Origin of the sequence: Paenibacillus jilunlii (assembly GCF_900102965.1) — a bacterium.
Lineage (GTDB): Bacteria > Bacillota > Bacilli > Paenibacillales > Paenibacillaceae > Paenibacillus_AQ > Paenibacillus_AQ jilunlii.
The window spans coordinates 1-52,111 of record NZ_FNGM01000025.1 but is presented as its reverse complement, the minus strand read 5'-3'; the positions used below and the strand labels follow the sequence as shown (position 1 = coordinate 52,111).

The 52,111-nt window shown below is 52.1% G+C and carries 42 protein-coding genes; 16 read left to right on the top strand and 26 right to left on the bottom strand.

Annotated features, from left to right (window positions below; all coding sequences use genetic code 11):
• On the top strand, nt 1-208 hold a 208-nt coding region (locus BLQ82_RS32440), incomplete at its 5' end, for a hypothetical protein (RefSeq protein WP_208861958.1).
• A gap of 29 nt (nt 209-237) precedes the next feature.
• Here the strand turns inward: BLQ82_RS32440 and BLQ82_RS27830 are convergent.
• From BLQ82_RS27830 to BLQ82_RS27815, 4 genes are all read right to left on the bottom strand, one after another.
• Nucleotides 238-2,448: an alginate lyase family protein gene (locus BLQ82_RS27830; RefSeq protein ID WP_062521480.1), complete on the bottom strand. Its 2,211-nt coding sequence runs from the start codon at nt 2,446-2,448 to the stop codon at nt 238-240.
• A 39-nt stretch (nt 2,449-2,487) separates the two neighbouring features.
• On the bottom strand, nt 2,488-3,357 hold the full coding sequence (locus tag BLQ82_RS27825) for a carbohydrate ABC transporter permease (RefSeq protein WP_062521478.1): 870 nt from the start codon (nt 3,355-3,357) through the stop codon (nt 2,488-2,490).
• A 24-nt stretch (nt 3,358-3,381) separates the two neighbouring features.
• Nucleotides 3,382-4,290, bottom strand: a complete 909-nt coding sequence (locus tag BLQ82_RS27820; RefSeq protein ID WP_062521476.1) for an ABC transporter permease — start codon at nt 4,288-4,290, stop codon at nt 3,382-3,384.
• A gap of 77 nt (nt 4,291-4,367) precedes the next feature.
• On the bottom strand, nt 4,368-5,933 hold the full coding sequence (locus BLQ82_RS27815) for an extracellular solute-binding protein (protein WP_062521474.1): 1,566 nt from the start codon (nt 5,931-5,933) through the stop codon (nt 4,368-4,370).
• A gap of 225 nt (nt 5,934-6,158) precedes the next feature.
• Here BLQ82_RS27815 and BLQ82_RS27810 point away from each other — a divergent pair, with 225 nt between their 5' ends.
• The 6 genes from BLQ82_RS27810 (at nt 6,159) to BLQ82_RS27785 (ending at nt 14,865) form a co-directional block, all read left to right on the top strand.
• Nucleotides 6,159-7,964, top strand: coding sequence for a cache domain-containing sensor histidine kinase (locus BLQ82_RS27810; RefSeq protein WP_062521472.1), 1,806 nt, complete (start codon nt 6,159-6,161; stop codon nt 7,962-7,964).
• Nucleotides 7,951-9,570, top strand: a complete 1,620-nt coding sequence (locus BLQ82_RS27805) for a helix-turn-helix domain-containing protein (protein WP_062521470.1) — start codon at nt 7,951-7,953, stop codon at nt 9,568-9,570. The genes BLQ82_RS27810 and BLQ82_RS27805 overlap by 14 nt, the downstream gene beginning before the upstream one ends.
• Before the next feature lie 65 nt (nt 9,571-9,635).
• Nucleotides 9,636-10,541 carry an apurinic/apyrimidinic endonuclease family protein gene (locus BLQ82_RS27800; RefSeq protein ID WP_143013579.1) on the top strand — a complete coding sequence of 302 codons (906 nt, stop codon included), beginning with the start codon at nt 9,636-9,638 and terminating at the stop codon, nt 10,539-10,541.
• A 73-nt stretch (nt 10,542-10,614) separates the two neighbouring features.
• Complete coding sequence (locus BLQ82_RS27795) at nt 10,615-11,049, top strand: VOC family protein (protein ID WP_062521468.1); 435 nt, start codon at nt 10,615-10,617, stop codon at nt 11,047-11,049.
• Between the two features lie 134 nt (nt 11,050-11,183).
• Nucleotides 11,184-14,321 (top strand): hybrid sensor histidine kinase/response regulator, encoded by a 3,138-nt coding sequence (locus tag BLQ82_RS27790; protein ID WP_062521542.1) that lies wholly within the window; start codon nt 11,184-11,186, stop codon nt 14,319-14,321.
• 139 nt (nt 14,322-14,460) lie between these two features.
• Nucleotides 14,461-14,865, top strand: coding sequence for a CBS domain-containing protein (locus tag BLQ82_RS27785; protein ID WP_025707116.1), 405 nt, complete (start codon nt 14,461-14,463; stop codon nt 14,863-14,865).
• 86 nt (nt 14,866-14,951) lie between these two features.
• Here BLQ82_RS27785 and BLQ82_RS27780 read toward each other — a convergent pair whose 3' ends face one another.
• From BLQ82_RS27780 to lspA, 9 genes are all read right to left on the bottom strand, one after another.
• Nucleotides 14,952-15,239, bottom strand: a complete 288-nt coding sequence (locus BLQ82_RS27780) for an STAS domain-containing protein (RefSeq protein WP_244281029.1) — start codon at nt 15,237-15,239, stop codon at nt 14,952-14,954.
• Nucleotides 15,223-17,247 carry a methyl-accepting chemotaxis protein gene (locus BLQ82_RS27775; protein ID WP_062521466.1) on the bottom strand — a complete coding sequence of 675 codons (2,025 nt, stop codon included), beginning with the start codon at nt 17,245-17,247 and terminating at the stop codon, nt 15,223-15,225. Before BLQ82_RS27775 ends, BLQ82_RS27780 begins: the two co-directional genes overlap by 17 nt.
• Before the next feature lie 21 nt (nt 17,248-17,268).
• Nucleotides 17,269-17,661: an ATP-binding protein gene (locus BLQ82_RS27770; protein WP_062521464.1), complete on the bottom strand. Its 393-nt coding sequence runs from the start codon at nt 17,659-17,661 to the stop codon at nt 17,269-17,271.
• Nucleotides 17,662-17,676: 15 nt separating this feature from the next.
• Nucleotides 17,677-19,107, bottom strand: coding sequence for a SpoIIE family protein phosphatase (locus BLQ82_RS27765; RefSeq protein WP_083351123.1), 1,431 nt, complete (start codon nt 19,105-19,107; stop codon nt 17,677-17,679).
• 173 nt (nt 19,108-19,280) lie between these two features.
• Nucleotides 19,281-19,730, bottom strand: a complete 450-nt coding sequence (locus tag BLQ82_RS27760; protein ID WP_062521461.1) for a hypothetical protein — start codon at nt 19,728-19,730, stop codon at nt 19,281-19,283.
• A gap of 57 nt (nt 19,731-19,787) precedes the next feature.
• On the bottom strand, nt 19,788-20,534 hold the full coding sequence (gene map / locus BLQ82_RS27755; protein WP_062521460.1) for a type I methionyl aminopeptidase: 747 nt from the start codon (nt 20,532-20,534) through the stop codon (nt 19,788-19,790).
• 684 nt (nt 20,535-21,218) lie between these two features.
• On the bottom strand, nt 21,219-22,943 hold the full coding sequence (gene cysI / locus BLQ82_RS27750) for an assimilatory sulfite reductase (NADPH) hemoprotein subunit (RefSeq protein ID WP_062521458.1): 1,725 nt from the start codon (nt 22,941-22,943) through the stop codon (nt 21,219-21,221).
• A gap of 38 nt (nt 22,944-22,981) precedes the next feature.
• Entirely contained in the window at nt 22,982-24,841 is a 1,860-nt protein-coding gene (locus tag BLQ82_RS27745; RefSeq protein WP_062521538.1) for an assimilatory sulfite reductase (NADPH) flavoprotein subunit, read from the bottom strand.
• Between the two features lie 333 nt (nt 24,842-25,174).
• Nucleotides 25,175-25,633 (bottom strand): signal peptidase II, encoded by a 459-nt coding sequence (lspA, locus tag BLQ82_RS27740; RefSeq protein WP_062521457.1) that lies wholly within the window; start codon nt 25,631-25,633, stop codon nt 25,175-25,177.
• Nucleotides 25,634-25,827: 194 nt separating this feature from the next.
• On the opposite strand from lspA, the gene BLQ82_RS27735 reads away from it, so the two are divergent.
• Nucleotides 25,828-26,532 carry a DUF421 domain-containing protein gene (locus BLQ82_RS27735; RefSeq protein WP_062521455.1) on the top strand — a complete coding sequence of 235 codons (705 nt, stop codon included), beginning with the start codon at nt 25,828-25,830 and terminating at the stop codon, nt 26,530-26,532.
• 1,061 nt (nt 26,533-27,593) lie between these two features.
• Nucleotides 27,594-28,166: a hypothetical protein gene (locus BLQ82_RS32215; protein ID WP_163704434.1), complete on the top strand. Its 573-nt coding sequence runs from the start codon at nt 27,594-27,596 to the stop codon at nt 28,164-28,166.
• A gap of 470 nt (nt 28,167-28,636) precedes the next feature.
• Here BLQ82_RS32215 and BLQ82_RS27720 read toward each other — a convergent pair whose 3' ends face one another.
• From BLQ82_RS27720 to BLQ82_RS27705, 4 genes are all read right to left on the bottom strand, one after another.
• Nucleotides 28,637-29,611: an aldo/keto reductase gene (locus BLQ82_RS27720; RefSeq protein ID WP_020426812.1), complete on the bottom strand. Its 975-nt coding sequence runs from the start codon at nt 29,609-29,611 to the stop codon at nt 28,637-28,639.
• An 85-nt stretch (nt 29,612-29,696) separates the two neighbouring features.
• Nucleotides 29,697-32,951: an ATP-binding protein gene (locus BLQ82_RS27715; protein ID WP_062521452.1), complete on the bottom strand. Its 3,255-nt coding sequence runs from the start codon at nt 32,949-32,951 to the stop codon at nt 29,697-29,699.
• Nucleotides 32,929-33,309 carry a response regulator gene (locus tag BLQ82_RS27710; protein WP_062521450.1) on the bottom strand — a complete coding sequence of 127 codons (381 nt, stop codon included), beginning with the start codon at nt 33,307-33,309 and terminating at the stop codon, nt 32,929-32,931. Before BLQ82_RS27710 ends, BLQ82_RS27715 begins: the two co-directional genes overlap by 23 nt.
• Before the next feature lie 49 nt (nt 33,310-33,358).
• A complete protein-coding gene (locus BLQ82_RS27705; RefSeq protein WP_062521448.1) occupies nt 33,359-34,996 on the bottom strand; it encodes a GGDEF domain-containing response regulator in 1,638 nt (545 codons plus the stop codon).
• Between the two features lie 234 nt (nt 34,997-35,230).
• Between BLQ82_RS27705 and BLQ82_RS27700 the strand changes: the two genes are divergently transcribed.
• Together BLQ82_RS27700 and BLQ82_RS27695 are read left to right on the top strand one after the other, a co-directional pair.
• A complete protein-coding gene (locus BLQ82_RS27700) occupies nt 35,231-35,500 on the top strand; it encodes an ACT domain-containing protein (protein ID WP_062521447.1) in 270 nt (89 codons plus the stop codon).
• Between the two features lie 146 nt (nt 35,501-35,646).
• The gene (locus BLQ82_RS27695; protein WP_244281036.1) at nt 35,647-37,002 is read left to right on the top strand and encodes a PFL family protein; all 1,356 of its coding nucleotides are present in this window, start codon (nt 35,647-35,649) and stop codon (nt 37,000-37,002) included.
• 126 nt (nt 37,003-37,128) lie between these two features.
• Here the strand turns inward: BLQ82_RS27695 and BLQ82_RS27690 are convergent, their stop codons facing one another.
• The 3 genes from BLQ82_RS27690 to BLQ82_RS27680 all read right to left on the bottom strand — a co-directional run bounded on the left by BLQ82_RS27690 (nt 37,129) and on the right by BLQ82_RS27680 (nt 40,778).
• On the bottom strand, nt 37,129-38,037 hold the full coding sequence (locus BLQ82_RS27690; protein WP_062521536.1) for a sigma-70 family RNA polymerase sigma factor: 909 nt from the start codon (nt 38,035-38,037) through the stop codon (nt 37,129-37,131).
• Nucleotides 38,038-38,109: 72 nt separating this feature from the next.
• Nucleotides 38,110-38,556, bottom strand: coding sequence for a carboxymuconolactone decarboxylase family protein (locus BLQ82_RS27685; RefSeq protein WP_062521442.1), 447 nt, complete (start codon nt 38,554-38,556; stop codon nt 38,110-38,112).
• Between the two features lie 758 nt (nt 38,557-39,314).
• Entirely contained in the window at nt 39,315-40,778 is a 1,464-nt protein-coding gene (locus tag BLQ82_RS27680) for an MFS transporter (RefSeq protein WP_062521441.1), read from the bottom strand.
• A gap of 165 nt (nt 40,779-40,943) precedes the next feature.
• Here BLQ82_RS27680 and BLQ82_RS27675 point away from each other — a divergent pair, with 165 nt between their 5' ends.
• The 4 genes from BLQ82_RS27675 to BLQ82_RS32210 all read left to right on the top strand — a co-directional run bounded on the left by BLQ82_RS27675 (nt 40,944) and on the right by BLQ82_RS32210 (nt 42,555).
• Complete coding sequence (locus tag BLQ82_RS27675; RefSeq protein ID WP_062521439.1) at nt 40,944-41,378, top strand: MarR family winged helix-turn-helix transcriptional regulator; 435 nt, start codon at nt 40,944-40,946, stop codon at nt 41,376-41,378.
• A gap of 300 nt (nt 41,379-41,678) precedes the next feature.
• Nucleotides 41,679-42,185: a YbaK/EbsC family protein gene (locus tag BLQ82_RS27670; protein ID WP_062521437.1), complete on the top strand. Its 507-nt coding sequence runs from the start codon at nt 41,679-41,681 to the stop codon at nt 42,183-42,185.
• Complete coding sequence (locus tag BLQ82_RS27665) at nt 42,182-42,382, top strand: hypothetical protein (RefSeq protein ID WP_062521435.1); 201 nt, start codon at nt 42,182-42,184, stop codon at nt 42,380-42,382. The genes BLQ82_RS27670 and BLQ82_RS27665 overlap by 4 nt, the downstream gene beginning before the upstream one ends.
• Before the next feature lie 32 nt (nt 42,383-42,414).
• Entirely contained in the window at nt 42,415-42,555 is a 141-nt protein-coding gene (locus BLQ82_RS32210; RefSeq protein ID WP_167544739.1) for a hypothetical protein, read from the top strand.
• Nucleotides 42,556-42,573: 18 nt separating this feature from the next.
• On the opposite strand, the gene BLQ82_RS27660 is transcribed toward BLQ82_RS32210, so the two are convergent.
• The 6 genes from BLQ82_RS27660 to BLQ82_RS27635 form a co-directional block, all read right to left on the bottom strand.
• Nucleotides 42,574-44,271, bottom strand: a complete 1,698-nt coding sequence (locus tag BLQ82_RS27660; RefSeq protein ID WP_143013578.1) for an extracellular solute-binding protein — start codon at nt 44,269-44,271, stop codon at nt 42,574-42,576.
• Nucleotides 44,268-45,665 (bottom strand): response regulator transcription factor, encoded by a 1,398-nt coding sequence (locus BLQ82_RS27655; RefSeq protein ID WP_074648724.1) that lies wholly within the window; start codon nt 45,663-45,665, stop codon nt 44,268-44,270. The genes BLQ82_RS27660 and BLQ82_RS27655 overlap by 4 nt, the downstream gene beginning before the upstream one ends.
• Complete coding sequence (locus BLQ82_RS27650) at nt 45,658-47,409, bottom strand: sensor histidine kinase (RefSeq protein ID WP_062521428.1); 1,752 nt, start codon at nt 47,407-47,409, stop codon at nt 45,658-45,660. Before BLQ82_RS27650 ends, BLQ82_RS27655 begins: the two co-directional genes overlap by 8 nt.
• A 128-nt stretch (nt 47,410-47,537) precedes the next feature.
• Nucleotides 47,538-49,382 carry a type 2 periplasmic-binding domain-containing protein gene (locus BLQ82_RS27645; RefSeq protein ID WP_074648721.1) on the bottom strand — a complete coding sequence of 615 codons (1,845 nt, stop codon included), beginning with the start codon at nt 49,380-49,382 and terminating at the stop codon, nt 47,538-47,540.
• 155 nt (nt 49,383-49,537) lie between these two features.
• Nucleotides 49,538-50,431: a carbohydrate ABC transporter permease gene (locus tag BLQ82_RS27640; RefSeq protein ID WP_062521424.1), complete on the bottom strand. Its 894-nt coding sequence runs from the start codon at nt 50,429-50,431 to the stop codon at nt 49,538-49,540.
• Between the two features lie 15 nt (nt 50,432-50,446).
• Complete coding sequence (locus BLQ82_RS27635) at nt 50,447-51,406, bottom strand: ABC transporter permease (RefSeq protein WP_062521422.1); 960 nt, start codon at nt 51,404-51,406, stop codon at nt 50,447-50,449.
• A gap of 495 nt (nt 51,407-51,901) precedes the next feature.
• On the opposite strand from BLQ82_RS27635, the gene BLQ82_RS27630 reads away from it, so the two are divergent.
• Nucleotides 51,902-52,111, top strand: a 210-nt coding sequence (locus BLQ82_RS27630; protein WP_208861957.1) for a transposase, incomplete at its 3' end; no start/stop codon positions are given.

Below are 52,111 nucleotides of genomic sequence, written 5' to 3'. Positions count from 1 at the left end.
CCTGCGTCAAAATCAAAGGTACTTTTACCTCTTATTTAGCCAGTTCGCCCGCCTGAGCCAATTTCAAAGGTACTTTTACCTCTTATCCCGCCTGTTCGCCCGTCTGCGTCAAAATCAAAGGTACTTTTACCTCTCATCCCGCCTGTTCGCCCGCCTGCGCCAAGCAGAGGTAATTTCGCCCAATAAAATACAAACACCCACTCCTTAGCGGAATGGGTGTGCCTGAATTAAGCTCAGCTAGACTGTTCGGTTCGATAAAACAATAACATCCCGGCGGTACGTGGCACCGGCAAACTCCAATGCTTCCGGCTCGTTCTTGCGGGGCAGCAGCGCATCCGCAATGATATTGCCGGTATGATCGAGGTATCCCTCTACGTTGAAGCTGTTATGGAATAAGCAGATTTCATCTACTCTGTCTTCCATCACAATACGCAGGGCGGTTGCCTCTTCAGCAGATAGTTCTACCCCGTTTCTCCTGGCAGGCAGGCGTTCGACCTTCACCTTCGGTCTTGCGGTTCCGAACGGAACGGCAAGCGTTTCAATGACCGTTCTTCCCGCAGCCGTCAAGGCACGCTTCACCACCGGGTTATCATAATAATTACCCTGTTTGAAGATCAGTCCCGGTTCTACGGACAGCTGATCCATCCGCTGCCCGGCAGACGGATGCACAAGCAGCAGATTAGCATCACCCAGTTGCGTGGATACCTCCCTGGTGCGGCAATCGTACGCCACTCCGCCGGGCGGCAGATGAAAGTACTGCTCGTAAGTGTGCTGCTCCTTCGCTTCAAACAGATCCACGATCAGCCAGTAGCTGTTCTTGATGAACAGAACCTTGCGGGTATGGACCACCGGATCATCATAGCGGGTATAGCCGTAATGGCTGGCAAACGTATAGTCATATTGATTATTCGTTTGAAAATCCCAGATTCTGCATGCAGCGGTAGCCGGTGTATTCCAGTGAAAGCTGCGGACATGCTGATCCTGTCCGTCTACAACTACTGTATTGTGGGCCCGGGTAGATACCGCGTATTTACGCTCCTTGTTCCATTCGAACAGCCCCATTCCTGAATCCGCCAGCAACTCGCGCCCGCCGGCATAGAGCACCAGGCTGAGCGCATCGGAATGGGCATGTCCGCCTACTCCAACGCCGGCCCGCATGGCCATATACATGTCGGTATGCTTCCAGCCCTGCCGGGAGGTCAAATATCCCCCGGCTGGAAAGCAGGCTGCCGTTTCTGCTGGCTCCACCGCCTTCAGCTGATTATAGTCCTCCACAGCTTCCGGCCCCACTCTCCAGATGAGCGAGAACGGCAGCCGCTCATGCCCCAGGAACTTGAAATCGCTGCGCTGATACAGGTATGCCCCCAGGCTCATAACATTGCGCAGTTCACTGGCTACCTGCAGGTCGGTATCGCCGAATTTGACCAATTGTCCGTCCGGGGCCAGCAAATGCATCATGACGACGAACATGTTCTCCAGAATTTCCTGATACTCACCGGCGGCGATGCCAAGCTTGTGGAACAGCGCCACCAGCTCATACAGATCGCGCATCACAACCAGATGATAGTTGGGGCTGCCTTCAAACTGCACCCCGTCCGGGTACACATTCTGCAGGATATACCCCGGCATTTCACGCATGCCGTAATCCAGCCATTCTGCGGAATCCTTCAGCTCCGGCAGAAGCAGAGCCGTCTGGATTAATCCGCGAAGCTGCATGCAGACATGATTGCCATGAGTGGCATGATACTTACGGACATATTGGCCGTGTTCATGGAAGGATTTGATCAGCTTCAGTTTGACTTCAGGCTCAAACGAAGGAGAGCTGAAGAACGTAATGAAGGCTTCCGGCAGCATGAACAGCCGCACTCCGACAGAAAGAGGGTCCCAGGTGGAATGCTCGGCCCGGAAGGTATCGTCCACCGGCATCGGGTTATCGTCAATGAAATGGCTCATCATGCCGTTGAAGCACTTGGCATATTTCTCATCGCCGGTCAGCGCATACGCTCTGGCCAGACGTTTGACATAGACAAACCGCGTCAGATGCAGCTGATACTGCGAGCTGTCGTACAGCCAGCTGTTCCAATCATAGGCTCCCTTCGGGAAAACCACTCTTTTGCCCTTGAACAGCGGAATATCGCCCTCTGCAATCCGGTCGGCCTCGGCAATGTCCTGCTTGGCTTCCTCCCCTTGGCTGTAGCTGTTCATCGCATATGCCATGAGGCTGGGAACATCCTTCACATCGAAGTAATATCTTCCGGTGTTACCGGACGCAATAATCTCCAAATAGGCATCTCTTGCCCCCGGGACGTTGCCCTCATGCAGCTTGGCTGCTACCTCTGCAAGCTCCGGCCTGTCCAGGTCCAGCATCGTTCTTAAGAATTCCTCATCAGACATCTGCGGTCTTGTGTACGCGGGATTGTGCCGCAAATCTTTATAACCAACCGTCATTGGGATCATCACCTTTTGTCCAGCGGAGCTTATCCGCATTTATTCCTTAATCGAGCCCAGCATGGCTCCCTTGGCAAAATACTTTTGCAGGAACGGGTACACGATAACAATCGGCAGCATAGCCAGCAGGATTGCAGCATTTTGCACATTGGGTCCGAGATTAGCGGCCAGCTGTGCATCCACTGCGGCCTCTGCCGAAATATTGGAGGCGCTGATCGCCACCATCTGCCGGAGAAGCGGCTGAATCGGCCAGCGCGACGTATCATTTAAGTAAATCACGGCGGAAAAGAACTCGTTCCAGAACTGCACCATAAAGAACAGCGTAAATGTGGCGATAATCGGTTTGGACAGCGGAAGCACAACCGAATATAGAATTCTGAACTCTCCCGCACCGTCAATTCTGGCCGCTTCATCCAGGCTTTCAGGAAGACTCTGGAAGAAAGAGCGGATAACCATGATATTAAAAGCACTGGAAGCTGCCGGAAGCACCACAGCCCAGTAGGAGTCAATCAGTCCGAGATTTTTAACCACCAGATAGCTGGGAATCATGCCGCCGTGGAAGATCATGGTGAAGAAAATGAACAGCAGCATGATCCGCCGGCCGGGCAAAAACTTTTTGGACAATGCATATGCCAGCGTAATCGATACAAACAGGCTTAAGAGGGTTCCCATTACTGTAATCACCACAGAGTTTCTGACCGAAGTCAGGAAGGTATCCGCATTCAGCAGATAGGCGTAGGCATCCAGCGTCCAATGCTTGGGCCAGATGAAGAAATTCCCTGCAAGTGAGTCACCGGGCGGACTAAAGGATACCGCGATAATATACAGAAAAGGCAATATCACCAGCAGGCTGATTAAGCAGATAATCACTACAATCAGGCCGTCAAACCATGTTACACGCAGCTTCATAACGTCTCCACTCCTGTTCTAGTTCTAGAATATGCCTTCTTCTCCAAGAAGCTTTGCCGCATAATTGGCCCCGAGGACGAGGATCAGACTGGCAACGGATTTGAACATGCCTACCGTGATCGCGAAGCTGTAGTTGAATTGCTCCAGACCGATATGGTAGACGAACAGATCGAACACATTGGAGACATCCAGGTTGAGGCTGTTGGTCATCAGGAAGATCTGCATAAAGTTGGAGTCCATGGAGGAGCCGAGACGGAGCAGCAGCAAAATGACGATGGTGCTTTTGATGCCGGGCAGCGTAATATGCCAGATATTCTGAAACCGGTTCGCTCCATCCACTTTGGCCGCTTCATACTGTTCAGGGTTGATCCCGGCAAGTGCCGCCAGGAATATAATGGTCCCCCAGCCTGCATCCTTCCAAATGGACTGGAAAATAACCAGCGGCCGGAACCACTCGTTGCTGACCAGGAAATTGGCGCTGCCGCCAAACCATTCGGTTAAGTAGTGATTAATCACTCCCGAAGGGCCGAAGAAGGAGATGGTAATCCCGTAAATGACCACCCAGGACAGAAAGTGGGGCAGATACACAATGGTCTGCGAGGCCCGCTTGAACACCTTCAGCCGCAGTTCATTCAGCAGCAGAGACAGAATAATCGTAAAGGGAAAATAAATGACCAGATTCAGCAGGCTGATCAGCAGCGTATTTTTCAGCAAATTATAGAAATCGGAGGTTCCGAAAAACTGTCTGAAATTATCCAGCCCCGCCCAAGGGCTGTTTATAATGCCTTTAAATGGGCTGTACTCCTTGAAAGCAAGCACCAATCCCGACATCGGGATGTAATGAAAAATTACAAAATAGAGAATTCCCGGTGCTGCCAGTAAGTAAAAGGGCCACAATTGATTGAAACGTTTAGGGCGCAAAGTTCTCTGCACAGGTCAAACCTCCTTATCCATGGGCAAAAGAAAGGGGAGTCCCCCCTTCTTCGCCTCTGTATATTATTTCGTTGTGCTTATTTATGCTCCGCGTTGTACTGATCCAGCAGGTCTTTGGTAATCTGCGCCCCTGTGCCGTTCGTCCAGGCATCAATTTCTTTCTGCACATCATCCCAAGTGCCTTCACCCAGCACATACTTCGTCATCACGGCACTCATTTTTTTGTAGCTGTCCGGATTTTTGCTCGCGGTTGCCGAGTTGTAGCTGAGGAACGGATTTTCGATTCCAATCTTGCTGATGACATCCAGAGTAGCCCTTTGAGCCTTCAGAATCTCCGGATCCTTGGAGCCGGCATATACGTAAGGGTCGACTCTGTTTTCCAGCACAAATTGGCTCGGCTTATCCAAATCGTACTGTTTTTTCTGATCTTCTGTCTGCACTGCGATGCCATCTTTGAAATCACTGGAATGGATTCCGGTCACTCCCGCTTTGGAGAATGCTACATTTTCCTCAGAGGCTGAGAAATCGAGGAAATCCACAATTTGCTGAACCTTGTCCTCCTTCACAGAACTAGGAATAGCCCACAGGCCGTAGTATCCGCCAAGTAAAGCTACGCCTTTTTGCCCGTTTGCACCTTCCAGGACATCGACAATGGCGATTTCGGCGTTCGGATCCGTCTGCTTCAGCTTTTCAATATTGGTCTCAGCCATATCGCTCACATTCCCCACAAAGGCGCCTGCCGTACCGGCCAAAAACTTGCTGCGCGCCTGCCCCTGATTTTTGAGCACCGGTGCATCTTTATCAATCAGCCCTTTACTCCAGGAATCCTTGAGCCATTCCAGAAAAGCCTTGTATTCAGGCGTCTGAAAGTCGCGGACGGCATTCCCGTTATCCAGCTTCCACATATTCGGGACGCCGAAGGCGAATTGTATCGGCGCCACACCGGCGAATGGTCCAGGGCTGTTGATGCCATCTACACCGTAAATCGAGAACGGTATGGTTTTTCCCCCGCCCGCCGGGTCCTTTTCCTTGAATACAGCCAGAGCATTCGTCAGCTCATCCACTGTCTTCGGGACAGCCAGGTTGTATTTGTCCAGCCAGTCCTTGCGGATCAGGATATTGGCTTCGCCCCCGCCATACAGGCCCCGCGGCCGGGGTATTCCGTATACTTTGCCATCAACTTTGACTCCATTCCAGACTGTATCATCGATCTGGCTGATGTTCTTAGTTTTCTCAATATAAGGAGTCAGATCATGGAAGGCCCCCATCTTCACAAGGTTGCTGAACTTGTCGTCCTTTCCGCCATCCATCAGCAGCAGATCATAGGAGTTGCCTGCCGATACGGCTACGGAGAGCTTGTCGGTGTAAGCCTCGGATGGTACGAAGGTCACGTCCAGGTCCACATTGCCCCGCTTCTCCAGGTCCTCCAGGGCTTTGTTGTTTTCCGTTGCAGGCGGGTTGCCGAAGAGAATGGTCATCGCCTTGATGCTGGCCGTTTTGCTGCCCGTTTCTGTCTTAGCGGTCCCTTCCGGCGAAGCAGAGCTTTCCGCTGCGGAATTATTGCTGCCGGAGCAACCTGCCAGTGTGCCTGCCATCAATGCCGCTGTTGCCACAAGCGGTACAAGCTTTCTTGTGAAATTCATTGTCATCCCCCGTTTGCTTGTATTGTTTGCGTTTACATCGTCCTTACACTTTGGATTATAGAAGACAGCGTATCTTATGAACATGCCGGATTCGCGCCAATGTGTAACCGTTTTTAAGATCCGCCGGAATCTGTGTTCCATAGCCATCCTTGAATGTACTATAATAATTATAGGATAGCTTATCCGCCATCCCCAGTCTAAAACCAAGTAACGGAAGTGGTTCCTATGAATTCAACCTTCTTCAGCTTTCTGCGCCGGAGCTTTTATTTCAAAATGATTCTGGTGATGCTCGCCATTTCAGTAATTCCTCTGATTGTCTTATCCTTTATTTCTGTAAGCGTCTCCAGTACAACTGTGGAAAAACAGGTCAACCGCCTGAACGCCCAGCTCGTCAACCAGGTAGTGGACCGGATTGAATTAACCATGACCAGGCTGCGGGAGCTGAGCGAGCAGTATTCACGCATTTCTTCCATTCAGAGCGCATTGGTATCGCCGTCGGCGCAATATTTCGAGGAGGTTGTCCGGAAAAAAGATCTGATCTCTGTGCTCAGCAACGCCTCGGCGATTATCGGAAACGTGGAGGGGCTGCAGGTGTATTCAGCCATTACGGGGGAAGTCCTCTCTTCCACGGAAGCCCCGGCCATGCTTGAGGATTCTCTCTACCGGCCGCTGATCGAAGCCTATTTGTCCTCAGGCAAGGCCAATCTGTTCCTGGACAAACACGCTCTGCCGGACCTTGCGATTCTGGATTCTTCAACCTACTATATTTCACGTGTCCCCTTTGACCTGTATGAGGACCTGAAGGGGGTACTGCTGATCTCAATGAATAATGACCAATTCCAGCAGCAGATTGAGAACATTCAGCTGGGCAACCGGGGGTCTATCTCTCTTTTGACCGATGACGGGATGACGATTGCCACGACCAGCAGACTGGAGCCGAAAGAAGATACCGGGCGGGTGCAGAATATTCTAAGGCACTGGAAAGAGCTGGACCGGCCGAATCAATTTGCGGTCGGCTCTTCCATTGTCTCCGTCAAGCAGACTTCCACCTACGACAACTGGATCGTGGTTTCAGAGATACCATCCAAGGAGCTGACCGCCAGCGCAGAAATCATCCGCAGAACCGTAGCTTACTTTCTGGGGATTCTGGTGTTTCTCGGTGCACTATGCGTTGTCGGGTTCGGTTATCAGTTATACCGGCCGCTCCAGGCCGTGAAACGGCAGGTCGATGCGATCAAAAAAGGGCATTTCGATGCCCGCGTCACTCATTTTGCCAACAATGAAATCGGGGATCTGGGCCGGATGCTCAACACCATGGCTGTCCGCATTCAGGACCTGCTGGCAGATCTCCATGATTCGGAGGATCTGAAGCGCAAGCTGGAAATCCGGGCGCTGCAATCGCAGATCAACCCGCATTTCATGTACAATACTCTAAACACCATCCGCATGTTCGCCATGATGAAGGATTATGAAAAGATCAATACCCTGATGGGGCGGCTGGTTGCACTGCTCCGGTATTCCATGGAAAACTATGAGCAGACGGTGCAGCTGCAGCAAGAGCTTGATTATCTCGCGGAATATGTGGGGCTGCTTAATATGCGGTACAAGTGCCAAATTCATCTCGAAACCGAAATTGAGGAGCCGCTGCGGAGCATGCAGATTCCAAAGCTGAGCCTTCAGCCGCTGATTGAAAACTCCGTCTTCCACGGCATTCTTCCGAACAAAACGCCTGAAGGGTATATTAAAGTTCATGTTTTTACCGATTCCGTAATCAACCATATCGTCATTGAAGTGAGCGACGATGGAGTTGGACTGGAGGAGGCCGCGCTGGGGACCTTGCAGCTTCACTTGCTCCGGGAAGAGTCCACAGAGAATATCGGGCTGCAGAATGTATGGATGCGGATGAAGCTGCTGTTCGGAAATGCCGCGCAGATCCTGCTCCTCAGCCCACCCGGAGAAGGTCTGACCATCCGTATCACGCTGCCGCTTGAGACTGTTCTTGTGAAGGAGGAGCATCATGAATCACTATAGAGTAGTACTAGTAGAAGACGAGATTCCGGCAAGAACCGTCTTCCGCCATTTCATTGAAGAGCGGGGCGACCTGTTCACTCTTGTCGGCGAAGCGGAAGACGGGCAGGACGGACTGGAGCTGTTCCTGAAGCATAAACCGGAGTTAATCGTAACCGATATCACGATGCCGGGAATGAACGGGCTGGAGATGCTCCGTGAAATTGAAAAAAGCGGGGAACGCCCGCCGCAGATCATCATTCTTACCTGTCATCAGGATTTCCATTATGCCCAGCAGGCCATTCATCTGAAAGCTGCCTCCTATCTGATCAAGGATGACTGCCTTTCTGATCCCGGCCTGCTGACCAGGACGATGGAGCAATTGGCTTCCCAGGTTCATTCGATCGATGAAACGCGGGAAAAGCAGTTCCAGTTGGAACAGCAGGTCCGGTTAAGCGAAATTGAGATTGAGCAGAGCCTGTTTCTGGACATGCTGCTGAACCCCGCCGCTGAAGCCAAATGGCTGCGCACGCTGGCGGAATCGCAGCTCCCGCTTCAGGAAGCCCGGTTCAAGGTGCTTTTGCTGGAGCTGGACCGGAGCTCCCTGCGCTTCCCGATCGACCAGATTGAAGAGCTGAAGCTGTGGCAGTTCGCCGGAGTCAACGTGCTGAAGGAACTGCTGGGCAGCGTAGGCGCATACAAGGTAATCGCGCTAGACAAAGGACGTTTTCTGGCCGTCTATACCGATGCCCTGAAGCTGGAGCGCCCCGGATTTCTGGAGCAGGTGCTGGAGTCCTTTGCGGCGAATCTCAAAATGAAATGCTTCGCCCTCCAGTGCAGGTTCGGGCAAGGGCTGCAGGGACGGCCCGAGGCGCTCAAACGCTTAGCCTCTGTCCCCTATCCTTTCTTTTACCGCTCCGATGAGAGCATCGGCATCGAGGAATGGGAGCAGCTCGCTTGCTTTCAGCGCATCCCGGAACCGGTGAGCCGATTCTGGAGCAAGGTGCTCAAGAAAGCGCTGCTGGAGCCGCATCTGAGCGCCGCAGCGCTGGAGCAGGAACGCAGCTCTTTATTCCGCCAGGCCATAGAGCATGGCTGGGACCCGGAGCAGATCAAATCCCTGTATCTGAGAGTTTTTCTGGACATGAGCCACACCGTCATAGGAGCCGAGGGGGGTGCGGAGCTGGAAGCGGCCTTGCGCAAAAAGCTGGAGCTGTGCCAAACCTTTGACTCCGTACACGAGACGACCTGTGCCTGCTTCCACAAGCTTCAACAGCTGCAGGAGGGCGGCAAAAAGATTGACTCCTCCATTTCAAGGATTATCCAGCACATGCGGGAAGATCTCAGCTACCCTTACAAGCTGGAGGAACTGGCTGCTTCGATTAATTACAGCGTGCCCTATTTCAGTTCCATGTTCAAAAAAGCCGTTGGCGAAAGCTTCGTTCAATATCTGACCCGCCTGCGCATTGAGAAGGCGAAGCTGCTGCTGCTCACCACCGATCACAAGACGTTTGAAATTTCCGAATCCATCGGATTTGAGAATTACAGATCGTTTAACCGGATTTTCAAAAAAGAGACGGGCGTCTCCCCTTCCGATTACCGCCGGAACGGGGCGGTGATGTCCAGATGAATCTAGCCGGGGCGAATGGCGAGCTTCGGCTTGGATTGAATTAACTTTATGCGAGGTGGATGTAGTTGCACCAGTTCATGATTGGGCAATATGGAGGATTTGACTTCAACAAATACCAGAGGGATTTTAAGGCTGGATTCTACGGCATTGAAGCCTGCTCCTTCCCGGGAGAGGAAGACTGCCGCCGCTTAATTGAGGAATCGGGAAGCAAAGGCTTTCGTGTAGGCGTTCATTTTCCGTTCCGGGCGAACAGTTCAACCATTCGGGATGCTTTGTTCCTCTCTCCTGACGCAGACGAACGCGAGGCAGCCTATGAGCATATACGGGCTGAGCTTGAATATTTGACTTCGCTGAAGCCGGAATATGTGTTGTTTCATTATCCGAAGCCGGTCATTCTGGATGACCGCGTAGACTGGAAGCTGTGGAGGTTCGGGGACCGCCGCGAATACATATATGAAAGTGAGTGCACCTTAAGCGAACTTATTGAACGTAGTGAATCATTGTTTGAGTGGCTGGACCTCAGGAGCAGGGATTATCATTTTACACCAATTCTTGAATTCGACGCCTTGAACCGTTATGTTTATGAACATGATTTTTTTGAAAATCTATTGCTGAAGTACCCGCAGATTCAACTGTGCCTGGACACCGCCAGATTGTATCTGCAGGACAAGCTTGATCCCCGGTTTGACGCAAAAGCCATCTTACGGAAATATGCCAAATATGCCGGGCTGCTCCATCTCTCCACAGTTCAAGTCAATCAAACGGTCCAAAATCCCCATTATCCGGTGCTGCCGGAGCTAAGCGTCGAGGACGGCTGGGCACCTATTGCCGAGTATTTACAGATCATCCGCGAGGCGAACAGCCGGGTAAAAATCATGTTCGAGCACCGCTCCGACTTGATCACTGAGGACCAATTGCAGCAGTGTTATGACTGGGTAGACGCCATAGTTAACGGTTCTGTATATTTATAAATGGACAAGCACATGATACAATGTGGAAATCAAGCGCTTGCCTTACATTAACAATCTTAGAGGAGTGAAGGCTGTGGCAATTAATGTGTATTTCAATTTTAATGGGAATGCCCGTGAAGCTGTGGAGTTTTATGCCGAAGTATTTGGAACAGAAGCTCCGCGGATTATGACCTTTGGAGAAGCACCCCCAGACCCTTCCCACCCTCTTCCGGAGGAGGCCAAGCATCTGGTGATGCACGCCATGCTGTTCATTGACGGCAGTCCTGTGATGTTCTCGGATGTTTTCCCTGGCATGTCTTATGTGGAAGGGAACAACGTCAACCTTACTCTGACCAATGACGATGCCGGCAAAATCAAGGACTGGTTCAACAAGCTGAAAGAAGGCGGCACAGTCATCATGGAGCTGCAGGAAACCTTCTGGAGCAAATGCTACGGTAGCCTAAAAGACAAATTCGGGATCATCTGGCAGCTAAGTCATGATAACGGCCAGGGCGCTGGCAACGCTTAAGCTCCATTCTTCATTCAACTAAGATCAGGATATAGCTCTCTGGGCAATTCGAGGGATGCTGTATCCTTTTTTATTGGATTCTAAAGTGTACCTAGAAAGAGGAAAACAATCGTTTGATGTGGAATAAAAAATTTATGATAAAGAAGCCCATTACTTTCTTTCTGAAAAATATATTGATTGCCTTGCTGTATCTGGCCATTCTGACAGGTGTGCGCATCCTGTGGTTCAACACCTACGTTGCTCCGGAGCATCCACAGGCGGTTCAGGGCGAGCTGGATTTGCGCAGCTTTGATATAGAAAACTCCCGATCTATTACATTGGATGGCGAATGGGAATTTTACCCTGAACAATTTTTAACACATGAGGATTTCCCGCAGTCCGGTAGAGACATGGAGAAGCATGGTCTTGTGAAAGTTCCGGGTGACTGGAGCAGCGGATTTATGAAAGAAGGCCATTCCTCCTTCGGATACGGGACATACAGACTGCGGATTCTGACCGGCCAGCCGCTAAAAGACCCCTACGGTTTCTGGATTCAGCGCATTCAGGCGGCCTCGGAGATTGAGATTAACGGACAGAAGGAGAATCCCTTTGGCCGTTTGGCGGAATACAAGGAAGGTTATACCCCTAGGGCAGTGTCCTACACCGCGACTTATACAGCCGGAGAAAAGCAGGAGATTGAGCTGCTCGTCCGTGTCTCCAACTTCGACCATCCCCAGAAAGGGGGGATTGTCCGCTCCATCCGCTTTGGTACACAGGCTGCGGTAGACACCGAGCGCTGGTATTCCATTGGCTTTCAGCTGGTCGCATTCATTATTATGCTGCTGCACGCCTTGTATGCAGGGATCTTATATTGCTTTAACCGGCAAAAAGTCTTTTTACTTTTTTTCCTGCTTCTTGTCGCAGTCGGCATGTCCATCATCTCGGATAATGATATCCTGCTGAAGCTCTGGCTGCCGATAAATTATACTTGGCTGCTGAAGATTAAGCTTTTGTCTTATATGTGGCTGTCTTTTTTTATGCTGCAGCTGTCACAAAGCTTCTCGGGAAGGCCGAATTCCGGTATTCTTTTCAGAAGCTATGCTGCGGTACTGGGTTTGTATTCAGCTTTTATCGTAATTATGCCTGCAGAATTTATTCTGTACACTATTCCCTTGTTCAGTATTTTGTATCTGCTCCCTGTAGCCGGTGTTGTCTGGAAGATTGTGCAAATGGTGCTGAAGAAACAAGAGGATGCCGTATTTTTGCTGTTTGCCGCGGTCGCCATCCTGTCCAGTGTGCTTTGGGGGGTTGTTGAATCCAGGGGAAACACCAGCAACTTCTTTTATCCCGTTGATATTATTGCGGCAATCATTGGTTTCTCCGCTTATTGGTTCAAGCGTTATTTCCGTAATTCTGAGGAAAACATCAAGCTGAACCGGCAACTGCAGGAAAATGACCGTCTCAAAGACCAATTCCTGGCGAATACTTCGCATGAGCTGAGGTCGCCGCTTCATGGCATTATCAGTATTGCCCAGACTGTCGCAGCCAAGGAACATACGGTAATGGACCCAAAAAGTGTCCAGGACATGGACCTGCTCCTGACCATCAGCCGCCGGATGTCACATCTGCTGAATGACCTGCTGGATGTAACCCGGCTTCAGGATAAACGGATTGAACTGCAGCGGGAGCCGCTGCCCATCCAATCGGTGGTTTCCGGTGTGATTGATATGTTCGAATTTATGACAGAGGGCCGGGCGCTCACAATGAAAAACAACATTGCGGACTCTCTCCCTCCTGTGTTCGCAGACGAGAAACGTCTGGTCCAGATTCTATTCAATCTGCTGCACAATGCAGTCAAATATACCATTGAAGGCAGTATAGCCGTAACTGCCGAAACGCAGGGCAAACAAATGCTCATTCATGTTTCCGATACAGGAGCCGGTATGGATGAGGAGACACTCAGCCGGATATTCAAGCGCTATGAGCAAGGGCAGCAGGGAATTAATGACGGGGGCGGAATCGGCCTCGGGCTGAGCATTTGCAAACAGCTCGTTGAGCTTCATCATGGAACCCTGACGGCCCGTTCCCAACCAGGCCAAGGCTCAGAGTTCACCTTCACTCTTCCTCTGGCAGAAGTAACAGACCAGCCTGCTTCCGTCTTCTCCAGCCAAGAGATGGCAAAGAATACGGAGTCGACCAGACCTTCCGTTCCGGCACACAGTCCTCTCGCAGACTTGTCCACGATCTGGAGTGCTTCGCATTCGGGAGAATCAGGCGGGGACGGCCGCCGGATCCATATTCTGGCCGTGGATGATGATTCCGTCAACCTCAAGGTACTGGCCAGTATCCTCTCTTCTGAGAATTACAATATCAGGACCGCGCTGGGCGCTCATGAAGCCTTGAACCTGCTGGGAACGGAGCAATGGGATCTCCTGATCGCCGATGTGATGATGCCGCACATCTCCGGCTATGAGCTGACGCGAATCGTTCGTGAGCGTTTTTCATTATCGGAGCTGCCCATTCTGCTGCTGACGGCACGCACACAGCCTGAAGACATTTATACCGGATTTCTGTCCGGTGCGAACGATTACCTGGTCAAACCGGTTGACGGGCTGGAGCTGAAATACAGAGTCCGTTCGCTGACAGGGCTGAAGCAATCCATTGATGAGATGCTGCGCATGGAAGCCGCCTATCTCCAGGCGCAGATACAGCCGCATTTTTTGTTCAACACTTTAAATTCAATTATGGCCTTAAGCGAAATCGATACTGCAAAAATGCGCGATCTCAGCGAGGCGTTCTCCTCCTATCTGCGGATCAGCTTCGATTATATGAATTCGCATCAGCGGGTTGCGCTCTCCCATGAACTCGAGCTGGTCCGGGCTTATGTGTATATCGAGCAAGCCCGGTTCGAAGAAAGGCTGGCCGTCGAATGGGATATCGAGGACGGGATCAATACTTCACTCCCGCCGCTCACACTGCAGCCCCTGGTGGAGAACGCGGTCAGACACGGACTGCTGAGCCGCTCGCGCGGCGGATTGCTGACCATCCGCATTCGCAGCAGCGGAGGCTTCACTTTCTTCGAGGTCAGGGACAACGGGAAAGGCATGACGCAGGAACAGGTCAGCCGCCTCCTGGACAATTCCCGCAAGGTCAGCGGAGGAATCGGCCTGCTCAATACCAACCGCCGTCTGACCCAATTGTATGGCCGCGGACTGTCAATTCAGAGTGAGCCGGGACAAGGAACCTCTGTCTCTTTTACGATACCGGAGCCGGGTAAACCGGAGGGAAAATGAACGCTTCCCTCCGCCCTGGCCAAGGCCGCCGGGGTATCCCAGCACCGCAAATCGCATTTTTATATGCGTTTGCATGCCAATCTGTGTTTTAATAAGAATACCGTTATCACAAAAATCAGCTGCGAAGGAGCTAATGCTTATGGAAATATCCGCCTTTTTGCTGCCCAAAGACCAGGTATCGTACATTACCTCTTCGATCACTATGCTGGAAGCCCTTGAACAACTGGAGCATCATTATTATTCAGCCATCCCGATTATTAATGAAGAAGGCAAATATGTAGGAACCTTATCCGAAGGCGATTTATTGTGGAAATTCAAGAATACGGCCGGCCTGAATTTTGAGAATATGCGTGAAGTGACCGTAAGCGAAATTCAGCAGCATGTCCACAACGAGAGCGTCGAGATCCACGCCCAGATGGAGGATATGCTGACACTGGCGGCTGACCAGAACTTCGTCCCGGTTGTCGATGACAAGGGAATCTTTCTGGGCATTATCCGCCGGAAGGATATCATTGAATATTACACCCGGAATATTACCGATTAGTTTATGTTCGGTTCTCCCTCTGCATACAGCAGCGGCTGCGTTGTCCTTCAGGGGACGGCGCAGCCGCTGCTGTTGCATATATGCTTTTATAAAATTTCAAACACATGGGTCAATCTGGTTAATTCGAAAATCTTCAGCACATTGGCATTCATTGCCTTAAGCTTTATGGTGCCGCCATTCTCCACGCATTTCTTGTAAGAGCTCACAATCACCCCAAGCCCGGTGCTGTCGATAAAGGCGCAGCCGCCAAAATCAAGCACAAAGCTGGAGAACCCGTCTTCAATATGCCCCCTGATCTTTTCTCTGAATTCACTGGCCTCTTCCACGGAGAACATCTCCGGCATTTCCATTACAATCTCACTCAACCTGCTCACCCCTGATTATAAATTTCTCTACGAGAATCTCCAGTTCATTCGCCATGGCGCTTACTTCCTGGGCTGAAGCTGCAAAGTTTGTCACGGTTGCCGCCTGCTCCTCTGTCGCACTGGATACATTCTCGCTGTTGATGGCTGCCAGTTCCGAAATGGTACCCATGGAATCAATCAGCTTGATAATCTGATCCGAGGTTGCCACCTCGTCCTGGGTAATATCGAGAATCTCTTTGACACTGTCCGTAATGAGCTCAACGGAATTGATAATATGCACAAAAGCGTGATCCGTCTCGGTCACCACGCGTACGCCGCCCTCAACCGCCTCTGTTGCCCCCCTCATGGAGTCTACCGCCTGCGTAATCCGCGAAACCATGTCGCTCACCAGCGCCGAAATTTCCGTCGCCTGCCTATGGGTTTCATCCGACAGCTTCCGCACCTCTTCGGCTACCACACTGAAGCCCCGGCCATGTTCCCCCGCCCGTGCCGCTTCAATAGCCGCATTAAGTGCCAGCAAATTGGTTTGCTGGGCAATTGCGTTGATCGTGCCAATGATGGTGGATACCTGGTCTGACAGCTCACTGACTGCCCGCAGCTGCTCCTCTGTCTCCAACGTGCTGCTGCTGATGGTGTTCATCGCTTCAACGGTGTCCATCACCTGCGCTCTTCCCCGCTGGGCCGCCTGATTGGTGACATCCGCATTGCCGGAAGTAGCCGCCGCTTTGCTCTGGGCCATCTGCACCAGACTGGAGAGCTGCACCAGCACCTGGGAGGCATTTACAACAGACTGGTTGTTGTTCTCCGCTCCAGCGGCAATTTCCTGGGTACTGGAGCTGATCTCCTCAATCGATGCGCTGATCTCCTCCGAAGAGGCTGCCATTTCTTCCGACATGGAGGTCAGGGAGACCGAGCCTGCCCTTACCTTTTCAATGATGGCCTTCTGCTTGTCAATCATCGTATTGAAAGCTTCACTAAGCTCCTGCAGCTCGTCTCCCGAGCGGATGGAGGTATGAACGGTCAGATTGCCTTCACCGGCACGGGACATGGCTTGCTCCAGCTTGATAATCGGATTTACAATATTCCGCGTAGTGAAGAAATAGGCCACCAGCAAGGCGATCAATATGAAGGCTATAATAATGATCAGTGTCGTGTTGCGGATTTCCGTTGCCGGGGCCATATAATCCTGAACATTGGCGGTAGTGGCCACTACCCAGTTCCCGGCAGGCTGGAAGGACATATATTTATGTACGCCTTCATAGGTGTAGAAGCCGTCGGAGGCCTTGCCGCTTTTCATGACCTGAACGAGCGCATTCAATTCCTTGTTGCTGTTGCCGTCCAGTGTCTCCTTAAGAATCTTGCCTTGTTCCGGATGATAGACAATCAGGCCCGTCCGGTCGATCATGTATCCATATCCGCTGTCACCAATCTTGACCTCCGCTACCGGAGATGACAGGGAATTGAACATAACCGTTCCGATCAGTACACCGGTAACTTGTCCATTCTGCTGAAGCGGCCGGGCGATGGCGACAATATGCTGGTTGCTCTCTTTGGAGAAAAGGACTTCACTGATTGCCTCTTTCCCCTGCAGGGCCTGCTGAAAATAATCCCGGTCCTGGATACTTAAGCCAGGATTCTCCGGGCTGCTGGTCAGCAGCACTTGTCCGTCGGTGCCGGCGATCATTAACGACTCCAGCTGCTTCGCATGATCCTGCTGTATCCCGGAAATATAGGCGTACGCCAGTTGTTTGGCAGCCTCACCCGCAGGGTTGGCGGCAAAAGCTGCCAGAGTATCGTTTTTGCTCGCGATATTAAGATAACTCCCCACAGCCTCCAGTTCGGAATCAACCGCTTTTGCTGCCGAGGCTGTAGTATCGCGCAGCTCCTCTTCAATGGTCTGCTGCAGTGTGTTAGAGGCCAGATTATAAGAAATAATGCCTGAAATCGCCAAAGGCACACTGATAATCAGAAACAGCAGAATGCTTATTTTTACTTTCAAACTCAAACTCAATTTCACAGGATTCTCTCCTTTATCAGTCTACGTGGGACATACACACTTGCTTATGTACATGGTGTTGCGAACCATCTCTGCCTTGTCGGAGAAGCAGCGGATAAGGTACAGGCCTCTCCCGCCTTCATCCAGCAGTTCATCACCGCTGATCGCTTCCGGGAACACCAAAGACCCTGATCCTTCTCCGGAGTCCTCGACCTGGAGCTCAAGCCGCTTGCCGCTAAGCAGATACCGGACAATAATCGGCTTGGTGCAGTCGCTAAGATTACCGTGATAATAGGCATTGGTGATGGCCTCAATTAGAATCAGCCGAATATCAAACGCATAGTCCTCCAGTCCAAGCTCCTGAATAATTCCGTCGATGATTCCCTGATGCTGCTCCAATCCATAGAGCCGAATTTCCTTTTGAACAGCGTTCATAGTACACTCCTTCATTCATTTAATGCTCAGGTTAAGCCAGGTGCAGTCATCCTGCAGCGAAGCATCAGCAACTTTATCGGTCAGATACTCATAGCTGCGGCTCAGTTCCTGAGTGCCAAAGAGAAGCTCCATCCCGTCGCTGTAGAAGCAAAAACGGTCGCCAGAGGAAAAGGGGACGGTAATCTCCTCAAACTCGCTGTTTCCGAACATGCCAAGCGGCGCGCCCCTAACCGTAAGACATTGGCTATCCTGATCCTTTGGCACATAGATAAATTCATTAATCCCTGCACCCGCCGCCTTCAGCACACCTGCTCCAAAATCGAGCTGAAAGCAGCAGGCGGCAATATAATCTTCGCCCAGATGCAGCATTGCCTTCTGGTTCAGCTCCTTGATGGCCTGCAGCGGATCAACGGTAACCTCCAGACAATCCGCAAACAGCACCCGGAGAGCCGATATGTTCAGTGCGGCCGTGATCCCCTTGCCGGTCACATCACCGATCATGCCGATCACCCGCTCCTCATCAATCTTATGAAAAATGAAGAAATCCCCGCTAAGGGTTCGTGCCGGAATATACAGCTTCTCCAGCTCTGCCTTGTCTTCCAGCGGAAAAGCTACGGTATGCCGGTGATTCTGCAGCTTCACCGCCCGCTCCACTTCCTTTTTGCTCTCCGTGATGTCCCTCAGCACCAGCTGCAGCGCTTTTTCTTCCTCATAAATGATCGGCACCCCTGAAATCTCCACATCAAAAATCCGTTTGTCATAACGGATCAGCCGCTGTTCAATGCGGAATCTCTCTTTGACCGTTGCCCCCCAGGCCATTAGCTTGTTGTATTTGGCGCTTTTAAGGTAATCCTCGCTAAAAAAAGCTTCGATCCTCTGGCCGATCATCTCTTTTTTCTTTTTGCCAAACATTTTTTCACTTTGCTTGTTAGCAAACAGAATCATGCCTCCGCTGTAGACCAGGATGGCTTCGGGGCATAGCTCGACCAGATCCCTGTACCGCTCCTCACTCTCCCGAAGCCGCTGCTCTGAGCGCACACGTTCGCTAATGTCGTGAATCACTGTATAGATACATGACTTCCCCAGCATGGACATCATCCCGGTGTGGATCTCCACATCGATCTGCTGTCCTCCCGCGAGCAGGTGCTTGTCCATATAAACCCTGTTTCTGCCATGCTCCCCGCCAGGCATCCCGTGCTTGATGAATGTTTCCATCCCGGATGCTTGATCCGCCTGCAGATCGGTAATATGGAGCTTGCGGAAGATGCGGAGCGGATACCCGTAGAAATCACAGGCTGCGCGGTTGGCATCGGTGATGGAACCGTCCGCAGGGTCCACCAGCAAGGTGATCAGATGATTGTTCTCATAAATGCAGCCGTAATGCTCCATGCACTGCGCGGGGCTGGGGCTCCTGTACAGATTTTTGCATTGTTTGTCTACTGCCATATTTCTTCCTCTATTCTGATTCAGCTATTGAAGTCTTACCATTATATGCATTTCAATTGCATTCAGCCGTGAATTCCGACACATACAACAAAAAAACCTGTCAGAAGCTCGATCCGTGTCAATAAAACACGAAGCTTAGTAGAAGCATAGTATCTGATAGATTTCATAGTTGACTATCCTTTAGGGGAATCCTCGGATTGCATTCTTGAGGCTCTGATTTCTCCAAATGGGCCAATCCCGGACATTTCAAAGGTATTTGTACCTTTGATTTCTCCAAAAAGATCAATATTAGGAAAATCAAAGGTATTTTTACCTCTGATTTCTTTAAATGGACCAATCCCAGGCAAATCAAAGGTATTTATACCTCTGATTTCTCTAAATGGACCAATCCCGGACATTTCAAAGGTATTTGTACCTTTGATTTCTCCAAATGGACCAATCCCAGGCAAATCAAAGGTATTTGTACCTCTGATTTCTTTAAATGGACCAATCCCAGGCAAATCAAAGGTATTTATACCTCTGATTTCTCCAAATGGACCAATCCCAGGCAAATCAAAGGTATTTGTACCTTTGATTTCTCCAAATGTTACTATCCACTGCCTGCTGGGGGCAGCATAGCACATAAAAAACCGGGCGCTCCCTCCTACTGAAGGTGAACGCCCGGTCTCGGGATATGCAGCTTACAGCTCAGTCAAAATAATGGTGCCTTGCGGAGTAATGGCGAGCGTATGCTCATACTGTGCGGACAGTCCGCCGTCGATGGTGCGGGCAGTCCATCCGTCCGCATCCACCTTGGTGCGGTAGCTTCCGGTGTTCAGCATCGGCTCGATGGTAAATACCATACCTTCCTTGATCCGCGGCCCCTTGCCTGCAGGTCCATAATGCGGGACCTCAGGCGCTTCATGCATCTCGGAGCCGATGCCGTGCCCGATAAAGTCACGAACGACCGAGAAGCCATTCGACTCGGCATAGACCTGTACGGCATGGGCGACATCTCCGATCCGGTTGCCGGCGACGGCTTGCTCAATGCCTTTGAACAAAGCTTCTTTAGTGGTATCCAGCAGCTTCTGTGCCTGTTCACTGATGTTGCCGACCGCATAGGACCAGGCCGAATCGGCCAGCCAGCCATTCAGGTTCACAACCATATCAATGGTCACGATATCCCCGTCTTTCAGCTCCTCCCGCTTCGGAAATCCATGGCAGATCACATCATTTACGGATGCGCAGGTCGCATAAGGATAGCCGTGATAGCCTTTTTGCTCCGGGGTTGCTCCCTGGGAGAGAATGAATTTCTCTGCAAACTGGTCGATTTCCCAGGTGGTTATTCCGGGCTGGATGATTTGGGCAATTTGCCGGTGGCATTCCGCAAGAATTTTGCCGGCTGCCCGCATTTTTTCAATCTCTTCCATTGTTTTCATGATAATCATTCGTTTCGCCTCTTCTGTACAGAACACATTAGTTACTATAATGGCTCTTGGATATGATTTAATGGTACTCCTCTATATTATGTAAGATAACCGCCGAAAATCCAAATTTAATCTTGTCTATGTAACAATCTTTCCAAAATCCCACTAAATAAACAGTGCAGCGGCCTGTAAGGAGGGATTGTTCAGATTGAAGGACCTGATTTGAGCCTAACCAATAGGTTTGCTGCCAAAACGAACAAAACTTCTGCGCAGTCCTTGACTGGATAAGGCAGCCATTTTGGATTTCCGTTAAGCGTTGCCTGGAGAACTCTTTATGAATCCTTCGGCAACTCCAAGTGGAAAAAGGATAACTAATTTGCTCGTGCACCATGTTCCCCCCCAGGTTAAGTGGAAAAAGGGTTACTAATTCAGCTCATTTCACTCCTGACGAAGAAATATGGCCCCATTAAGTTTCCTTTTTCCACTTAAACCTCACATTTGTTGATTTCAGGGAGAAATAGGTTCCTTTTTTCCAACTAGCCACTGCTCACATTTGCTTCTTCGCAGCGCTAGTTGAAAAAAGGCCTATCGAATCCGACTAATTTATACCCTTTGGGTGAATTCTTACAAGAAAGGGAAAAACATAATTTCCTGAATAAGAACAAACCCGCCCTCCTTCTACAGGAGAACGGGTTCATTTGCGGTTCAATCATGAAAGTTGAGTCCAGAGGTAACCGCCTTAACATATCCGCTGCGGATTACAAAGTCCCCGAAGTGTTCGCCGCTCTGGCGTTCCTTGGCGTAGCGGTGGATGATCGGTTCAAGCGTCTCCAGAATTTCCTTCTCATCGATGTTTTCCTTATACAGCTTATTCAGCCGGTCTCCGGTAAAGCCCGCTCCCAGATACATATTGTATCTGCCCGGAGCCTTCCCGATAAAAGAGATTTCCCCCAGTGCCGGTCTGGCGCAGCCATTCGGGCAGCCGGTCATGCGGATGATAATTTCTTCATCCCGCAGCCCTGCTTCGTTAATGATCGGCTCCAGCTTATCCAGCAGGTGCGGCAGGTAACGCTCTGCTTCAGCCATGGCCAATCCGCAGGTCGGCAGCGCCACGCAGGACATTGAGCTCCGCCGCAGTGCAGAATGATGCGCACCATCGGTCAATCCATATTGCTGGGCAAGTTCCATAACCTTGCGTTTCTTCACGCTGCTGACATTGGCGATAATCAGATTCTGATTGGGGGTCAGCCGGAAATTTCCGCCATGGATTAGAGCGATTTCCCTCAGGCCAGTCATCAGCTTGCTGTTTTCCGTGTCCTGAATCCGTCCGCTCTGGATATACAGCGTCAGGTTCCATTTGCCGTTCACACCCTTCACCCAGCCGTAACGGTCTCCGTTGTGGTCAAAGTGATAGGACCGTGCCGGTTCCAGCGCCCAGCCCAGCCGGTGCTGCAGCTCGCCGGTGAACCATTCCAGACCGTGCCGGTCGATGGTGTATTTGAAGCGGGCATTTTTACGGACAGAGCGGTTGCCGTAATCGCGCTGGATCGTGACAGTCTTCTCTGCCAGATCAATCACCTGCTCCAGCCGGCAGAAGCCGATCACCCGCCCAAGCTGCGGGTAAGTATTCGTGTCGCCATGGGTCATCCCCATGCCGCCGCCTACCGAAATATTGAACCCGGCCAATTTGCCGTCTTCCAGAATGGCAATTAAGCCAAGATCCTGGGAGAACACATCCACATCGTTGGATGGAGGGACGGCGAGGCCGATTTTGAACTTGCGCGGCAGGTAAACAGGGCCATAGATCGGCTCCACCTCTACGCCCTCTTTGCTGTCCACTACCTTTTCACCGTCCAGCCAGATTTCATGGTAGGCTGGCGTCCGGGGTGACAGATGATCGCTGATCCGGCGCGCCCACTCATAGACCTCGGCGTGAACCTCGGACTGGTACGGATTGGGACCGCTCATCACATTGCGGTTGACGTCCCCGCAGGCAGCGAGGGTGGTCATCAGCGTGTCGTTTATGGTTTTGATCGTTTTTTTCAGATTCCACTTGAGTACACCGTGCATTTGAAAAGCCTGTCTGGTAGTCAGCCGCAAGGTGCCGTTGCCGTATTTATGGGCCAGCTCATCCATGACCAGCCACTGCGCCGGGGTAGCCACACCGCCTGGTGCCACTACGCGCAGCATGAACTGAAAGGCCGGCTCCAGCTTCGAGCGTTCCCGTTCACTGCGCAAATCCCGGTCATCCTGCATGTAGCTGCCGTGGAACTTAAGCAGCCTGTTGTCATCTTCAGGAAGGCTCCCGGTGATCGGGTTGCTCAGCGTTTCGACAAGCGCTCCCCGCAGATAGTTGCTCTCCAGCTTAATATGTTCAACATCGCTTGGCGGGCCGCCGATGGGCTTCACCGCTGATTCATTATTCGCCATTGCTGGTAGTCTCCTTCCGCACTCACTTTTTGTTAAAGTTAATACACATCGCGCTGGTAGCGTTGCTCCTGCTGCAGATTGTCCAGATAGGCCGCTGCCGCTTCAGGGCTCAGTCCGCCTTCCTCCTGAATAACGCTGATCAGTGCAGAGTGTACGTCATGGGCCATATGCTTCTCATCGCCGCAGACATAGATATGTGCGCCTTCCTGAAGCCAGGCATACAGCTCGCGGCTGTGCTCCAGCAGGCGGTGCTGCACATATACCTTCTCTTCAGTATCCCGGGAAAAAGCCACGTCCAGCTTCGTCAGCACGCCGTCCTTGAGCATCCGCTGCCAGTCCGTCTGGTAGAGGAAGTCCGTCACGAAATGACGGTCGCCGTAGAACAGCCATGTCTTGCCTGCTGCACCCTGCTCTTCCCGCTCCTCCAGGAACGAACGGAACGGTGCAACTCCCGTGCCGGGTCCGATCATGATTACAGGCACATCGGGATTCGCCGGAAGCTTGAAATTCGGATTGTTCTGAATATAGATCGGCAGCGTATCCCCAGGCTGCACGCGTTCGGCGCAGTGCACTGAGCAGACACCATAGCGTTCACGTCCATGGGATTCATAACGTACCGCGCGTACGGTGAAATGAACCTCTTCGGGATTGGCCTTATAGCTGCTGGCAATGGAATACAGTCTGGCCGGCAGCTTGCGCAGAATCGTTACGAAGCTGCGGGCCGGAACATCCCATGGCGAGAAGTCTTGAATCAGGTCCAGCAGATCGCGTCCCTGGATATATTCCTTGAGCTGCGGTGCCCGGTCCGGCAGCAGAAGCTCATGAAGACCGGCAGCTGAGGACAGCTTCGCCGCCTGCTCCAGCAGCGGTTTGGTCAGGACCGTAATTTCATAGTGGCGGAGGAGCGCTTCACGCAGCGTGCCCTCTTCGCCTTTTTTGTTCAGGGGAACGCGTTCATCTGAATTCCAGCCCATAGCGGCAATAATCTCATCTACCAGGCGGGGGTGATTCTCGGGATAGACTCCCAGGGCGTCGCCCGGTTCGAAGGTTATGTTCGAACCTGCCAGCGACAGCTCCAGATGACGGGTTTCCCGGTCCGAGCCGCGGCCGTTCAGATTCAGATTCTCCAGGACTTCAGCCTGAAAAGGATTATTGCGTGAATAAGCCGATTGCAGCGATTCCGCATGCTCTGCCGCAAGCACGGCTTCTTCAGCAATAGCCGGAGCGCTTCCAGCACCGTTAAGGGCGGTGATCACTTGTTCCATCCACGCAGCAACCTGCTCGTCATAGTCCAGATCGCAATCGACGCGCGGGCTCAGGCGCTGGCCGCCGAGTTCTTCCAGCTTCTGATCGAAATCCTTGCCGGTCTGGCAAAAGAACTCATAAGAGGTATCCCCGAGTGCCAGCACTGAAAAGCGCAAATGCTCCAAGCGGGGAGCTCTTTTACTATTGAGAAATTCATGAAAAGAACGTGCGTTATCCGGTGGTTCGCCCTCGCCATGAGTGCTGACCAGGATCAGCAGGTTCTCCACCTTCTTCAGCGTGTTGGGCTTAAAGCTGTTCATTGCGGACACTGTGATCTCGAACCCCTGCTCCTTCAGCTTGCCGGACAGGCTGGATGCAAGGCGCTGGCAGTTGCCGGTCTGCGATCCGAAGAGCACGGTGACCTCACGGGAAATGGCGGGCTCCACCGTACCTCCTGCAGCTGCCGTACTTGCGGACGGAGCTGTAAAAACAGCGGGGGCTGCTGCGGAAACAGCTGCTGCTCCCTGCAGTGTCATTGCCGATATATAACCGCCAAGCCAAATTTGCTGCGTCTGCGTCAGTGTCGGCAGAAGCCGGTTAAGAAGCTCAACCTGTTCCTCGTTAAAAGGACTGTTCGTAACTTGTAATTGCAACAATATCGACCTCTCCTCAGCATGAAATCTGCTTCCCTCTAACATCTTGAATTCAGGCTATCACAATTATATGAAACGATCAACGAGCCCCCAAGCTGCCAAATTCAAGCTATAAAACCAATAAATTCAATAAAACGCAGAAAAGCCGCTTAAATCAGAGTAAAAAGCTCTGATTTAACCAGCTTCATTATAATTTGTGATAACTTCTATTAGATAAAATGATACTTATTTTTGCCCTAAAACCAGTCCTGAGACCTTAACCGGGCCCATAGTCAGCAGCTGCACCAACTGTCCGGGCATACATGCAGGGAGGGGTGAGGCTCCCCTTGCTTTTCATCTTTTGACCATCACCCGCTTGAGCGGTTCCTTCAGCAGGTGCACCAGAACCAGAAGCCCTCCGGCGTTGATCGCCAGGTCTGCGAGATTCAGGATACCGCCCCGGCTGCCGAAGACCAGAAAATCGGTCACCTGGTGGTAAAGGACACGGTCAATGGCGTTGCCGACAGCCCCGCCGACCAGGAAACCGGTGGCAGCCTCCAGTATGGGACCGCGCAGCTCCCCCTTGCGTCTGTAGTAGAATACTCCAGCGACAAAAAGCACGGCAATGATGGCGAAATATTTTCCATAACCCTGAAATGAGCTGAATGCTGCCCCGCTGTTCTCATAATATGTAAATTGTAAGTGTCCGCTCCACACCTGAATAGTCTCCCCAAGCTGCATATTGGAGCGTACTCCCCACTTGGCAGCCTGGTCTGCGATCACGACCAATATAGCTATCACATAAAATAGCATCACAGCCGCCCCCTCTGCACTTGGAATAATGAATAAACCTATGGATTCTAAACACAGCTTATCACATTACAGCCCCTGGAATCATCCTTCAGTTCTCACACTTTCCTTACACCCGGCCAGATCCTTCATGTTACAGCTGATCGTGTATGGGTTAAACATTGTTAAGCTAACAATCGAACCTGGAGGATGATACCATGGAGTATTTATCCGTACTAGTGAAGCTTATAGCCGGATTTGTCGGATTATGGGCCATGACAAGACTGCTGGGCAAAAAGGAAATTTCAGCCTTAACCCCTTTCGACTTTATCTCGGCCGTAATTCTTGGCGATTTGGTAGGGGATACCATATATGAGCCGGATAAATCTGTACTCCTGCTGCTGTTTGCACTGGCTGTCTGGACGGTGCTTTCTATTATATTTGAAAAGATTACCCAGCTGGTGCGCAAATTGCGCAAACCGCTGGAGGGGGAGCCGGAGATCCTTATCCGGGACGGAAAGATTGACCTCGCCAAGCTGCGCAAAAATAATCTCGACTTCGAGCAGTTGCGGATGATGCTGCGTGCGAAGGATACGTTCTCAATGAATGAGGTGGCATATGCCATCTATGAAACCAACGGATCACTAAGCATCCTTAAGAAGCCGCAATACGAGCCGGCCACACGGGAGGAGCTGGACATCAAACCGCAGCACACCCGGCTGCCCCGCAGTCTGGTGGAATCCGGTGTGGTGCAGCGGGCAGCGCTTTCCAGTCTGGGGCATGACGAAACCTGGCTGCGCAGGAAGCTTCAGGAGAAAGGCCACCCGGATCTTGATTCCGTAGCGTATGCGGAAATCAACGAGGAGGGGGAGCTGGCCATCATCCCTTCAACGTCGCAGCAAGCGAAACCCGGCGAATATTAAGCCCGGGAACACAAGGTCTCACAGCGTGATTGCATTTCCTGCAACAGATTGCTCCGCAAGCTCCGGTAAAAGACCATCGATTGTATTTCATACAATAGAAATCCAAGAATTGAGATCCTATGGACGATAGATTCTATGGACGATTCGCCTGAAATCTGCTGCACAGAATGCAGTAGATTGGTGCTGTATGAAGTGCAATAGATGATTTTCTTTCCGGTTTCACCTGCTTCTGTGTTCACCCACAAGCTTAAATCACCCTGGCGGGTAAATACCAGCTCGGAGCTTACAGCTGCAGAAATTCCCACGGTTTCAAAATCAACCGGGGCATGCCGCCCGGATTGTTGTAACATAGACAAGAATAGCATCTTTAGCTTGCTTTGGGCTCACTTTGTTGTACCATAGTCGAGATTAACATCCTTGGGCTTGCTTTGAGCTCACTTTGTTGTACCATAAGGCGAGATTAGCGTCTTTGGGCTTACTTTGAGTTCACTTTGTTGTACCATAGGCTAGCATAGCGTCTTTGGGCTTGCTTTGACCTTACTTTGTTTTACCATAGTCGAGATTAACATCCTTGGGCTTGCTTTGAGCTCAAATTTGTAGTACAACGTGTACAAATCTCGACCTTAGGCTAAGGATAGTACATGCATTGTTGACTATGCGATTTTGTGTGAGTCCCTCTACGGACTTGATGAGCTCCCTTGACGATCTATCTGCGGCTGATGCGGACAGGAAATCCGTTATTGAGGAGGATTCGTCCATCCACAGGACAATCCGGAGAGATTCCGCTATTTGTCCTATCCCCCCTTATTCTAGACTCGAACGAGCAAAATAACGGCTCCTGAGTCCAAATCCGCCCGAAAAGCAGCCTTTTTCGTAAAAATAAGGTAAAATAAGGACTTCGCAGTACGCTTCATTCCGTGGGTGGTGCCCAAACCCTCCTGCACCACCTATATCTTCTGAAGCTTACAAGATATCCGCATTTTTGGGAAATGTATAATTTCCTAAACCAAACCAAAACAGCTGTGCTTTCCTTCGCTGAAAGAGCGCACAGCAGAACTAGATTGTCCCAGAAGAGTATAAACAAAATTGCCTTTCAAGCTTCCTACCCGCTTTATCTCATAACGAAATACAACTGCATTTCTGCCGTTGTTTCCGGGCAAACAGGCCTTCGGCGCTTCAACAAAGGCATTTCTCCGTTGTTTCCGGCAATTGAGCCTTCGGCGCTTCAACAAAGGCATTTCTGCCGTTGTTTACGGGCAAACCAGCCTTCGGCGCTTCAACAAAGGCATTTCTGCCGTTGTTTCCGGGCAAACAGGCCTTCGGCGCTTCAACAAAGGATTTCTGCCGTTGTTTCCAGTCAAACCAGCCTTCCGCCCATCAACAAAGGCATTTCTGCCGTTGTTTCCAGGCAAACCAGCCTTCGGCGCTTCAACAAAGGCATTTCTGCCGTTGTTTCTAGGCAATCGAGCCTTCGGCGCTTCAACAAAGGCATTTCTGCCGTTGTTCCCAGGCAAACCGGCCTTCGGCGCTTCAACAAAGGCATTTCTGCCGTTGTTTCCGGGCAAAACACTCTTCGGCGCTTTAACAAAGGCATTTCTGCCGTTGTTTCCGGTCTACATTCGGCCTTTAGATGAATCAAACAAAAAGATCCCATCCCTTTACACACCTTACGACAACAGAGAAAACTCAACATTTCCTATACCTATAAAAAAACGCGAGTGTCTCCCGCAGGATCCACTCGCGCTGTCCGCCTGCCGCATGTCTCTGCGGCAGGCGTTACCTTGTATTCATTGTCGTCCGGGATGCTTACCAGGCGTCATCTCGCATTGCCTCCGCCCAGCCGCCTTCTTACCTTGCCTCCGCCGGAACGCTCACCAGCCGCCCTCTTGCATTGCCTCCGCCGGAACGCTCACCAGCCGCCCTCTTGCCTTTGCCTCCGCCGGAACGCTCACCAGCCGCCTTCTTGCCTTTGCCTCCGCCGGAACGCTCACCAGCCGCCTTCTTGCCGTTGCCTCCGCCAGAACGCTCACCAGCCGCCTTCTTGCCTTGCTTCCGCCAGAACGCTCACCAGCCGACTCCTTGGCGATGCTTCCGCCGGGAACGCTTACCAGGCGTAAGCCTCCGGTGCCGGGCGGCCCGGACCCGGGAAAATCTCGTCCAGCTTCTTCAGCACATCCGCTTCGAGCACGATCTCGGTCACTCGCAGCGAGTCCTCGAACTGTTCGAGCGTCCGCGGCCCGATGATCGGCGCGGTCACCGCCGGATTAGCCAGCACCCAGGCCAGCGCCACCTGGTCTTCATGCTCTCCAAGCTCCTTGCAGAGCGCGGAGAACTGCTCCAGCTGGCTGCGGTGCTGCTCCAGCTTGGCCGAACGGGCGCTGCGCACGCCGGTCTTGGACAGTGCATTGCGTCCCAACAGGCCGCCGGCCAGCGGACTCCAAGGAATGACGCCCAGGCCCAGCTCCTGCGAAGCCGGAAGGACCTCAAGTTCCGGTGTCCGTTCCAGCAGGTTATACAGATGCTGCTCGGAGACAAGCCCAAGGAAATGGCGTTCCTTGGCCTTAGCCTGGGCGGCGGCAATATGCCAGCCCGCAAAATTGCTGGACCCGATGTAATCGGCTTTGCCCTGGGAGACCAGGATTTCAAAAGCGCCCCACAGCTCATCCCAGGAAACGTTCCGGTCAATATGATGCATCTGGTACAGCTCAATATGGTCGGTCTGCAGGCGTTTCAGCGAGCCTTCGAAATGCCGTCTGATCTTGTAGGCGGACAAACCTGCACCTGAATTGGGGCCGTCCTGCTCGTCAAACATATCATTGTATACCTTGGTTGCCAGCACGACCTTTTCCCGCCGGCCGCCGCCCTGCTGAAACCAGCGGCCGATAATTTCTTCTGTCCAGCCGCGCCGGTCATTACCGCCATACACGTTGGCGGTATCAAAAAAGTTGATTCCCGCATCCAAAGCGGCATCCATAATCCGGAACGCTTCTTTTTCCTCAGTCTCCGGACCAAAATTCATCGTCCCCAAGCATAATTGGCTGACCTTCAAACCCGATTTTCCCAAATAACTGTACTTCATCCGCAATTCCTCCCTTTCATTCCTGAGTGGTTGTTTGCTTCGATATCACTATATACCTTAGAGTCCACTGTAAGGCAAGCCCTGATTACAAGTCATTATCGGGAAAGAGGACTTCCCCCGACTTCAGCTTGATTTCTACAATTTCCTGCAGTGTATTCGACAGCTCACCCGGAGGATAAGGTTTGGTCAGGTAAGTCTTCACGTTTTCAAGCAGGCTTTTATCCGTTTGGTCCAGTGCCGAGGAGATCACAATCGGAACCTTTTCTGTGCGGGGATCATTTTTGAGCATACGGATCAGATCCCACCCGTCCAGCTCCACACCCAGCATCAGATCTACAACAATGGCCACAAAAGGCGTTTTCAGCGCCTGGTCGAATGCTTTTTGCGGATGGTAATGATGGGTGACCCGGAAGCCTTTGCCCTTCAGCTCTTCCGAGAGCAGCAGCGACAGGCTGTAATCATCCTCCACAATCATCACACTCGGCTTCAGTTCCTTGTCCGCCCCCCATTTGGACATTTCCTCCACCGGCCTGCTGTCTTCCGCAAGCTGTACAGGGAGGCTGAACCATACAGTTGATCCTACACCCTCTACCGAATCAATGCCTATGCTCCCCTTGTGTTTTTCGATAATCTCCTTGCAGATGGCAAGCCCCAGTCCGGTCCCCCCGATCCGCTTGGATGCACTGTTGTCCACTCTTCTGAATTTCTGGAACAGCTGGCCGATCTGATTTTTGGGAATACCCAGCCCTTGATCCTGAATCCGTACCAGTATCCGGCCCGGCTCATTATGAAGCATCACTTTAACTTCGTGGCTGCCCGGTGAAAATTTGATGGCATTGCTAAGCAGATTGGTGAGCACTTGGACTATTTTATCCTTGTCGACTGCCACTTCATCATGCACCGCTTCGTCTTCAAAAAGAATATGATGGGTGCTGCTGAGCTTATACTGGTCAATCACGCCAAGTACAATTTCGCTGAGATGGGCCGGTTCCACATTGTACTGCTGCGTACCCGACTCCATTCTCTGCAGATCCAGAAAATCATTGATGAGCTCCGTCAGGCGTTTGGCTTCCTTGTGAATCGTCTCCAGATATTTCAGCTGCTTCTCCGGCTTCATGGTTTTGGACAGCAGCAGCTCTGTGAAGCCAAGCACACTGGACAGCGGTGTCCGCAGTTCATGGCTGACCGTGCTGACCAGCTCGGACTTCATCACATCAAGCTCATATTCACGGGTAATATCGCGGTGTACGAACAACGTGCCGATCCGGTCTTCACGCCGCAGCACAGGAATGGCATAGACGTCCACATGCTGAATCTCTTCCTTGCCCAGCGAATATTTCATGGTACTGGATTCCATCGCTGATTCAGCCATCGCATTTTCGTAGAAGCTGCGCAGCTCTGCCGATTCATTGGACTTGCCGGTGAACGCATCCAGCCAATCATCCGCAGGAACAAGCGAGCCTTCGGTCCATTCGTAGTGGAACAACGTGCTAAGCGCCTTGTTGATATGCTGCATGACGCCTTCGGTATTGACGAACTGGATTCCCTCATTGACATTGTTGACGATATCCTGGTTCAGCTTGCGCCCGTGTTCGATTTCTTCATACATCATGATCCGCTCAATGGCCAGCGCCACCCGGCTGACAAGGCCCTGAATTTCGCTGATCTCTTCTTCGGTAAAAGGATGGCCGATCCGGCTGCCGCAGAATACTGCCAGAATCTCATCATTCCCGCCCACGACGGAAGTATAGTAATCGTAGCAATCGACTTCATCAGGTGAAATCCCCTGCTCCCGCGGCGAGCCTGTTCTTTTGACAATATAGGACTTCTCTTCTTGCAGGCGATGCAGCATGTCAAGATGATGATGGTCGAGATACCGCTCCACTTTATCCTGCGGCACACCTTTGACCACGGCGATCTTATCCTTGACGAGGAAAAAGAGGCTGGAATCAAACGCATAAATCTGGTTCATGAACCTGCTGAATTTCCCGGCAAATTCCTGCTTGTCCAGTGTATAGGTTAGTTCATGATTCAACTGGTTATAGCGCTCAAGCATCACTGTCGTCTGCTCCGTATTCTGGAGGGTAACCGCCAGCTGCTGCTGCGCACTTTTGAGGGAAGTGATATTGTTCGCGATCAGGATATACTGATAGACCATGCCCTCATCATTCAAATAAGGCATCACCGTCATATGGAGCCACACGGACGCCGAACCATCCTTCACCAGTGTCTCCACTTCTCCGCTCCAGATCCCGCCGGTCGATAGTTTGTAGAAGATCTGTTCCAGCTGGGAATCGGTAATATTAAGCAGTTCCAACAACCGGAAAGGATAGCCGATCATTTCGGAATGGCTGTAGCCTGTATATTTGCCCAGATTGTCATTGGCGTAAGTGAACAGCCCCTTATCCGACAAAATGCCGACGGCTGAGGTCTGATTGAGCGCCTTCATGATGCTTTCAATTTCAATCAGAGAGCGCTCCAGCTTGAACTGCTGATCCTGAAGCTCATCCTGCTGGGCCTGCAGCTCTTCGTTCTGCATCGTCAGCTCTTCTTCCTTGTCCTGGATGCTGTGGGCCATATTCAGAAATGCCTCATACAAGCGTCCGATCTCATCCTGCTTATGCAGTCTGCCGAGCAGAACCGCCTCACCCGCCGCAAGCGAATGGGTAGCCTCCTCCAGCCGGACAATCGGATCAATCAGCACTTTCAGCATCCGCCAGATCATCAGCGTGAGAAAAAGGAGCAGAAAGGCGCTGATGCCAAAGGCAACAAAGGTGTAAAGGTCGGCCTTCCGAATGGAGCGGTCTGCCATGTAACTCAGTTGTTCATCGGAGTTGCTCTTGAAGGCCTTGGTATAAGCGAGAAAATCATTCAAGGACTGCGTGCTGCCGCTCTGCGAAAGGGCCCGGATTCCCTCATAATCATCAATTTCAACCAGCTTAATCACTTTTGGCAGCGTTTGATTCTTGTAGTTCGTATAATAATCGGATAGAGCATCCCGGTATTCCGCCTCTTCCGGCGACAAATTCAGCGTGGCGTATTGATCCAGAATGCCGTCCAGATTCTCAAGCGCTGTATTCAGCAGAGTCAGCTCATTGCTGCTCTTCAGGGCAATATAACCTCTGGCCCGGAAAAACACCTCGTTCAGCGCTCCGGCTAGCTCGTCTATGGTATTTGCTTTGGTCTGCAAGACCTCCCGTTCGGCCTTCAGCCTGCTTTGCTGCGAGTTAATATAGAAGAAGAGAATGGTAACTGTCACAACCAGAAGCAGAAATAACAAGGTAATGATACGGTAATATTTCGTTTTGATGCTGTGGTTAGAGAGCTTCGCTGTTCTCATGTAGAATGCCCTCCACAATTTGCAGGAGTTCCATGGGGCTGAACGGCTTGGGCATGAAAAAGCGCGCACCGGCTTCCCGGGCCTTGCTGCGGTCGTTCTCCTGCGCCTTGGCGGTCAGCATCAGGATGGGCATGGCGTTTTTTTGTTCGATGTCCAGCGCCTCCAACACTTCAATTCCGGTCATCTCGGGCATCATATAATCCAGAATAACCAGGTCATACACCTGCTGCGACAGCTTGGTTAATGCCTCGGCACCATTCTCGGCCGTATGAATCTCCACATTCTCCAGGTCCTCCAGCGTGTCTTCAATCAGCATCCGCAGAACCTCTTCATCATCCACTATAAGTACTTTTTGCATTGCTGCTTCTCACCTTTCTGCTCTTCTTGATGACGTGCAAGTTTCTGTATCAGAACAGAAATCTGTGTGCCAGCCGCTCGATTCTGCTCAGCAATTCCGGCAAATGAAACGGCTTTACCACGTAATCATCGGCACCCATTTGCAAGGCATGGATGATATCGCGCTGGTTATTCCGCCCGGTCAGCATGATCACGAGAATATTCACTTCCGGGTAGCTGCTGCGAATCTGCTCCAGGACCTCCAGTCCGTCCAGCCCCGGCATGATGCCATCAAGCAAAATAATATATTTGCCGCCTTGCGCATACCAGTCCGATTCCAGAAACTGCGGGCCGCTTGCATAGCTGCTGGCCATCACACGCCCAATGCCCGCCGGTTTCCAGGCTGCGAAATGCTGGGTCACAATCCGGCGGATCAGAGCGTCGTCATCGACGACAATCACATTCAGCAGCGATTCTTCCTGGCCAATGCCGAGCTGCTTGGTATACAGGGTAGTCCGGTTCCTTCCTTCAGCCTTGCTGGCATATAGCGCCTGGTCTGCTTCCCCGATCAGCCGGTCCGGTTCATGAAGTGCCTCGCGGACCTCCGTAATGCCGGCTGAAAAGGTAACATGAAACTGCTCCTTTTTGGCGGTAAAGCTTCTTGCGGCAAACTCCTGCTGAACCCGCTGCACCACCAGGAGGGCTGAAGCCGAATCCGTATTCGGCATGAACAAGGCAAATTCTTCTCCGCCGAACCGGCAAAAGGTATCTTCTACACGTATGGAACGGCGCACCACCTCGGAAAAGGTCTGCAGCACTTCATCCCCGACCAGATGGCCATAGGTGTCATTCACATGCTTGAAATGATCGAGATCCATCAGCGCCACCGAAAAAATCCGGCCGGTCCGCCGGAAATCGGAGACAAGCTGCTTCATTGTCTGATTGAAGTACTTGCGGTTGAACGCACCGGTCAGCTCATCCACAATCACCGATTCCTGCCACTCCCGCTTCAGCTCAAAACGGTTTTTGATCAGCACCAGGAACAGATCGATGTCCAGCGGCTTCGGCAGATAGTCCATCACACCCAGCGAATAGGCGTACATTTGAATATCCTTGGAATGCTCGCCGCTGACGATGATGATGGGAATCCGTTCTTTTTTGGCCTTGCCGATGATTTGCTTCAGCACATCAATTCCGCTCTGGTCCGGGAGCAGAATATCCAGCAGGATCAGATCCGGCTTGCTCTCGTAAAATATCTTCAGTCCGCGCTCGGCGGACAAGGCGATGCTGACATAATAGGACTGCTTTTCGAGGGATTCGCGTAAAAAAGCCACCAGCTCAACATCATCATCAATGATCAGAATCTCATGCTGGTGGTGAATGCCGTGAAACGGATCCGTTTCCGGCGGGGAACCGTGCAGCATCTGGTGTGCTGCATCTTGTTCATCGTCAAAAAGCTCCAAAAGCGGGTATAAGTAATCTCCCCATTCCGCTTCCGTCCAGCTTCGATGGACATCCTCCGAGAAATACAGCATGATGCTGCCTGCCTGCTTCTCGACCTTAATGAGTCCCACAGTTCCGGCGGTACCCTTCAAATTATGCAGAAACCGGTAAATATCATTTTCGTTAACGAATTCCTGTGAAGACCAATTGTGGAGTGTTTGTCTGGTACGCTGTTCGACCAGTTCCTTGTATTTTCTCGTTGTCATTATTTCTCCTTCAAGCCGCTAATATAAACAAGTTACTTAATCATAGCTTCTCAGCCCTGTCAACTGTATTCTATGAAAAATGGGGCTTAAGATCAAATCTATGAAGATATGGACAAAAAAACTTCGGTTGTAGAGTTGCCGTTCCTTTGCCATAATAATTGAAATGGTTCATTCCGTTAAAGCGGCGGATGGACAAAGCATCAGATAAAATCAATATAAATAGGAGGCTTTACATTGAAGGGGATTATCACAGTACTGGGAAAAGACAAAGTCGGTATTATTGCCAAGGTCTGCACCTATCTCGCAGGCCACAATTTGAACATTCTGGACATTTCACAGACCATCATACAGGGTTACTTCAACATGATGATGATCGTGGATATTTCCGCACCCAGCAAATCCTTTGAGGAGATTGTGGAGGATCTGCAGCAGGTGGGTGAAGAGATCGGCGTGGAAATCAAGCTTCAGCATGAGGATATCTTCAATATTATGCATCGGATTTAAACCGCTAAAAATTGAGATATAAATTGAACTTGAAAATATTACAATTAAGGGAGAAGTGGCGGAGGAAGTCACGACCAATCCCAAACTAGAAAAATCACAAGTTCAGTTTATATATGGCAAAAATAAATGAAGGAGTCCAACCTATGATATCAATTGTGGAAGTACAGGAAACGAATAAAATGATCCGGGAAATGAACCTGGATGTCCGTACCATTACGATGGGAATCAGCCTGATGGACTGTGCCCACACCGATATGCGCGTGTTCAATCAGAATGTGTATGACAAAATCACCCGCTCCGCCGAGAAGCTGGTCAAAACCGGCGAAGATCTGGAGCGGCAATTCGGTGTGCCGATCGTCAACAAGCGGATATCGGTTACCCCGATCTCCATTGCCGCCGGAGCGGTCCACACCGATACCTATGTGCCGGTTGCCGAAGTTCTGGACAAGGCAGCCAAAGAGGTCGGGGTGAACTTCATCGGCGGCTTCTCGGCGCTGGTGCAGAAGGGCTGCACCAAAGGCGACCGGATTCTGATCGACAGCATTCCTGAAGCGCTGGCCGTAACAGAAAGAGTATGTTCTTCCGTCAATGTCGGCTCCTCGCGCAGCGGAATCAACATGGACGCTGTGAAGCTGATGGGCGATATCATCCTGCAGACCGCAGAGCGCACCAAAGAGCGCGATTCCATCGGCTGCGCCAAGCTGGTGGTGTTCTGCAATGCCGTGGAGGACAACCCGTTCATGGCCGGTGCGTTTCACGGTGTAGGTGAACGCGAATGTGTAATCAACGTGGGCGTCAGCGGTCCCGGCGTAATCAAGCGGGCGCTGGAGGAAGTAAAGGGCCATGACTTCGAGACCCTGTGCGAAACAATCAAGCGTACCGCCTTTAAGGTTACCCGCGTGGGCCAGCTGGTTGCCCAGGAAGCCTCCAAACGGCTGGGCGTGCCTTTTGGCATAATCGATCTGTCGCTGGCGCCAACCCCGCTGATCGGCGATTCCATCGCCGAGATTTTTCAGGTGATGGGGCTGGAAGAAGCGGGCGCACCCGGCACGACTGCTGCACTTGCTATTCTTAACGACAATGTCAAAAAAGGCGGCGTTATGGCTTCATCCTACGTGGGAGGACTCAGCGGCGCCTTTATCCCGGTCAGCGAAGACCACGGTATGATTCAGGCGGTGCAGCGCGGGGCGCTGACACTGGAGAAGCTGGAAGCGATGACCTGTGTCTGCTCGGTCGGCCTGGATATGATTGCTATTCCCGGCAGCACCAGCAAAGAAACCATCGCAGGCATCATTGCTGACGAAGCGGCTATCGGCATGGTCAACAACAAGACCACCGCAGTCCGCGTCATTCCGGTTATCGGCAAGGAAGTCGGCGAAATGGTGGAGTTCGGCGGTCTGCTCGGCTATGCGCCGGTTATGGCCGTGAACAAGTTCGACTGCTCCGGGTTCGTTAACCGGGGCGGCCGTATTCCGGCTCCGATCCACAGCTTTAAGAACTAGACTCATGAAGAAGCGCCGCCTGCCCGGGCAACAGGCAGGCGGCGCTTTTTTGTTGTGAAATTATAGATACCGGCTACCCGGCTTCCGACAAAAGACGTGTACGTTCCAAATCAGGGCCGCAAGGCTTTAGGTCGACACATGCTTCAGCTTGCCGGGAGCCATAACCAGGTACAGCTCCTGAATCTGCTCCCCGCTCTGGTCCAGTGTCATACAAAGCACTGCCTGGACCTCTCCTTGCTGCTTGAACACAAGATTCAGCTCGCCGTTGATGCTGCCGACCGTGGCCTCCCACTGGCGCATCCGCTGGAGTACCCTCCGCGATGTCAGCAGCGCCAGCACGCCTTTGCGCCCCACCATAGGTCTAAGAATCGTATGCACTTCCTGTCCGCCGCCGTCACCGACAAGCACAGGCTGTTCAGCCAGCAGCGCCAGCATGCCGCCAACATCATAAGCGGCAAAAGCAGCGGTGAACCGGCGCAGCAGCTTTTCTCTTGAAGCAGGGTTCCCCTCCCCTGCTGCCGCTGCCGGCAACTGCTTCGATTGAAGCGTGCGCTTGGCCCGGCTGAAGATCTGCCGGCAGTTGCTCTCGGACTTGCCAACCATCTCCGCTATGGCATCATATTCGTACTGAAAAGCCTCCCTCAGCACAAACACCGCTCTTTCCGTGGGAGACAGCCGTTCCAGCAGCACCAGAAAAGCATAAGACAGCGTATCCTTCCGCTCCGCTGACGCTTCCGGCCCGTCAAAGGCCTCGCTGACAGGCTCGGGCAGCCACTCTCCAATATAAGTCTCCCTGCGGCTGCGCGCAGAGCTGAGGATATTCAGGCAGCGGTTGGTAATCCCCTTAGCCACGTAGGCCTTCATATTGAGAATACCGCTGAGCTCCCTCTGCTGCAGCCCGGCAAAACAGTCCTGCACAGCATCCTCCGCATCGGCCACAGTTCCCAGCATTCGGTATGCAATCGAGAAGGCATAACGATTATAGCTGCGGTAGATTTCCTCCACGCTAACCTCTCCATCTATCTGCGGAGCCATGCCGCCAGCCTTACTGTCCCGGTCCTTCACTGCTGTCCCCCCCTGTGCTTCTAACCTAACTTCTGCTGTAATTTAGTTAAAACAACCCGGATACATTCCGGTAGAGATCGCGATGCGGTTCCAGTTGTTGATCGTATTGATGACCATAATCCAGTCCACAAACTCCTCCTGGCTGATATGCTCCATAACCTTGTCATACAGCGCCGCAGGAACCCCGGCTTGGCTAATAAGGGTTACCGTTTCGGCAAGTTCAAGCAGCACTTTTTCCTTTTCTGTAAACAACGGCACCTCACGCCATACACTGAGCAGCAAAATATGGTCCGCATAATCGCCCAGCTTCATCAGGTCCTTCGCATGCATGTCCAGGCAGAAAGCGCAGCCGTTGATCTGGGAGACACGTATCTTCACTAACTCATATAATACCTTATCTTTGATCCGTCCGCCTGCATGCTGCTCCAGCGTCATCATTGTCCGGAAAGCCTGTTCATTTACCGCTCTGTAATTAAATCTTAAACTCATTCTAATCGCCTCCATAATGTGTGTACATACTGAAGACAATGTAGCTAGCGGATTTGTGACAGTAACATTTGTGACAGTAACAATAGACGATTTACTTCCTGATTGCACTTTAGGCAACAGAAAACTTATGCCTCTGTGCGCGAATCACATTCTGCTGTATTTCGTGCAACAGAAAGCTTACTCTTCTATGCCAAATCGCGTTCTGTTGTATTTCGTGCAATAGTTTTTTGGTTTTTGCGTCAAAAGCAGCTATTCCAGGGGATTCTACTGTACAAAGTGCAGCAGATTGAGTTTTTCGGCCAATTTTCGGCTCATCTGCTGTATAAAGTGCAATAGAATGTTGCGCCTGTACCTAATGTGGATGGATATAGATGATCAAACTTCTCCCCTTGGCTCCAGAGCTAGCAAAAGTTTACCACTCAGCCTCCATATTAATGCGCCTGAGGTGCTTTTAATAATCCCGGGGACATTTTCCCTGGAGATGCCGCCTATACTAGACGCCGCAAAAAAGCCTTCCGGCCTGAAGTCAGGCTGGAAGGCTTCCAGTTTGAATAGAGCTTACGATGTGAGCAGCTTCGAGCAGCATCAGGCGGCTGAGAAGGTTTGGCAACGGAGCGTCTGGCGCAGGAGTCCCAGGCGGCAGGAGTTTCAGGCTGAGAGAATTTCTGGCCGCAGAAGCCCAAGCCTACAGGAAGCCCTGGCCGTGAGAATCTCAGGCTATGAGAATTCCTGCCGCAGGAACTCAGGCCGAGTGATTCTCAGGCCGATGCTCTTTTGGCCCGCTTTGCCCTTTTGATCGAAATCATCCGCCAGCCTGTCAGCAGCGCCGATACAAGGCAGATTGCCGACGAGGTCATGAACACGACATGCATGCCGGAGAGGAAAACATCCGGGCGGCCCGGGATCAGGTCGGTTACCCGGTAGCCGGCCTTGCTGCTCATTACATTGAATAGTATCGAGGTGGCAATGGTGATGCCGACAACCATCCCCACATTGCGGACCAGCGAGTTGACGCTGCCCGCTGACCCCAGCTGGGTCCGCGGCACGGTGGACATCACCAGTGAGTTATTCGGCGACTGGAACAACCCGCTGCCGATTCCCAGCATGGCAATCCAGACGCCCACCAGTGCGACGGCACTTCCATCATGCAGACGGGCCAGGCCGAATTGGGCGATCACCATGACAATCAGACCGGCGAAGGTAAGAAATTCCGAGCCGATTTTATCGGACAATGCCCCGCTCAGCGGAGCGACAATGACCATGGAGATCGGGAACAGCATGAGCAGAAAGCCTGCATAGAATGGCGACAGGTTCAGCATATTCTGCGCATAAAACGGAGCGATGATGTTAAAGCAGAAATTCGCTACGAATACCAGAAAGCCGCATAGTATGCTGAGCGAAAACAACGGGTTTTTGAACAGGGACAGCTGCAATAGCGGCTGGCTCCGGCGCAGCTCTACAATAAGAAAAACAATAAAAGCTGCGGCTGCGGCCGCCAGCGCCGAGAGAATCCGGCTGTCTCCATAGCCGAGCTGCTGTCCAAGCAGCAGGCCTGCAAACAAAGCCACTATAAATACGGCGAACAGCAGGCTGCCGGGGAGGTCAATCTTGGCTTTTACCCGGATCAGATCCTTGGGCAGAACCTTCCACCCCAGCACGATGGCGATCAGACCAATCGGAACGTTCACCCAGAATATGTATTCCCATCCCAATGCAGAGACGATGATTCCCCCCAGGCTGGGTCCGGCAATACTTCCCAGGGATACAAAGGTACCGATCAGCCCCAGTGCCTTGCCCCGTTCAGTGGCCGGAAAAATATCCGTGACAATTCCCTGGCTGTTAGCCATGGTCATCGAAGCGCCGATCGCCTGAACGACCCGCGAAGCAATCAGCAGCAGCAGGCTGGCGCTCAGTCCGCAGAGCAGCGAGCCGACGATGAAGATAATCGTGCCGATTTTAAAAATCCGGATCTTGCCGGCGATATCCCCCAGCTTTCCAAAGAACAGCACCGCTGAGCAAATCGCCATCAAATAACCTGTCGTGACCCACTCCACCTGCGCCATCGGCAGATGCAGCTGCTTCACGAGCACCGGCAAGGCAATGTTCACAATGCTTCCGTCGAGCGTGGACATAAAGGTGAACAGATTCAGCACAATCAGAATGATCCAGCGTTTCTTCTGAACGGCCGCGTCCTCCTGATAAGTTGCAGTCATCATACTCATAATTAACACCTCATAACTCATATTTCAAAATATAGTTGCGTCCGCAACAAACTTAGCTTCCCCAGTGTACCGCAATTTAGTTGCGCATGCAACTATTTTATTGTACTATTTTAAAATATAAGAAAGTGGCCTGCTGAACGCAGGATTTTATCCAAAGAGGTGTCCATGTTGAATTCAAATAGAGAACCCATCGGGAAGCTGATCTCCCAGCTTTATCGCCAGAATCAAAAGTTTCTGGTCAAAGAACTGCTGCCTTACGGTATCGGCAGCGGCGGACAGCACATCTTTTTGAAGCTGATTGTGAACCGTCCAGGCATTACGCAGGATCAAATGACCAATGAAATGAAATTCGATAAAGCCACAACCGCCCGCTCCGTGAAGAAGCTGGAGGAAGCCGGTTATATTGAGCGGAGAACCGATCCCAAGGACCGCCGTTCTTCCCTGCTGTATCCGACTCCCAAGGCGGTTAAATTCGCTCCTGTCCTTCAATCAATCCTGGCAGACTTAGACAGCAAGCTTACCCTCGAATTAACCGGGGAAGAAGCCGACCAGCTCATTGCTTTGCTTCAAAAGGTCAACAAGAATTCGGAAAAACTATAAACGTACCAACCGTTAACCAGCAGCACCCTCACTTCTAACACAAACAGCTCCCTTCGCAAGAAGGAAGCTGCCCTGTTATGGGAATTTGCGGATAAACCGTGCTGCGAACAGTTCCGCATCCGGGTAAGCATTGACCTTCCCTCCCTTTCAGCAGTCACTTGCTGGCCGCTATCCTGTTTTCCATGAATTTCATTGTAGCACAGAACGCCGGGAGCACTGATGAGATTTGCTTTGCCCAATAATCCAAAACAGGTTAAAATGTAAGGCAATATGAAAAGTTTTCAGAAAGGAGACTGGATCTTGTCCATTGCAGATGTAAAGGAACATTTTCGGCGTGTGGGGCGGGAGCAGGACGTCCTGGAATTTGCCACCTCAAGCGCCACTGTAGAGATGGCAGCCTCAACCATCGGGGTCATTCCGGCCCGGATTGCCAAAACGCTCTCCTTCCGGGGAACGGAAGAGTCTGCCATTCTCGTTGTAGCCGCCGGAGATGCCAAGGTTGATAACAAAAAGTTCCGAGAGGTTTTTGGCTTCAAAGCAAGAATGCTGAGCCCGGAAGAAGTCCTGGAACAGACCGGACACGAAATCGGCGGTGTATGCCCTTTTGGACTAGCCCATGAACTGGAGGTCTATCTGGACGTATCCATGAAAAGATTTGATACCCTGTTTCCCGCCTGCGGCAGCACCAATTCCGCAATCGAGCTGAACTGTGATGAACTGGCCGTCTATTCGGAAGCCAAGGATTGGGTGGATGTCTGCAAAGGCTGGAATGAACCACTGGAGCCTGGGGAAGGGACAAACGGTTGAATACTACTATGGACAAAAGCCAAACACCGCCGCTGCCGCGAAAAGAGCGTTTCCCATTGGCCTTGCTTTGCCTGACTTTGGGCGCTTTTGCAATCGGCATGACCCTCATGATCCTGATGTGCATTTTCATCTTCGGGAACGCTGTGTCGGTGACCGCTATCGATGTCAGTACCACCCATCTTCATAGATGGGGCTAGTGTTGTTCCAAAACACAGGCCGGAGTCCTCTTTTGCGGGGATTCCGGCCTGTGCGCGTGTTCAGTGCAGCAGGTGCTGCTGGGCAAAGTGTTCTAAGCCTTGCGTTTACTAAGGCGATGGAGGGGATGCGCGGGAATCTGTTTACCGTCCGCACTCCGCTCGTTGCGGACTGAGATTCCGCTAATCCCGTCTTATTCAGTTCTCTGCGTATCCGCATCCCTGCTCCTCACAATCTGCGCCACCTCTTGGGTGATGGCATCTCCGCCCAGGCTCTTCCACTTGGCTACAAAGAGGTCAAACTCGCTGAGCGGTGAATCGCCGACAATAATGTTCAGGAAGGTTTCGCTTTCCAGCTTCTGCAGCTCGGGCCAATGGCTCCGCATATGCTGCGTGCTTCCGTAATAGACACTGCGCACTCTCTCTATAGCTGTTGCGGATAACACAGAAACCCCGTATTTATAGGCATTGGCCGCTTTCCAGCCCTCCAGATTTTTTTTGGGCTGCTCTTCGTCCGCAAGCCAGAGATCATAGAGCAAATGGGTGTCCGGGTCCAGCGAATCCGGATCAATCTTGCCGTTGAGAGCCTGCTGCATATCCGTATAATGCTTCTCAATGGCATCTGCATAATCAATCAGCAGATCAAAGGGATAATACGCCCTCGGCTGAATGCCGGTCTGCGCCGAGAAATCATCCAGGCTGCGGACCGCCTCCAGATTCGGATCTCTTCGCCGTTCCAGCCGGGTGAACACATTCAGCAGCTTCACCACCGCTTCGGGATGCTCATAGCCTTGGCGGACGACTAGATAACGGTCGGTGACCGGAGCCATATGAGTTACGAATTTGCCTGAGGCATCAAGCGGGGCGGCGTAGGCCCGCCATTCGGCCTTGGTGTCCAGGGCAACCGCCTCCGACAGCGGATAATAGGGCATCCACCATGGGCCGAAGAACATTCCCGCTTTGCCGGAAATAATCGGCTCCTGCGTTTCCTTATACAGGGCAAAGTCCGGGTCAATCAATCCCCGCTTATACCAGCCGGCCAGCTTGCCCAGCGCCTCCTTGGTCTCTGGAGTGATTGAACCATAGACGATATTGCCCCGGCTGTCCCTGATCCAATTGGTAGGGAATGCATGTAATGCGCTGAAGAGGGAGTCAAGGCCGTTGACATGGGGCTTCGTGCCGTACACGATATTGTTGTATGCGCTAAGGCCAACGGTATCCCGCTTCCCGTTGCCATCCGGGTCCTGCTCGATAAACGCCTTGGCGATGGCTTCAATATCTTCGAAGCTGCGCGGAGCCGCTAGCTCCAACCGGTCCAGCCAATCCTGGCGGACCCACAGCAGGGACGGCGAATCCGCATGGATCGCCACGTTGGGCAGGCCATAAAGCCTGCCGTTCCGCGTTGCATCCTCAAGCGCTTCACCCTGGGTCGAATCGTACATATCCTTGATCAGCTCAGACCCGTACTCCTTGTAGGTTCCGGTGAGGTCGGCAATCATTTCGCTGTCGATCAGCTTTTTCAACTGATCCCTGTCAACAACCATCGCATCAGGCAGATCGTTGCTGTCGATGGCCAGCTGCGCTTTTTGCGTAAAGGGCTCTTCCCCTTTCGCCTCCCAGGAATGAATGACCTTGATGTTCGTCAGACTCTCCAGATAGCGGGATATCGGGTTGTTGTCATTACTGTCTCCCGTATTGAGCCGGGAATCGGGCACCTTGAAGCCGATCCGCATCACTACCGGCTCTTCATATCTCCCGTAAGCGGCAGACTCCGCCTTAGTTGCCCGGGTGTCTGCACTCCCCGGGCCTGCGGCTGGGGCATTGCCCTCCCGGCAGGCCCCAAGGCAGAGTAGCGCCACAGCAGGAAGCACATATCTGACGGCTCGGTTCACCACTCCATCCCCTCCGCACGGTATTCGCTTGGCAGCTTGCCGACATGCTCACGGAACAGCCTGCTGAAATAGCGGTCATCCTCAAAGCCTGATCTGCCGGCGATTTCGCCTATCGGATAATAAGTTTCCAGCAGCAGTGTCTTGGCCAGCTCCAGCCGCATGCCCCGGAGGCTCTCGCCGAAGGTTTCACCGGCAAACCGGGCGAAGCACTGGCTGAAGTAGCCGCGGCTCATGTTGATCTCGGCGGCGACATCGCCCTGGTTGATCTTGTCTCCGGCATGGGCCTTCATGAAGCGGACCGCCCGGATCAGGCAGAATACCACCTCCTTGCTCAGGCCCAGCTCAAGCATCCGCTGCTGTACACACCCGGAGAACTGCCGCAGCCAGTTTTTCCACTGGCACCAGTTCAGGTTCCCGGCAGAGGAAGCTTTCAGCTGTGCCGTTTCTTCAGCCTTTAGGAGCAGTCCGCTCCAGTTATGAAGCAGCAACAGGCTGAAGGCTGAAATCTGTTCCTGCGGGGGCTGCCGAAGCTGCACCCCGGATGTAAAACCCTCCCAAGCCTCCCGGTCCAGTGTCCATCTCAGATTCTGCGCCTCTGACAGCATATCTTCTCCTGCGGAAGACTGCTCTCCGGCTATACGTCTCAGCTCGCCATAATCCAGCCTGGCCGGTTCCTCCGCCCCGCTGTAATAAAACAGCGCATGCCGGACAGCTTTGCCCAGCACCTCCTCTACCTCCTGAAGCAGCTGATTTTTCAGTCCGCTCACCAGCGCCGTTTGCCAGCCCCCGCCCAGCACTGTTTTGAGTTCCCGGCAGGTTTCTTTGTCCGGGATCCGGCTGAGCAGCGGAGACATCCACATATTCTGAAACGCGAGCAGCGGATTATTTTTCGTTACCGATAGCCGGAACAGCTCTTCTTCATGGCTGCCCGGCAGCTGCGGAAGATAGAGCAGCGCCAGATCAGCGGCCATCACCCTGCCTTCTCCCCGCGCCAGCAACTCCCGGGTGCTGTCTTCCCATTTCACCCGCTCGGCCAGGCGGCGGATGGTCTCATCGGCATTCTCCACTTCCAGCAGGGTTTTGACAATATAATCAACCGCTCCCAGACGCAGCGCCTCCTGCACATATTCAAACTCATGATGGCAGGTCAGCACCACACAGCGAATAGCCGGATAGCGCTGGCGGACCTGCCGGATCAGCTCGAAACCGGACATGCCGGGCATCGTCAGATCCACAAACAGCAGGTCCGCTTCCTGCTCCCGGAGGAGCGCAAGCGCCGCATTGCCGTCTCCCGCTTCGCCGACGATGACCACTCCGAAGGACGACCAGTCAATCAGCGAGATGAAGCCTTTACGCACCAGACGCTCGTCATCGACTACAACAGCTTTAATCATCGAAGTCCTCCTTGCCTTTTATAGGGATGATAATGGATACAGTGGTTCCTTCATTTGCAGCGCTATGGATTTGCAGTGTCATCTGCTCTCCGTAATACGTCCTCAGCATACGCATGACGTATGAGAAACCGATCCCAAGCCCGCGCCCCGCTACCCCGTCATCCGCCAGCAGTTCTGCAATCCGGGCTTCATCCATACCGGTCCCGGTATCCCTGACACACAACTGCACTTCCCCGGAGCCATGAGCCGTAATAATCACATCCACCCTGCCGTTGTCGCTAAGACCATGATATATTGAGTTTTCCACCAGCGGCTGCAGCAGAAACCGGGGTACAGCCGTATCCAGCACCGTCTCATCCGCCTGCACGTTGAACTCAAATTCATAATCATAGCGGATGCGCTGCAGCTCCATATAATTGCGTGTCGCTTCAATCTCCTCGCCGATCGTAACAATAAGGCTCTGCTTGCCGAGGTTATAATGGAGCACCTTCACCAGCAGCGTGACCAGCTTGTCGATTTCTTTTTGGTCGTTCAGCCGGGCCAGCCATTGTACCGTATTCAGGGTATTATGCAGAAAATGGGGGTTGATCTGACTGAGCAGCTTCTCGATTTCGAACTGGCTCTTCTGCTTCTCATTGCGGGCTACGGCCAGAATCAGCTCATTGACCTGATCCTTCATTTGCTGAAAATTCATCAGCACGAAGTCGAACTCTGCAACGTTCGTAAAAGCTACCGGAGCCGTTACATTCTCCGCCATCCGGATAATTTCAAGGTTCACCTTGCGCAAGGGGCCGTAAATCCTTTTCCAGATCAGCCAGGCCAGCAATCCGGCAAACAGCAGGGTCGAGAGGGCGAGCAAAACCATTTTGTAGAACCAGGAAGAGATTTCACTATTGAATACCGATTTCTTCACTGCGGCCACAAGCTTCCAGCCCTGCGGGCTCCCATAGCGGAACAGATGATAGCCATCCAGCACCTCATGGGCAGGACCCTTGCTTGCCCGGGCTGCTTCCACAACAGATGCAGGCAATTCACCGTCAATCACATGAATATCCGTGTTATTCTGGTTGACCAGCAGATGATTCACCTGCATTCCGTAAGCCTGCGGATTGAAGATTTTGCGCAGCAGGCTGTAATTCGTCTCCAGATAGATGTACAGCTCATGCCGGCCGTTCACACGGACGATCCGCCGCTCCGAAAAAACAACATTGTCACCAACCGCGTACATCGTCCCGTGCGGCCCGTAATAATCAGCCCCGTTGTAGCGCATAAAGGACGGGAGGCTGCCGATATCGAAACCCCGCCTGGTACTCATATTGGTGAACAGAACAGGGTCAGCGCTGCCTGGCATAATATATGCCGTTAAGCCGATGTAAGGATTGGTGAAGTTGACGAGATTGATCTTCTGGTTGATTGAACTCATGATCTGGGATTTGCGGTAAATCTGTTTTTCCTCCAGAAAAGAAGACATCTCTTCCACGATTTGACCATCCAGCGCAAACTGCTTGGAGGCAAAATCCAGATTATCGATGGCGTTCTCCAGGACCAGCGCCTCCTGCTGCAGGCTTGCACTGATGCCGCTGCCGATTTTCCCGGAAAGAATGGAATAAATCGAAGTATAGGATACTATTCCGACTATAAGCAGCGGCAGCAGCGTCCCGACGAGCAGGTACATCACCAGCGTCGTCCGCAGCGACTGGCCTGCCGGAGCCTGCCGGCGCGCTCTCCTTTTGAGTATCCGCACTTGTTCTTCTCCCCCAATGAAAGCGTTTTACCAAGTACTCCAAGAATACCAGATTTTTCTTGCTTCGAACAGAATAAGGCAGAGCAGCATCCTCACCGCCCTGCCTTGCTTCTATTTCCCGGAGTGGCTTACTTCACACTTTTGCGGGCTTCGAACAGCTCCTCAGCTTTTTTGACCGAGAAGTCCATCACATCGGCATAGCCGAGTCCGTTCACTTTGTCATGCATTTCTTTGTTCAGCTTGTCGTATTCCGCCTGATTTTTGGCAAAAACCATCTTCCAGGAAATCTGCTGAATCACGGTTCCGATCTGCTTATTCTTCTGCTCCAGCGTTTTGTCCATCGTCAGCGGTTCTTTACCGGTGAAGCCCTGAGGCGCAACGGCAAGCAGATTGTTTTTCGCAAAATATTCCTTCGCCGTCAGCACGCCCATCTTCGCTCTCCAGTCGCTATCGAGCTTCGTAGGGTTGCGTTCCAGTGATGCTGTCCACAAGTTGTGGTCATAGGGCTCGCTGGTCTGTGGATTCACCATTGCGGGCACGACAAAAGAAAAGTTCATCTGATTCGAGCCATAGTAATAGTCGCCTCCGCCGTATTCATCAGGAACCTTCGTGTTCTGCTGATCCGCGTACGCCTTCCAGCCAAAATCGGTAACCACCGGCTTGCCGCTGCTGTCAATATCCCAGGCCAGCCCCTGCGGTCCGTTCGGCACCGCCGTTCCGCTGCCCGCTGAGATCATCGCGCCTTCAGGCGTGTACATCCAGTTGAGGAACTCCATAATCCGCGCAGGCTCCTTGGCTTTCGCACCGATCGCGATGATGCCGTTGCCGCCGTAAACGTTGAAGCCTGTGGAATACATCAGCTCATCCTTAAACGGCACAAGTGCAAAGCCCTTGCCTTCCGCTGTTCTTTCCGGCGTATTGTAGTTGGCAGCCCCCAGCCACGGGAACCAGGAGAAAAGCAGACGCCCGTCCTTATACTTGGCAACCACATCATCAAATTTCTGCGTCAGCGAGTCGGGGTCCAACAGTCCCATTTGATTCGCCTCGTAATACAGCTTGAGCGATTTCATGTACCAGCTGTCCTCGGAGATGAAATCGTAATATTTCTCTTCATCCGCTTTGACATAAAGCGCTGTGTCGGGAATTTCATCATAGCCCATCATGTTAGCGAACTGCTTTGCCAGCGTCATTTTATAGTTGCCGTCCCAGTCGGACCACAGCGAGAAGGCATAGGTTTTCTTCCCTTGTTCATTCTTGGGCTCAAGCTCCTGCATCTTCTTCAGCACCGGCAGATAATCCTCAATGGTGCCGATTTCCGGAGCACCGATTTGCTGGTACAGATCCCAGCGCAGATCCGGTCCCCAGGTCATATCCTTGCCTTCGGAAGGTCCCGAGGGATTCGTGGCCACACTGTTCCCGATGCCGTATACCGCACTGCCGCCGCCAAAAGCAACCTTTGCCTTCTCCACGGCTTTCGGGAACTGCTTCGTGATATCCGCACCGTATTTGTCCAGCAGCCCATCCTGGGTCCAGTCCAGCAGCAGCTTGCCTTTGACCGCATTCGGATAGTGGTTCTTGTCGTCCCCGAAGACGATGATATCGCCGAGATTACCGGAGGCCATCATCGCTGAGATCTTAGTGTCGCCGCCGGTCAAATTGGAAGCGACGATATCCAGCTCGATATTGAACTTGTCTTTGATGATTTTGGCGAACCAGCCGGTCTGCGGTCCAGCATAGTTGGCTGTGGTGGAGAATACCGTCAGCTTCAGCGGCTTGGAATGGTCCAGCGTGCCATCACTTGGCGCTGCGGACTTAGCCGCAGCATCCGCCGCTTCAGCCGAAGGCTTGCCGGTGCTCTCCGCCGTATTGGTCTTGCCGGAGTTGACTGAGTTGCCATTTCCTCCGCCGCAGGATGCCAGCACCAGCACCATAACCATGCTCAGCAGAATGAGCGGCAGCTTTTTAAATTTCATGGCTTCATACCTCCTAAAAGTTTGATGAGCGTTGCCTGCTTGAATCGCTTCGTACAAAACTCGCCTCAAATGCGTAGACTTAAGGTGGGTGAGCATTGCCCGCCTGAATACTTCGTACAAAACTTGCTCCGAAAGCATTTGCGCAGACTAACTGGTCAGCCTTTGACGGCACCGATCATAATGCCCTTGACAAAAAACCGCTGGAAAAACGGATACACGATCAGAATCGGCAGCACGACAATCATCGTGACGGTCATCCGTACGGAGGTCGGTGTCTGCATGTTCTGCACGCTGGCCGCCATATCCGGGGAACTGCGGATGAGCGCAGCCAACGAGCTGGACTCATTCAAATACCGCCAGAGCAGAAACTGCAGCGTATAATATTTGGTATCCGTCATCAGAAATGCCGTGTCGATGAAGGAGTTCCACTGGCTGACTGCCGAAAATATCGTAATCGTCGCCAGAATCGGAGTGGTCAGCGGGACGATAATGGACCAGAAGGACCGCAGAACACCCGCGCCGTCCATGGCTGCTGACTCCTCCAGTGAAGGCGGAATAGCCTCCACGAAGGTTTTGACCAAGATGATGTTGAATGGAGTAATAATCGTCGGCAAAATATAGGCCAGATAATTGTTGGTCAAATGCAGATTGTGCATGGTGATGTACCAGGGGATCAGCCCTGCGCTGAAATACATGGTGACGACGACACTGCGGTACCAGATCTGCCGCCCCCACATCTCCTTCTTCGTGAACAGATAGCCGAGAAAAGCTGAGGCGCCCACGGTGAGGAAGGTGCCCACTACCGTCCGGTATACAGACACCAGCGCCGCATGGCTAAGTCCGCTGATCCGCAGCACCTTTGAGTAATTGTCAAAATGGATCTGCTGCGGGTAGAACTTGATGTCCCCCGCCGCGCTGAGATCATTCGAGCTGATGGTATTGATGAACAGGTAATAGAACGGATAGATGCAGCTCAGAGTGAACAATCCGAAAAGCACATAGATGATTCCCTGGAACAGGGCATCGCTGGGCTTCAGCTTTTTACGCAAATGGAACCACCTTCCTTAAATGATCGATTCATCGCGCACCACCTTGGACAGCGTATTGGCCGCAAACAGCAGAATGACACTGACGACCGACTTCAGCATACTGACCGCCGTGGCGAACGGAAAATTATTGGCAAAAGCGATGTTGTACACATACAGGTCCAGCACTTCTATGGCATCCTTGTTCATCGCATTCTGGAAGGCAAAATACTGCTCCATACCGTTGTTGACAAAGTTGCCGATGGAGAGCAGCAGCAGTACAAAGAAGGTCGGGATGATGCCGGGCACGGTGATATGCCAGATTTTACGGAACCGGCTGGCCCCGTCCACTTCCGCCGCTTCATACAGCTCCTGGTCTATGCCGGCAATCACCGCCAGGTACAGGATCGCACCCCAGCCAAGGGATTTCCACCAATACCAGGCAATCATGGTCAACCAGACGTGACTGCTGGAAGCCAGGAAATTGAATTCCTCATCCACGATTCCCAGCTGCACCAGAACGTGGTTTACGACCCCGTTATCCACGGAGAACAGTGAAAAGGCCAGCGCGTAGACGAGAATCCAGCTGATAAAATTCGGTATCGTCGTCAGGGTCTGCACAAATTTCCGGTACCAGCCCGCCCGTATCTCCGTCAGCAGGATGGCAAATATGACCGGAAAAACCGAAGTGACCAGCCCCAATGTACTCATCGCCACCGTATTCTTCAGCACACGCAGCACCTCCCCGGTCTGTGTGGGATTGGCTACGATGGTGTTGAACCACTTCAGCCCGACATACGGTGTGTCCGACAGCGGAATGCCGGGGATGAAATCATAAAAAGCGTAGATCCACCCGCTGACCGGTAAATAATAGAACACAAAGGTCACAGCAAGAAAAGGAAGCGCCAGAAGAAACAGCTTGTATTTGGTCTGCAGCTTCCTGCGGGATGGACGGACCGGTTCCACACCGCGAAGCAGTTCGCCTGAAGGTACCCCCATAATAAATCTCCTCTATCCAGATTTTTGTTTGCGCTTTCATTTTAGGCTAAAAAACCTTCCTCCCGGGAGAGAGGCCGGAATGGCCTTCCGGGAGAGCGGTAAGACAGTTTCGGACGATTTTCACAGGCGAGCAGACGACTTTCCTGCTGCTGTCTTTCTGCTCTTGCCAGGGAGGGCTAAATAACGGCAGTTCTGCCGTTGTTTCGGGGCAGACCAACCTCCGGGGGGCCAACAAACCCTCCCTTTGCGCTCCAACAACGGCAGTTCCGCCGTTGTTTCTGCACAAACCCACCCATGGGGCTCCAACAACGGCAGTTTTGCCGTTGTTTCTGCACAAACCCACCTCCGGCGCTCCTACAACGGCAGTTTTGCCGTTGTTTCTGCACAAACCGATGGCGTAAAGTAAGTTGTGTACCAAAATTTGGAGCCTAGCAGGCAACAAAAAAGTAGGGTATTCTCGGGATTGCGAAACCACCAAGAAAGGAACCCTACTCGATGACTATTGTACCCGAAAATATGCTGAATAATCTATTTGAAAATCTTGTTATTCAATTTGTAAAAGACAATTTAGAGTCCATCATGCGAGCAGAAATCCAAGAATTCATGGCTACGGAAGAGTCTGGTCCAAACAACAGCCGCAATGGATACTACCCGCGAAATCTGCACACGAAATACGGAGATGTAGAGGAATTAAAGGTTGCACGT

What these genes read in the sequence shown, in the direction of transcription:
- BLQ82_RS27830 (WP_062521480.1), bottom strand. Translation starts at nt 2,448, where the DNA reads ATGACGGTTGGTTATAAAGATTTGCGGCACAATCCCGCGTACACAAGA.
- BLQ82_RS27825 (WP_062521478.1), bottom strand. Translation starts at nt 3,357, where the DNA reads ATGAAGCTGCGTGTAACATGGTTTGACGGCCTGATTGTAGTGATTATC.
- BLQ82_RS27815 (WP_062521474.1), bottom strand. Translation starts at nt 5,933, where the DNA reads ATGAATTTCACAAGAAAGCTTGTACCGCTTGTGGCAACAGCGGCATTG.
- BLQ82_RS27810 (WP_062521472.1), top strand. Translation starts at nt 6,159, where the DNA reads ATGAATTCAACCTTCTTCAGCTTTCTGCGCCGGAGCTTTTATTTCAAA.
- BLQ82_RS27805 (WP_062521470.1), top strand. Translation starts at nt 7,951, where the DNA reads ATGAATCACTATAGAGTAGTACTAGTAGAAGACGAGATTCCGGCAAGA.
- BLQ82_RS27790 (WP_062521542.1), top strand. Translation starts at nt 11,184, where the DNA reads ATGATAAAGAAGCCCATTACTTTCTTTCTGAAAAATATATTGATTGCC.
- BLQ82_RS27785 (WP_025707116.1), top strand. Translation starts at nt 14,461, where the DNA reads ATGGAAATATCCGCCTTTTTGCTGCCCAAAGACCAGGTATCGTACATT.
- BLQ82_RS27770 (WP_062521464.1), bottom strand. Translation starts at nt 17,661, where the DNA reads ATGAACGCTGTTCAAAAGGAAATTCGGCTCTATGGATTGGAGCAGCAT.
- BLQ82_RS27765 (WP_083351123.1), bottom strand. Translation starts at nt 19,107, where the DNA reads ATGGCAGTAGACAAACAATGCAAAAATCTGTACAGGAGCCCCAGCCCC.
- BLQ82_RS27760 (WP_062521461.1), bottom strand. Translation starts at nt 19,730, where the DNA reads ATGTGCTATGCTGCCCCCAGCAGGCAGTGGATAGTAACATTTGGAGAA.
- map (WP_062521460.1), bottom strand. Translation starts at nt 20,534, where the DNA reads ATGATTATCATGAAAACAATGGAAGAGATTGAAAAAATGCGGGCAGCC.
- cysI (WP_062521458.1), bottom strand. Translation starts at nt 22,943, where the DNA reads ATGGCGAATAATGAATCAGCGGTGAAGCCCATCGGCGGCCCGCCAAGC.
- lspA (WP_062521457.1), bottom strand. Translation starts at nt 25,633, where the DNA reads ATGCTATTTTATGTGATAGCTATATTGGTCGTGATCGCAGACCAGGCT.
- BLQ82_RS27735 (WP_062521455.1), top strand. Translation starts at nt 25,828, where the DNA reads ATGGAGTATTTATCCGTACTAGTGAAGCTTATAGCCGGATTTGTCGGA.
- BLQ82_RS27720 (WP_020426812.1), bottom strand. Translation starts at nt 29,611, where the DNA reads ATGAAGTACAGTTATTTGGGAAAATCGGGTTTGAAGGTCAGCCAATTA.
- BLQ82_RS27715 (WP_062521452.1), bottom strand. Translation starts at nt 32,951, where the DNA reads ATGAGAACAGCGAAGCTCTCTAACCACAGCATCAAAACGAAATATTAC.
- BLQ82_RS27710 (WP_062521450.1), bottom strand. Translation starts at nt 33,309, where the DNA reads ATGCAAAAAGTACTTATAGTGGATGATGAAGAGGTTCTGCGGATGCTG.
- BLQ82_RS27705 (WP_062521448.1), bottom strand. Translation starts at nt 34,996, where the DNA reads ATGACAACGAGAAAATACAAGGAACTGGTCGAACAGCGTACCAGACAA.
- BLQ82_RS27690 (WP_062521536.1), bottom strand. Translation starts at nt 38,037, where the DNA reads ATGGCTCCGCAGATAGATGGAGAGGTTAGCGTGGAGGAAATCTACCGC.
- BLQ82_RS27685 (WP_062521442.1), bottom strand. Translation starts at nt 38,556, where the DNA reads ATGAGTTTAAGATTTAATTACAGAGCGGTAAATGAACAGGCTTTCCGG.
- BLQ82_RS27680 (WP_062521441.1), bottom strand. Translation starts at nt 40,778, where the DNA reads ATGAGTATGATGACTGCAACTTATCAGGAGGACGCGGCCGTTCAGAAG.
- BLQ82_RS27675 (WP_062521439.1), top strand. Translation starts at nt 40,944, where the DNA reads ATGTTGAATTCAAATAGAGAACCCATCGGGAAGCTGATCTCCCAGCTT.
- BLQ82_RS27655 (WP_074648724.1), bottom strand. Translation starts at nt 45,665, where the DNA reads ATGATTAAAGCTGTTGTAGTCGATGACGAGCGTCTGGTGCGTAAAGGC.
- BLQ82_RS27645 (WP_074648721.1), bottom strand. Translation starts at nt 49,382, where the DNA reads ATGAAATTTAAAAAGCTGCCGCTCATTCTGCTGAGCATGGTTATGGTG.
- BLQ82_RS27635 (WP_062521422.1), bottom strand. Translation starts at nt 51,406, where the DNA reads ATGGGGGTACCTTCAGGCGAACTGCTTCGCGGTGTGGAACCGGTCCGT.